Raw genomic sequence first — 57,671 nt, 5'->3', positions numbered from 1 at the left:
TTCATTGAGAACTTCAAAAAGTTCGATGTGTCCGATGCCATCCGTAATGCCGGTCCGCAGCTCTAAGCGGCAGCCGTTGTGAAAAAACCGCCTTGATCGGCGGTTTTTTTATGCCTATGGCAGTCACGCTCTGACAGGTCAGACATGTAGGGGGCGCTTTGCCGGCGCGGCAAGAAACGGAAAAGCCGCCCGGAGGCGGCTTTTTGTGCGTATCTGCAAACAGATCAGGCACGTGGTGCAGTTGTGTTGTAACGCTACTCAGGTGACCGCTCTACACGGCCTCAGGTGTTGCTATGTAGCTGAGTTTTGCCACAGATCTAACGGGTTAGCAGCTCAGGCGATTTCCAGTGGCCTGACCTACAACTGTCGACTTCAGCATGGCTGGCTACTGCCAGGTAGGTGTCGATATGTTGCTGGTGGCGCTGGCGCTTTCGAGTTGCATGGCGGCGTTAGGCCTAGGGACTGCACAGCTCACGGCGAACGTGGACGCTACCAACCGGTGTACTCATCAGCCCGCTTTGGCGGTCACTACCCCGGGTATCCGGAGCTTTTTGGTGCGGCCATCTGGCCCTGACGAGCGATCTAGCTGGTAACCGGCAAGCTGCCGTTGAAACCAGATACCTGCATACTCATCTCCTTTTCCACCGTCTATGGATTGACTGTACGCCTCTGTGGCCGCTGGTGTTAGTTGGATTGGCGATAGCGGATTACGCTTGTAAGTCTTAATCGTTGTTTGCCGCTGTGGCGGTCAATGGAGTCGCAGTTATGAGTACCCTTGAGCGCGTGTTCGGCTTCCAGCAGTTACGTCCTGGCCAGGAGCGGGTGGTCAGTGCAGTGCTGGCCGGGCGTTCGGCGGCGGCCATTTTCCCCACCGGTTCGGGCAAGTCGTTGTGCTACCAGTTGCCAGCGCTGCACCTGCCGCACCTGACCTTGGTGGTATCGCCACTGTTGGCCTTGATGCAGGATCAGCTGGCGTTTCTGCATGCCCGCGGCATTAGCGCGGCCAGTATCGATTCGGCGCAAAGCCGCGAGGCTGCCAGTGCAGTGATGGCCCGGGCGAAATCCGGCGAGCTGAAGATTCTGATGATCTCGGTCGAGCGCTTGAAGAACGAGCGCTTCCGTAATTTTATCGGCCAGGTGCCGATCTCCTTGTTAGTGATCGATGAGGCCCACTGCATCTCCGAGTGGGGGCATAACTTCCGCCCGGATTACCTCAAGCTGCCGGACTATCAGCGCCAGTTCAACATTGCCCAGGTGCTGTTGCTGACCGCTACGGCGACGCCACCGGTAATCGCCGACATGCAGGCAAAATTTGCCATCGCTCCAGACGATGTGGTCACCACTGGCTTCTACCGCGCTAACCTCAACGTGCTGGTCGAGCCGGTCAGCGGAGCCGACAAACAGCGCCGTCTGGAGCAGTGGTTGGGGGCCAAGGGCAGTGAGCCGAGCATCGTTTACGTCACTCAGCAGAAGACCGCCGAGCAGGTGGCCGCGCGCCTGAGCCAGCGTGGTATTGCCGCCAGCGCTTACCATGCGGGCATGCCCCATGAATCGCGCGAGGCGATTCAGCGCCAGTTTATGGCCGGGCAGATCAATTGCATCGTCGCCACCATCGCCTTCGGCATGGGCATCGACAAGAGTGATATCCGCAACGTGGTGCACTTTGACCTGCCCAAATCCATCGAGAACTACAGCCAGGAAATCGGCCGGGCCGGGCGTGACGGTCAGCCTTCGGACTGTTTGGTACTGGCCAACCGCGACAGCCTCAATGTGCTGGAAAACTTCGTCTACGGTGATACGCCGGAGCGGGATGGCATTCGTTGCGTGCTGGATGAGTTGCTGCACAACAGCCAGGGCGGCGAGTGGGAGCTGATGCTGAATGCCCTCAGTGAGCAGAGCAATATCCGTCAGCTGCCGCTGAAAACCCTGCTGGTGCAGCTGGAGCTACGCGGCATCATCGCCCCGCGTTACGCCTACTTTGCCGAGTACCGCTTTAAATACCTGCTAGAGCCTGAGGCACTGGTGAGTAAGTTCGCTGGTGAGCGGCGGCAGTTCGTTGAGGCATTGATCAGCACCTCGCAGCGTGCACGTACCTGGAGCACGGTAGATTTCGACCAGCTCTATCAACACCATCAGGCCGAACGCAGCCGGGTGGTTAAGGCGCTGGACTACTTCCAGGAGCAGGGCTGGATCGAGCTGGAAAGCAAGCAGATGACCGAGGTCTACGCGTTGCTCGACCCAGGCTTTGATCCGGTGGCGTTAAGCGCCGAATTGCATGACTATTTCAGTCAGCAGGAAGCCAGCGAAATTCAGCGGATTCACGCCATGCTCGCGCTGTTCGCCAGTGAGCAGTGCCTGAGTCAGCGCCTAGCTGGCTATTTTGGTGACGGCAACGCGCCGCAGCAGTGCGGGCATTGTTCGGTGTGTCGCGGCCAGGTTGCCCAGCTGCCGGCACCGCCGGCCTTGCCGCCGCTGGCGGAACAGGACTTGTGGAGCTTATGCAGTGGGTTCAGGCAGAAATACCGCGACTTGAAAGGTGCCGAGCCCAGCGCCGAGTGCCTAACGCGCTTCCTTTGCGGCATTAGCGTGCCGCTGTTCACCAAGCTCAAGGCACGCCAACTCGGCGGCTTTGCCGCGTTGGAGAACTATCCCTATGCCGAGGTGCGGAGGCGGTTGGTATAAGTGGCGGCTAACGGTCAATTTCCCCTGCGACTGAATGCCCACGAGGCGCAGGCGTGCCATTGTGGTTCTCGTCGCCGGTGCCAGCAGTTACAGCGCGCGCAACCAGGCGAGGTGCGGTGCGTTGTGCAATGTGGGTTCGGGGCGGGTTTGTTGCTGGCGGGCGACGCGCGGGCTGAGCCCGAAGGCCTGATTGAATAGGCGGCTGAAGGTTTCCGGTTGCAGCCCATGGTTGCGGGCAACTTGGGCGATCTGCAGGTGTTTGTAGCGGGGGTCGAGCAGTTGCCGGCGGGCTCGGTCCAGGCGGCGCTGGCGAATAAATTGAGCGACGCCGCCAAGGGGCTCGAATAGGCGGTACAGCCCCGTGCGTGAGAGGGCGAAATGTTGGCATAGTTGCTCCTGGCCCAGCGTAGATTGGGCAAGGTGTTGTTCGATGTACAGGCACAACTGGCTGAGCAGGCTGTGGCCCTGATCTGCCCCGCTCAGACCTCGACAGGTGGACAGCGCATGGACCAGCAGGGCCCGGCTCGCCTCGCCGAAGGCCAGGGCTTCGCCTGGGCTCAACGCATGGCTGCAGGCCATCAGCGTTTGCAGGTGAGTACCGAGCAGCTTGCCAATTGGCGAGGCGCCACGCAGGACCAATCCGTGCAGGTGCTGCGGGTTTTGGGTAGCGGGAAATGCCGAACGCGGCAGTAGACCGGCGATTAGTGTAGTGGGCTGATCAAGGCAGACTTCTCCGGCCTGGAGTTGGTCGTTGAGCAGCAGATCGCCTGGACTGGCGCTGAACGTCCCCCGTGCAGTGCTACCGCGCAAGCCGCCGGACAGCACTAGCAGTACATGCAAGCTATCAACATGCCCGCGGTTCAAGTTGTCAGTGGCACGGCTGAAGCGTTGTGGGCTGAGCTGCGCCCAGATGCCGAGCAGGCAGCCGAAATGGTGGACTTCAATACCCCAGGCCAACTGCTGCGCTTGTTCTGGTGCCAAGACACTGTCGAGCAGCAAGCTCTGGCGCAGTCGTGAACGCCAGGTTGCCACCCTGCTGTTGTCACTGGACAGCGTCAGGGAGGAGTCATAAGCGATGCGCTTGGCCGGTATCACGGCGAGTCCTGCTATTTGGAGGACTGTGGATAATCCGGTGTTTATGCCGCAAAGGGAAGGTACTTGTACGCGGGTGCTAAGTTTAGAAAGCGTTGTAAATGTTCCTAATACCAGTAAAAACGTCCCAGAAAACTAAAAAACGACCAGCGAGCTGTTACAACGACGCCGCCCAGTCATGACGTGTGAGCCTCGTGGGTTTATAGGCGAGAGAACTGGCACTGCTGTCACCTAGTGGCGTTCGAAGCCTAATTATTGCGGTTTAGGCGTACGGCGAATTCGACTAAGCTGTTATCAACCTAGGCAGCATCAGCAGTCAGTGCATGGCAGACGCGCAATGAAAAATAAGAGCTGCATCCCGTGCAGCCGAACCAAGTTCGCCTCAACGTGTTGAGCGTGGCGCTGTTTTATTTCGAGGGGAATATGGTGGCGACGAGTGAGCTTTTCTCAGCTAAAGGTCCGCGTTCCGGTACGTGCCTACTCACGTTGGGGCGTGAATTTTTCCGGTCTGGCCTAGTATTTATTATGTGCTTAGTGACCTCGACGGCCTTGTTGGCCGCGCCTGAAACGCCCCCGCTGCCGACCCCGTTGCTGACCGTGCAAAGCACCGGGCAGAGCCTTGAATTGACCCTGGAACAACTGCTGACATTGCCTCAGCAGCGGGTTACCACCACCACGGCCTGGACGAGCGGGGTCAAGGTCTTCGAGGGGCCGTTGGTGCGTGATGTACTGGCGCTGCTAGCCGTCGCCCCGGCCACTACCGCGAGCGCCACGCTGCGGGCCTGGAATGACTATGAAGTGGCTGTTGGCATCGCCGACTATTACCAGTGGGATGCGATTCTCGCTCACAGCATGGACGGTACGGGCCTGACGCTGCTTGACCATGGCCCGCTCTGGGTCGTGTATCCCCGCGACCAACACGTCGAGTTGCAGGATTCGCGTTTCGATTATCGTTGGGCCTGGATGCTGCGCAGCATTACGGTTGACCCTTGAGCTGAGGCAGAACCCAGTATGTCAGCCTGTATTTTGTGCATCGAAGATGAGGCCACGTTGCTGGGCGACTTGGTTGATGAGTTGAACGCCGCCGGCTACCGGGTGATCGCGGCGAACTCTGCTGAGCAGGCGCTGTTGCAGTTGGAGCAACAACGTCCTGACCTGGTGTTGTGTGATGTCATGCTCGGCGGTGACAGTACCCGTGATGGCTATTTTATCCACCGGTACATCCGTGAACAGCGCCCGGACCTGGCGGATCTACCGTTCATACTCCTCACTGCACTGGGGCAGCGCAACGCCCAGCTGGAAGCCAAGCGTCTGGGTGTCGACGATTATCTGGTTAAACCGGTCGACTACGACATGTTATTGGCCACCGTAGGTTCCCGCCTGGCCCAGGTTGAGCGGTTGCGCGGGTATGCTCGGAGCAATCAGAACCGTTTTATCGAGCACCTGCAGAGCATTTTTTCGCAGTTGCCGGGGGCGGTACTGCTGTGTGACCCGGACGGCCAATTGCTGTATGCAAACCCGAAAGCGCAGCGTCTGGCCCTGGAAGAGGGCATCTGGGCACAGGACAGCCGCGGGCGGCTGAGTTGGCTTGAGGTCAAACCCTCGGCGCTACGAACCTTCCGGCAGTATGCCCAGGAGCTGCATGCGGGGGTGGGCGAGCGCCGCGTGCTGGCGTTGGAGCGCGCGAGCAGTGCTGGCGCCGTGTTCGTCAGCTTACTGAGCCTGGCTCCGGGCACACCGCCACTGTCCGAATCGGCGGGCAACCTGCTGGCGATCTTCTTGTCCAGCGCGCAAAGCCGTTCGCTGCCGGAGTTGGAAACCCTACGGTTGATTTTTGCCCTGACCCCGACTGAAGCGCGAGTTGCGCTGTTGCTGGCGCAAGGCCGGCGTAGCGATGAAGTGGCGCTGGAGTTGGATGTCTCGGCCAGTACTGTGGCCTTTCATCTGCGCAACCTGTTCGCGAAGACCGGGGTTGCTCGTCAGGCGGACCTTGTTGCCTTAGTGCTCAGTGCCGGTTCGGCGCTGCCAGACTTGTCGATGGTCGTAGAGACCACGGCGTGAGCCCGTCGCCCCAGCGCAATCGGCGTGTCCAAGTCATAGCCCTGGCGGCGGTGCTCTGCTTCGCCTCGCTGCTCGGCTATGCACTTTACAAACTCTCCGGCTTGCAGGAGGAACTGCGCACCGATGTCGGTGAAAACATGGTCTGGGCAATGAGTCAGGCGGTCTACCAAAGTGGCCGGCTGTACCAGGCCGCCCTGACGACGCCGCCAACTGTGGCCAGCGATACCGGGCAAATTCTGCACCGCAATCTGCTCAAGGCGCGGCTGGCAATGCTCTCCACGGGCGCGCAGCGCCACTATATGCAGCGACTCGGGGTCTTGCCCGAGTTGATTGAGTGCATGGCTATGCTCGACCAGCCGCAGTTGGATTATGACGGCATCCAGCAGGCCCTGTTGCGGATCAGCAATCAGGTGATGCTCGCCGATCGCGAGTTGATCGGCGCGCAGCGCGATGCTCACCGGCGGCTGATGGTGCAGGTGATGTTTGCGGTGCTCGGGGTGTTACTGGCCGGCGCACTGCTGTGCTGGCAGTTGCTGGGTAGCCTGAGGCGCGCCAACCTTAGCCATGCCGAAGTGGTCCAGCAGCACGAAAAGACTCGCGAGTTGCTGGGTGCCCTGCAGCAAGAGCGGCTGACCACGCTGCGCTACCGTGACTTTGTTTCGCTGATGTCACACCAGTTGCGTACCCCGCTGGCGGTGATCGACTCCAGCGCGCAACGTCTGCTGCGGCAACGGCATGATGGCGACCTGGTACACAACGTCAGTGAGCGTGCACAACGAGTGCGCAAGTCGGTCCAGCAATTGAATCAGCTGATCGGACGGGTGCTAGAAGGGCTGCGCCTCGATGAAGGGGTAGTCGGCGGCAGCGATCTGGGGGCTTTGGAGTTGCTCCGTTGTAACTGGCGCGAGGTGGTCGCGGAAGCGCTTGAGCGCTTTGCTGACTTGGCCGCGCAGCGCTCAGTGGTAATGCACTGGCCGCTTGCTGGCAGCGCGCCGCTGTGGGTCGAGTGTGATCGTATGTGGTGTGTGGAAATTCTCTGCAACCTGTTGTCCAACGCCGACAAGTACAGCCCTGCCATGCAGCCGATCGAAGTGACAGTGGACGTGCGCGAGGACATGCTCTATTGCAGTGTGCGCGACTACGGCCAAGGCATCGCCGAAGAGGAATTAGAGCAAGTGTTCGAGCGCTTTTATCGTAGCGAGAGCACTCAAAGCATCGTTGGTATTGGCCTGGGGCTGGCAATTGCGCGGACACTCGCGCAGTGGCACGGCGGTAGCCTGACGGCGTGCAATGCCAGTCAGGGCGGCGCGTGCTTTACCCTGTGCATACCGCTGTGTGGCCTCGACAGCCCTGCGCCTTTACCGCAATTGGTTACCTAGGGCAGCTTGCAGCAAGTGCTCATCGCGCTGTAACGCTATCGGGTAAGTCACTGTTTATGGCGCGCTGCGCGGCCTGGCCTTGGTTCAGGGTCCATTCCAGTACCTCGCGGGCCAGTTGGTCGCCGGCCTGGCCGAAGGCGTTGACCACGGCCGGCACCGAGGTGTCGCCGGCCACTTGGCTGACGCTGAAACGCTTGCTGGCGATGATGCGCAGGCTGCCGCTTTGCACCAGGCGCGCTTCAAACAGAATGCGGGCGGCGGGACGGCCGTTCTGGTATTCGCTGTGGAATGCGCGCAGGTCGCCGTCCAGTTCCAGGTCGGCGTGCAGGCGGCTGTCATCGCTGCTGACCGCCTTGAGGCGGCCGTCATCAAGGAAGGCATCAACTAGGCGGTCGCGTAGCAGCAGCGGCGCGCGGTCACTCCAGCGTACGCCCTGGTATGCACTGATCTGGTCGCCCGGAGGCACTACAGCAATCCGCGTGCTGTCGAGCAGTTGGCTGCTATGGGGTTTGTTCACCCGCAACGCCCAGTCGGCGCTGGCGTGCTGGCTGGGCAGGCTGCTGGCCGGCAGGCGATAGATGCTCAGCACCTGGCTTTTCGGCAATACCGAGCAGGCGGCCAGGCTGCCGGTCAGCAGCAGGGCGGCGAACAGGCGGAGACGGCTCATGGTTGAAACTCCTTGATGGTTTCGCTGCGCAACAGGTAGCCGGCTGGATCTTCCTCCAGGCGGCGGGCGAAGGAGCGCAGGGCGCTGAGGGTTTCGCGCAGTTCGATAATGGTTGGGCCGAGTTCGGCCACCCCCTGCATGCCACCGTCGAGTGAGCTGCGGTTGTCGACCAGCAGCTGTTCGACGGTGCTGCTGCTGCGCTCCAGTGAGGCCATCAGGCGACTGGCGCTGTCCATCGCGTCGCGGCCCTGGCCGCTGAGCAGCTGGTTGGCGTTGCGCATCAGGTCAGCAGCTTCCTGACTGGCTTTACTCATCTGTTGCAGGGCCTGACGCAGTTCATCGCGCTGGCCGGCGACGCTGGCGCTGGTTTGCTCGATGTTTTCCAGGGTGCGCGAAATACGCCCGACATTCTCGCGGGAGAACAGCTGGTTGGCGCGGTTGAGCAAGCGCGTGACGCTGATTACCAGGTCTTCACCATTGGTCATCAGGCGCGCCAGCGGTGAGCGATCGGCGATGATTACAGGACGTGCGTTGCCCTGGCCTTCGAGTATCGGGCTCTCCGGGGTGCCACCGTGCAGCTGGATCAGCGCCGCGCCGGTAATCCCGGTGATCGACAGGCGGGCGTGGGTGTCCTGCTTGATCGGGGTACTGGCGGTGACACGGATATGCGCGCGGACTTTGCGCGGGTCTTCTGGGTCAAGGCGCAGGCTGATGACATCACCGACTTTGATCCCGCTGTACTGCACCACGCTGCCTTGGGATAGGCCGCTGACGGCCTCATTGAAGATCACGTCATAGTCGCGCAGTTCCTGGTCCGAACTGGCTTGGTTCAGCCACAGGGCAAAGCCCAAAGCAGCCGCAGCCATGAGTACGGTAAACAGGCCAATCAATACGTGGTGGGCACGCGGTTCCATTCAGTTTCTCCCTGGCGCGCCGTTGGCCGCCTGTTCGGCTGCGCGTCCACGCGGGCCGTGAAAGTAGTCGTGAATCCAAGGGTTGTCGGTGGCGGCCACCACGTCCAGGCGGTCGGCCACCAGCACGCGTTTTTCCGCCAGCACGGCGACCCGGTCACAGATGGTGTAGAGCGTGTCGAGATCATGGGTGACCAAGAACACGCTGAGACCCAGGGCATCGCGCAGGGTCAGAATCAGTTGGTCGAAGGCGGCCGCGCCAATCGGATCGAGCCCAGCGGTGGGCTCATCGAGAAACAGAATGTCCGGTTCCAGGGCAAGGGCGCGAGCCAGCGCGGCGCGCTTGATCATGCCGCCAGACAGCTCGGTGGGGTATTTGTCGCCCGCTCCGCGCGGCAGACCGACCAGTGCCAGCTTGACCTGGGCCAGGCGTTCGGCTGCCGGGCGGCTGAGGTTGGCATGTTCGATCAGCGGCAGGGCGACGTTTTCGGTCACCGTCAGTGAGGAAAACAGCGCGCCGCGTTGATACAGCACGCCGAAACGCCGCTCCAGTTGCGAGCGCCGCTCGGGCGGCAGGCTCAGCAGTTCCTCACCGAATACCCGCACGGTGCCGGCGTTGGCGTGGCGCAGGCCAAGAATACTGCGCAATAGCACCGATTTACCGGTGCCCGAACCGCCGACCACACCGAGCACTTCGCCGCGGTACAGGTCCAGATCGAGGTTCTGGTGCACGGTCTGTGCGCCGAAGCGGTTGACCAGATTGCGTACCTCGATAATCGCTTCGCCCGTCACCAGCCCATCTCCATTAGAAACAGCGCCGCCAGGGCATCGAGCACGATCACTACGAAGATCGACTGGACCACGCTGGAGGTGGTGCGCTCGCCCACCGACTGCGCGCTGCCCGTGACCTTGAAGCCTTCCAGGCAGCCGATCACGGCGATCAGGAAGGCAAACAGCGGGGCTTTGGCCATACCAACCAGGAAATGTTTGAGGGCGATGTTTTCCTGCAGCATGGCCAGGTACATGGCCGGCGAGATGTCCAGGCTCAGGGCGCAGACCACCGCCCCGCCAAGGATGCCGCTGAGCATGGCGATAAAGGTCAGGATCGGCAGGGCGATCAGCAGGGCAAACACCCGCGGCAGTACCAGCATCTCCATGGGGCTCAAGCCCAGGGTGCGGATGGCGTCGATTTCCTCGTTGGCCTTCATCGAGCCGATCTGCGCGGTAAACGCACTGGCCGTGCGCCCGGCCATGAGAATGGCCGTAAGCAGCACGCCAAACTCACGCAGGAAGGAGAACGCCACCAGGTCAACCGTGTAGATGCTCGCGCCAAAATCGGCAAGCACCGTGGCACCGAGGAAGGCCACCACCGCGCCAACCAGGAAGGTCAGCAGGGCAACAATGGGCACGGCATTCAGGCCACTCTGCTGCAGGTGGGCGACCAGTGAGGTCATGCGCCAGCGGCTGGGGCGCAGGATGATGGAGGCCATCGCTGCCAGGGTCAGGCCGATAAAGCCAAGTAGCGCGACACCTTGCTGCCAGAGCTCTTCCAGCGCTTGGCCGATCTGCCCAAAGAATTCGCGCCAGGCGGGTATGTGTTTGCCCGGCGCGGCATCACCGGACTCGGCAATGGCGCTGCCCACCGCTTGCAGCAGGGCGCGGCGTTCGCTGGCAAGGCCCGGCGCATCCTTGGCCAGCTGGGCCAGACGCTGGCTGCCTAGCAATTCCACCAGCAACGCGGCACCGGCGGTGTCCAGCGCGCCCAGGTCTTTTAGGTCAATGCTGGCCGCGCTGTGCAAGGTGCCACGCAACTGCAGCACGTCGGCTTCCAGGTGGGCGTAATGTGCCAGCGTCCAGTCGCCACCGATGCGCAAGCCTGAGGGCGCATCCGTGCGGTTGGGTTCAAGCGGCGTGATATAGGGGGCTGTGCTCATGGGCACAGCTTAACCTTGTCGCAGGTGTTACGCCCATATCCACGTGGGGCGTGCATCATCACGCGGGTTCGCTGGGGCCGATTGATCTGCGCCCCCGCGATATCTTTATTAGCGCACGATGGATGAGGGAACCATGGTGCAGCACTGCAGCTGTTGGCTGCAGTGCTGGGCTTCAACGTTTGAAGTCGCGGGCGTCTTTGGCCCAGGTGTCCAGCGCCGGGGTGATGTCATCGAGGCGCAGCTGGGTGCTGTTGTTCTCCAACTGCAGGCCATGGCCTTTGCGCACTACGCGGGCCATCGGTTTGCTGTTGCTGCCATCGATGGCTTCCAGCTCAACATAAATTTCCGTGTTCAGGTCGCGCGTGCCGGCTGCGGTGCTGGCGGCCGCGGCAACCAGGGCAATAGGGATCACTTCATAAACCTTGAGCCCCTCCGGTGAGAGGTTCACCGCGGTGATTGCGCTGCGCAGCACCAGGGTGTCCCGATCGGCCTGCTCGACAATTCGCATGCGTGGTGCCAACTCAAGGCGTATGGCTTGTTGCAGGTAGCTGGCGATGTCATTCAACGTTTGCTGGCTGACCTGCGCGCTGGGTGTGGGTGCGGGGTAGAACAGCGGTTTTTCCACCAGTACCGAGCTGTAATTAGCGAGTTGGAAGTCAGGCGCTACCCAGCGCATCACCGTGGCGCCGCTGGGCGATTGCGTTGGTTGCAGTTGTGAATAGTCGCTGAGAAAGCCCGAATATTGCGAAGGGGTTGGGGTTTTGCTGGCACAACCGGCCAGTAAAACGCTGGCAGACAGGACAAGGCCGAGGGTTTTGAGCGTCATCGCGGTGATCTCATAAGGGCTGGTTGCCTAACTGTAGACCAGCCCTCAACCGTCTCCACTGCGAGATGCTTGCAGGCCCGCGCCCTAGGCTTTGCGGAACACCAAGGCCTTTAGCGCGCTGTCTGGCTGACTGTCGGGGAATTCCGGTGGGTTACTCAGGCGTTCGTGAAAGCGCAGCTCAGGGGCCTCGCTGGCCATGGCTTGGACCAGGTAGTCGGGGCCGATCTCCGGCTCGTTGCTGCAGGCCAGCACCGTGCCATGGGCGTTGAGCAACTCGGGCAGGCGGCGCAGGACTTTTGGGTAGTCTTTGCTGAGCACGAAGCTGCCGCGCTGAAAAGACGGTGGGTCGATGATGATCAGGTCGTAGGGGCCGTACTTGGCCACCTTGCCCCAAGACTTGAACAGGTCATGCCCCAGAAATACCACCTGGCTCAGGTCGTGCTGATTCAGCCGGTGATTGTCGCGGCCACGGCTGAGTGCCGCCTTGGCCATGTCTAGATTGACCACGTGCGTGGCACCACCGGCCAGCGCGGCCACCGAGAAACCGCAGGTGTAGGCGAACAGGTTAAGCACGCGTTTGCCGGCGGCCTGGGTGTGTACCCATTGGCGGCCGTGGCGCATGTCGAGAAACAGCCCGGTGTTCTGCTTGCGGCCCAGATCGAGGCGGTAATGCAGGCCGTGCTCGCAGATGTCCCAGTGCTCAACCGGCTCACCAAGCAGCCACTGTGTGGGGCTTTCGGGCAGGTAGCGCTGCTGTAATAACAGGCTGTGCGCACCGCTTTGTTGCCAGGCCGTGCTCTGGCTGAGGTCCAGCAGCATGGCATTTAGCGCCTGCAGCTCGGCGTCGCTCAGCGGTTTGAACAGGGCGACCAGCAGCACACCTTGCAGCCAATCCACCGTGACTTGCTCAAGGCCCGGCCAGCAGCGCCCGCGGCCGTGAAACAGGCGGCGGGTTTCCTCGGGCGCAGGATTCAGGGCGGTGAGCAGGTGCTGGTGCAGGGTGGCGAGAGCGTCGGGAGTCATGGCTGGCGGTCGGTCAAAGAAGGCGGCGATTTTACAGGCAGCCGACCCGCTCGTGGCGCTGGGATCGTTGTTGTCGATGAATGTTATCGGTAAAGGCGTGTGGTATTCGCCCTGACAGCTGCCTAGCATGAGCGCTTTCCGAGCCATGTTGAAGGTACTCCCATGCATATCGATGAAGCCATTCGCAGCCGCCGCGCCGTCAAAGGCTATGACCCGGCATTCACCCTCAGCAGCGCCGAGAAGGACGAACTGCTGCAACTGGCACTGCTCGCCCCGTCGGCGTTCAATCTGCAACATGTGCGTCTGGTCGAGGTCAGCGACCCGGCCCTGCGTCAGCAGCTGCGTGACGTGGCCTGGGGCCAAGCGCAGGTGACGGATGCCTCGATGTTGGTGGTGGTCTGCGCCCAAATTGATAGCTGGGAGCAAAATGTCGGCCGTGTCTGGGACGGTGCGCCCGAGGAGGTACAGGCCTATATGACCGGTGCTATCGATACCTATTACCGCGATAAACCGCAGGTGCAGCGCGACGAAACCATGCGCAGCTGTGGCTTGCTGGCACAAACACTGATGCTGGCCGCGCGCGGCAAGGGCCTGGACTCCTGCCCAATGGACGGTTTCGATTTCGATGCCGTGGCCAAGCTGATCAATCTGCCGGCCAACCATGTGATTGCCTTGATGGTCGCGGTCGGCAAGAAAACCATCGAGCCGAAACCGCGTATCGGCAAGCTACCGTTTAACGAGGTGGTGCTGCGTAACACCTTCTAATAATCGCTATTGGCGCTCACGCTTCACTCATTAGTGGGCGCCGTCTGCGGTTATTCACAGCCGAAAGATGGGGTGACAAAAGCGCTGCTTGAGGTGACTCTGGCAAGCACGACGGGCTGACAGCGAGTGGCCCCTCGAGCATAAGAAGAAGCCCAAGGAGCCCCCATGTCTGCCGAACACCTGGATGTTTTGATCATTGGCGCTGGCCTGTCCGGCATCGGTGCGGCCTACCATCTGATGACCCATTGCCCCGGCAAGCGCTTCGCCATCCTCGAAGGCCGGCCAGCGCTGGGCGGCACCTGGGACTTGTTTCGTTATCCGGGTATCCGTTCCGATTCGGACATGTTCACCCTCGGCTACAACTTCAAACCCTGGACCAACCCGCAGGCCATCGCTGACGGCCCGTCGATCCGCCGTTATATCGAGGAGACCGCCCAGGAAAACGGCATTCAGGAAAAAATTCGATTTCAGCACCGGGTGCTCAAGGCCGACTGGTGCAGCGAGCGTGCCATCTGGACTCTGCAGGTGCAGCGTGGCGAGGACGCTGAACCGCTCAAAATCAGCTGCCAACACCTGCTGATGTGCACCGGTTATTACCGTTACGAGGCGGGCTACACCCCTGAATTCAAAGGCCGTGAACAGTTCCAGGGGGTGTTTATTCATCCGCAGTTATGGCCGGAGAATTTCGACTACAGCGGAAAAAACATCGTGGTGATCGGCAGCGGTGCGACGGCCGTCACTCTGGTACCGGCGATGACCGATAAGGCCAAGCACGTGACTATGCTGCAACGCTCGCCGAGCTATGTGGTGAGCCTGCCGCAGGGCGATCCGCTTTCCGCCTTCCTGCGCCGCTTTCTGCCGCAAGCCTGGGTTTACCGGCTGGCCCGCACGCGCAATGTGGCCATGCAGATGGCTTTCTACAGCCTCGCCAAAGTCTGGCCCAGCCTGGTGCGCAAGTTGCTGCTGGGGCTGGCTAAGCGCCAGCTCGGCGCGGATTTCGACATGCGCCATTTCAGCCCGCGCTACAAACCTTGGGATGAGCGGGTGTGTGTCGTACCCAATGGTGACTTGTTCACGGTGCTGCGAGAAGGCAAAGCCTCGGTAGTGACCGAGCACATTGATGGTCTTACCGCTAAGGGCATCCGCCTGAAAACCGGTGAGGAGCTGCCCGCGGATGTGATCATCAGTGCCACAGGGTTGGAGTTGCAGCTGTTCGGCGGCATACAGGTGGCGGTGGATGGCGTGCCCTTTGAGGCGGCCGAGAGCATGGGTTATCGCGGCATTATGCTGCGTGATCTGCCGAATGTTGCGGTGGTACTGGGTTACACCAACGCCAGCTGGACGCTCAAGGCGGACCTTTCCAGCGAGTATTACTGCCGCCTGATCAACCACATGGACGCCACCGGTATGCGCCAGTGCACGCCGCGCGATCCGGCGCGGCAGGTCAACGCGGCGCCGTTCCTCGACCTGGCTTCGGGCTATATCCAGCGTGCGGTCGGCAAGATTCCCAGTCAGGGCGACCGCGCCCCCTGGAAGCTCTACCAAAACTACCTGCTGGATTTGGCGCTGCTGCGCTATGGCAAGGTTGAGGACGATTACCTGGTGTTCAGCTCAGCGCGGGTCGATCCAGCCAATACCAGCGCCACAGCGGTCTAAACTCAATGGCAATGTAAGCCAAACGCTATAACTCGATGGTGCGTTATGCCTACAGAGATGTGGCTTGATACCGCTTTAGTTGCTGGCATTTAGCCGTTATTATTTCGGCTGTGTTGACGAACGAATGGCCGGGCGTGCCGGGTTGTTGTTGCAGAAAACGCCTTTAGAGGATGAGTGGAATGGAATCGATTCAGCAAGAACAACGCTATCTACCCGAGCTGCGGGCTTATATAGACCAGCTGCTGGCCAAGGGCTGGGTGATTGCCGAGCGTAATCCGTTGACTCTACAGTCCGGTCGCAAGAGCTACAGGGTCATGCACGGCATGTTGATTGGTGACGGTACGTTCTAGACTTGGTCAAGGTTTCCCAGGCCGCTGCTGATCATCGCTGATCGGCAGCGGCCTTTTTTCTGGCCATCGTCTTTATCTACCGGCGTTATTGCGCTACAGGCGGCTCAGTGAGGCTGGGCAATGGCGCTGATCTGCTCGATCAACCAATGCAGCGCCGGGTCGCGCTGGCGTTGGGCCAGGCTGATGATCTCCAAGTGAAACGGGCCGAGGGCAAACGGCAGCTCGAATAACTGCAACGGCAGCAGGCGGGCAAAGTGGCGCGCCAGTTGAGTCGGCAGCACCGCCGCCAGCTCGCTGCTGGCAACCACGTGCGCGGCCTGCAGGTAGTTGGGCGTGCTGTAGAGGATCTCCCGGCACAGGCCCTGTTCGCCCAGCCACTGGTCAACCATGCCGCGAGTCTGGCCGCCGTGGACCCATAGATGGCGCAGTTGCAGGAAGGCCGGTAGATCCATGGGGCCGGTCGCCAGCGGATGATCACGGCGCACCGCCAGTTGCAGGGTTTCGCTCATCCAGTGCTGCCGAGCAAAGCGCGCCGGCATTTCTTCGAAGCGGCCCACGACCACGTCCAGCTCACCTTTATCCAACGCTTCGGCTGGTAGGTTTGGTGTGAGGTGGCGGATGTCGATGCGCATGCCGGGTGCTTGCTGGCTGAGCTGCTCCAGTAATCGCGGCATACAGATCAATTCGACGTAATCAGTGACCGCGATATTGAAGTGCTGCCGGCTGCTGGCCGGGTCGAACACCTCGCCGGCGTTTAGGCTCTGCTCGATCTGCTGCAGCGCAGCGCGTATCGGTGTCTCCAGTGCCTGCGCTCGCGGTGTCGGTTGCATGCTGCGGCCAACCCGGACTAACAGCGGGTCATCGAGCAGCTCGCGCAGGCGGCCCAAGGCGTTACTCACGGCGGGTTGGCTCAGCGCCAAACGCTCGGCTGCGCGAGACACATTCTGCTCGCGCATCAGTGCATCGAACACGCGCAGGAGGTTGAGGTCGAAGGTTGAGATATTCATATGCTGAATACGACTTATCACAAGACTAAATTTCAAAAATAGTAACGCCTTGCCTATGGTGGCAGACGAATTTATTTCGCCCGCGCGGGTTTTCTGTCACCGCCACTAAGAGGATTGGCCATGAGCAAGGTAGTCAGCATTCAGCAGGTCGCCGTGATCGGCGCCGGAACCATGGGCCGCGGTATTGTCATGAGCCTGGCCAACGCCGGGCTTCAGGTGCTGTGGCTGGACAACAACCCTCAAATGCTCGAACAGGCCATGGCTGTGGTGGCCGAGACCAATGCGCATAACCTCAAGCTCGGGCGGATCAGCGCCGAACAGGCGGCCGCACGGCTGGCCTGCGTTACTCCGGTGGGCGAGTACGCCGCGCTGGCCGATGTCGACCTGGTGATTGAGGCGGTGTACGAGAACCTCGAACTCAAGCAGCAGATCTTCCGCACCCTCGACGCTACCCTGAAGCCGGGCGCGATACTCGCCAGCAACACTTCAGCATTGGATATCGACGCGATTGCCGCTGTGACCAAGCGCCCCGAGCAGGTGCTGGGCCTGCATTTCTTCAGCCCGGCGCACATCATGAAACTGCTGGAAATCGTCCGTGGTGGGCAAACTTCCCCTGCGGTGCTGGACGCGGCTGTGGCCCTGGGCCAGCGCATCGGCAAAGTCAGCGTGGTGGCCGGCAACTGCGATGGCTTTATCGGCAACCGCATGCTGCACACCTATGTGCGTGAGGCGCGCATGCTGCTGCTCGAAGGCGCCTATCCGCATCAGGTGGATGCCGCGTTGCAGGGCTTCGGCTTCGCCATGGGGCCGTTTCGCATGTACGACGTGGTCGGCATCGATCTGGAATGGCGCGCCCGCGAGCTGGCCGGTCAAGGCCAGGATGATCCGACTGTGCAGGTGGATAACCGTCTGTGCAGCCTCGGCCGTTTCGGCCAGAAGGTACGCATGGGTTATTACCTCTACGCCGAAGGCAGCCGCCAGGCCGAGCACGACCCTGAGGTGGATGCGCTGGTGCTGCAGGTGTCCGAGCAGCTAGGCTTTGTCCGCCGCGAGATTGGCCCTGAGGAAAACCTCGAACGCTGCCTGCTGGCGCTGATCAACGAGGGCGCGAAAATCCTCGAAGAAAATATCGCCGCCAATAGCCACGACATCGACCTGGTCTACCTCAACGGTTACGGCTTCCCGGCCGACAAGGGCGGGCCGATGAGCTGGGCTGACAGTCAGGGTGTGGCCGATATTCTGGTGCGTTTGCAGCACCTGCAAACGCACTTCGGTCAACACTGGCAGCCGGCTGCATTGATCGCCAAGCTCGCTGCCAGCGGTAAGCGTTTTGCTGACGTGCGGGTTTCCGACGTGCAGGAGGGCCGGGTATGAGCTATCAAGCCCCGCTGCGTGATATGCGCTTTGTGTTGCACGAACTGTTTGATATCAGCAGCCACTGCGAGCTGCTCGGTAACGGTCTTGATCGCGAGTTGATCGACGGCGTGCTGGAAGAGGGCGCGCGTTATACCGCCGAGGTGGTGGCGCCGTTGAATCGCAACAGTGACGAACAGGGTTGTCAGCTGAGTGACGGCCAGGTGAGCACGCCGGACGGCTTTGCCGAGGCCTATCAGCAATACGTTGATAACGGCTGGGCGAGCATGACCGGGCCGAGCGAGTACGGTGGCCAGGCGCTGCCGCAGATGCTCGCGTGCAACTTCCACGAGATGCTGATGGGCGCTTCGCTGTCGTTCCGCGTGTATTCCGGGCTGACCGAGGGTGCGGTGCTGGCGCTGTACAAACATGGCAGCGAAACGCTGAAAGACACTTACCTGCATAAGCTGGTTAGTGGCCAATGGGCCGGCACCATGTGCCTCACCGAGCCGCAGGCCGGCACCGACCTGGCCTTGCTGCGTACCAAGGCCGAGCCGCAAGCCGACGGCAGCTTCAAGGTCAGCGGCAGCAAGATTTTTATCAGCGGCGGCGAGCAGGACCTTTCGGAAAACATCATTCATCTGGTGCTGGTGCGTCTGCCGGATGCGCCAGCCGGGGTGAAGGGTATCAGCCTGCTGCTGGTGCCGAAATTTATCGCCGCTGTCGACGGCACGCCGGGCGCGCGCAACGCGCTGTCCTGTGGGGCCATCGAGCACAAGATGGGCATCAAGGGCGCGTCCACCTGCGTGATGAACTTCGACGGCGCCACCGGCTGGCTGATTGGCGAAGCCAACCAGGGCCTGGCCTGCATGTTCACCATGATGAACGACGCACGCTTTCAGGTCGGTTTGCAGGGCTTGGGCATTGGCGAAGCAGCCTTCCAGGGCGCGCTGCGTTATGCCCGTGAGCGCCTGCAGTCGCGTGCCCTGAGTGGTCCGGCCGAGCCGGGCAAGGCGGCAGACCCGATCATCGTTCACCCTGATGTGCGGCGCATGCTGCTGACGCAAAAGAGCCTGGTCGAAGGCAGCCGTATGCTCGCTGCTTACTGCGCGCGCCAGCTCGACCTTGAGCACGGCCATCCGGACGCCGCCGCACGCAAGGCCGCCAGCAAGCGCGCGGCGCTACTGATCCCGATCGTCAAAGCCTTCTTTACCGACATGGGCCAGGAAGTCGCCAGCCACGCCGTGCAGGTGTACGGCGGCCACGGTTTCATCCGCGAGTGGGGCATCGAGCAACTGATGCGCGACAGCCGCATTACCCAACTCTACGAAGGTACCAACGGCATTCAGGCGCTGGACTATATTCGCCGCAAGGTGCTCGGTGACGGCGGTGCCGAACTGTCGGCGTTGCAGGCCGAATTCAGCGAGCTATGCGATGCCCAGGTTGGTCGCCCGGCAATGGCCGCGCTGGCCAAAAGTGTGCAGGCACGTCTGGGCGAGTGGCGCGAACTGAGCAGTGAGGTGATTGCTGCCAGCCAGCGCGATGTGCAGGAGATCGGCGCGATGTCGGTGGATTTCCTCCAGTATTCGGCCTATGTGCTGCTGGCCGGCTTCTGGCTGCAGGCTGCAGCGCGGGCGCAGGATGCCCTGGAAGCTGGCAGCGGTGAGGCCGCCTTCTATCAGGCCAAGCTGCAGTGCGCCGATTTCTACCTGCGCCGGGTGTTGCCGCGGGCCAGCGCCCATCGCGAGTCCTTGCTGGGCGGTGCCGACTGCCTGATGGCCATGGATGAGGCGAGTTTCGCCTTCTGACCGAAGCGCGTAGCGTGGGTGCAATCCACGCTGCTGCGCGAGCCATTTATTACAACAAGAGGATCACCCCATGCTGCCCTTTAGCTTTGCCACCACCGCGCAGATTCTTTGCGTGATCGGCGCGTCGCGGCGCTTGGCTGACCTTTGCCGCGAGCGCGGCGCGCAGCGGGTGCTGATCATCACTGATCCGGGTATCAGCAAACTCGGCCTGCTCGGCGAGGTGCTGCCGGGCTTTGTCCGTACCGAGCTGACGGTCGAGGTATTTGATCAGGTGGTCGCCGATCCGCCCGAGGCCATTCTGCTGGCGGCAGTGGAGCAGGCCAAGGCGCTCAAGGCGCAGCTGATTGTCGGCTTTGGCGGCGGCAGTTCGATGGATGTGGCCAAGCTGGTGGCGCTGCTGGCTCATCCCGACTGCGGCCAAGAGTTGGCGCAGATCTACGGCGTCGGCAATGCCCGGGGGCAGCGCCTGCCGCTGATCCTCGTGCCGACCACCGCCGGCACCGGTTCGGAAGTCACGCAGATTTCCATTATCACTACCGGTGCAACCACCAAGATGGGCGTTGTTTCGCCGTTGCTGCTACCGGACCTGGCGCTGCTCGATGCCGAACTAACCCTCGGCTTGCCGCCGGCAGTTACCGCTGCCACAGGTATCGACGCCATGGTCCATGCCATCGAGGCTTACACCAGTGCGCTGAAAAAGAATCCGCTGTCCGACCTGTTGGCGCGCGAGGCACTGCGCCTACTGGCGGCCAATCTGGATGAAGTGGTGCACAACGGTGGCAATCGCGAAGCGCGACAGGCCATGCTGCTGGGTTCCTGCCTAGCCGGTCAGGCGTTTGCCAATGCGCCGGTGGCGGCGGTGCATGCGCTGGCCTATCCGTTGGGCGGACACTTCCATATTCCCCACGGTCTGAGTAACGCTTTGGTGCTGCCGCATGTGCTGGGCTTCAACGCCAATGCGGCCGCGCCGCTGTATGCCGAGCTGGCACCGCTGGTGCTGGGTGAGCAGCTGCGCGCCGGCAGCGTGTTGCAACAGACCGAGCAGTTTATCGGCGCAATGGCCGATTTCAGTGCGCGCAGTGGCCTGCCGTCGCGTCTGCGCGATGCCGGTGTGCCGCAAGACATGCTGCCGACCCTGGCCCGTGACGCCATGCAGCAACAGCGCCTGCTGGTGAATAACCCGAAGGAAATGACCGAGACCCATGCACTGGCCATCTACCAGGTGGCCTATTAAGACCGCTTGGTGCCTGTAAGTGTTCTCGACTTGTAGCAGCGGCCTTGGCCGCGATTGGTGGTCAAGGCACTACGGAAATTCGCGGGCAAGCCGGAGTGCCGCCCAGCCGTTCCTACAAAAGCATGGATGTTTGTGTTTTCCGCTAACTTCAAGGACTCCAAATGAGCCAGCCCCAACACCTGCGCAGCGATTACCGGCACTTCCAGCCGATCACCACGCGCTGGCACGACAACGATGTCTACGGCCATGTAAACAACGTCACCTACTACAGCTTCTTCGACAGTGCGGTGAACACCTACCTGATCGAAGTCGGTGGCTTGGATATTCATAACGGTGCTGTAGTGGGTTTTGTGGTCAGCTCCAGCTGCGACTACTTCGCCTCCATCGCCTTCCCGGAGCGGATTGAGATCGGCCTGCGGGTCGGCAAACTGGGCAACAGTTCGGTGCAGTACGAGCTGGCGGTGTTCAAGGAGGGCGAGGATGAAGCCTGCGCGGCTGGACGTTTCGTGCATGTCTTTGTTGATCGCAGCAGCAATCGCCCGCTGAGCATTCCCGAAAACCTGCGCGCGGCGCTGATGGTGTTGTTGATCGAGCCGGCTGCCTAGGCGGCGCTTTAGCGGTGACCTTCTACGCTGCAGTCGCGGCTAAACGGCGTATCGCCCAGCCCCACACATACGTAAAAAGCCGCTGTTAGGCGGCTTTTTTGCGGTCAGTAGTCGGCGCTTAGTCGTGCTTATGCTTTTTATGCTTCTTGTGTTTCTTGCCGTTGTAATGGCCGCGATCACGCTCGCTGCCGCCGGCGTATTCATTGGCTAAAGCGCCACCGGCTGCGCCACCCAAGCCAGCACCAATGGTCGAACCGGTGCTGCCGCCGACCTTGTTACCCAATACGGAGCCACCGGCGGCGCCCAGGCCACCGCCGAGTGCGGCTTCGGTCTTGTTGCCATCGCGGGCGGTCACTACGCCGCCCGCTGCGCCACCTAAACCTGCGCCGATGGCTGCGCCTGTGCTGCCGCCGACCTGTTGGCCGATCACATTGCCTAAAGCGCCGCCAAGGCCGCTGCCGATGGCAACTTTACCGGTATCACCCGCCAAGACGAGTGGGGAGGCGAGGGCGCTGAACAACACCACAGAAAATAATGTACGCATACGGCAGACCTTCTTAAATATAGGGGCAGACGGTTTTTAACTCACTGATTTTTCAGGGCAATAAAGCCGTACCGCAGCCACGTTATACCGTGTTTGCGGTATGGCTTTAGAGCTTATTTTTCCGAAAAATTCCCTGCCGTTGGTCGCCGTTGTGATCGCCGCCACACAACCCGCGATTAAAGAATGCGTGCCTCGGCGTGATGCGCCTGCAGGCGGATCGCCACGTACTTCGAGGTTGGGGTGAAACTGCCCGCGCCAAAGCTCTGCAGCGGCACCAGCGGATTGGCCTCCGGGTAGTAAGCCGCCGCCTGGCCAGCGGGAATATCGAAAGCCAGCAGGGTGAAGCCAACGACCTTGCGCTCAATGCCGTCATCCCAAATGGACTGAATATCGACCTTTTGCCCCGGCTGAAAGCCCAGGCGCAGGATGTCGGCTTCGTTGACGAACAGCACCTGCCGCTGGCCTTTGACCCCACGGTAGCGGTCATCCAGGCCATAAATGGTGGTGTTGTACTGGTCGTGCGAGCGCAGGGTTTGCAGGATCAGGTCCGGCGTCTGCCCGGTGTTGCGCACCTGCGGTGGCAGCAGGTCGGTGGGCAGTGGGTTGGCCTTGAAGTTGGCCTTGTGGTTGGCGGTCAGCCAGCGGCGTTCGCCGGCCGCATTGCCCAGGTAGAAACCACCGGGGTGCTGCACGCGCTGGTTAAAGTCGCTGAAGCCAGGGATGGTGTCGGCAATCAGGTTGCGGATGCGGCTGTAGTCAGCAATCAGTGCCTCCCACTCCACGGGATGGTTGCCCAGGGTGGCTTTGGCGATACCGGCAATGATCGCCGGCTCCGAACGCATCTGTGGCGACAGCGGTTCAAGCTGGCCGTAGGAGGCGTGGATCATGCTGAATGAGTCTTCCACGGTCACGGCTTGCGGGCCGTCGGCCTGGTGATCGATGTCGGTGCGGCCGAGGCACGGCAGAATCAGCGCATCCGTGCCGGTGGTCAGGTGGCTGCGGTTGAGCTTGGTGCTGATCTGCACGGTCAGCGCGCAGCGACTCAGCGCTACATGGCTGCGTGGGCTGTCCGGGGTAGCTTGGGCGAAGTTGCCGCCCAGGCCGATGAATACCTTGGCTTGGCCATCAAGCATGGCGTTGATCGCCTCGACGGTGTTGTGGCCCTGCGCACGCGGAACCTGAAACTGAAAGCGCTGCTCCAGTGCATCGAGAAACGCCGCGGCTGGCCGTTCATTGATGCCCATGGTGCGGTCGCCCTGCACGTTGCTGTGGCCGCGCACCGGGCACAGGCCTGCACCGGGCCGCCCGAGGTTGCCGCGCAATAGCTGCAGGTTGACGATCTCCTGGATGGTCGCGACCGAGTTGTGGTGCTGGGTGATGCCCATGGCCCAGCAGATGATCACCCGTTCAGCGCGGCGGTAGAGCAGGGCGGCATGCTGCAAATCATCCAGGCTCAGGCCGGATTGCTCGACCAGCGACTCCCAGCTGCTGGCATCCAGCAGTGCCAGGTAGTCATCCATGCCGTCTGTGTGTTCGGCAATAAACGCCAGGTCAAACACGGCTGGCTCGCCGTTGGCCAGCGCTTCGCGATGCCACTGCAGGAGGAATTTGGCCATGCCGCGCAGAGCCGCTAAATCACCGCCCAGGGCCGGGCGGAAGAACGCGGTGTTCAACGGCTCGGAGCCGTTGGTGAGCATTTCCAGGGCGTCTTGCGGATGCTGAAAACGCTCCAGCCCGCGCTCTTTTAGCGGGTTAAAACACACCACCTGGGCGCCACGTTTGACCGCCTCACGCAGCGGTTCGAGCATGCGCGGGTGGTTGGTGCCGGGGTTTTGCCCGAGCACGAAGATCGCATCGCTGTGTTCAAAGTCGGCAAAGGTCACGCTGCCCTTGCCTACGCCGACGCTCTGGCCGAGGGCCACGCCGCTGGCTTCGTGGCACATGTTTGAGCAGTCAGGGAAGTTGTTGCTGCCAAAGGCGCGGACGAACAGCTGATACAAGTAGGCCGCTTCGTTGCTGGCGCGGCCGGAGGTGTAGAACTCAGCCTGGTTGGGGCTTTCCAGCTGTTTCAGGTGCTCGGCGATCAGGGCAAAGGCGGCGTCCCAACTAACCGGCAGGTAATGATCGCTGGCGGCGTCATAGCGCATCGGCTCAGTCAGACGACCCTGGTATTCAAGCCAGTAATCGCTCTGTTCACGCAACTGGCTGACGCTGTAACGGGCGAAGAAGGCGGCATCCACGCGGCGTTTGGTGGCTTCCCAGTTGACCGCTTTGGCGCCGTTCTCACAAAACTTGATGTGGCCGTCTTCCGGCGAATCGCCCCAGGCGCAGCCGGGGCAGTCAAAGCCACCATGCTGATTGGTCTTGAGCAGGGCCCGGAGGTTTTTGAACGGCTGCTTACTGTCCAGCCAGAAGTGCGTGACGCTGCGCAGTGCGCCCCAGCCGGCAGCGGCGCCTTTGTAAGGTTGATAGCGTGGTTTTATCGGTTGCAGGCTCATGGCTGTTTGGCTCCGGGCGCTGCAGGGCTATAAACCCGTGGTGCGCTCTGCTGGGGAATGTGGATCAGGTTGAGGTTGTGCTGACGTGCCCACTGCACGCTCAGGCTGGTCGGTGCGGAAAGGCTGACCAGGGTGCCGATACCCGCGCGCAACGCCTTGTGGATCAGCTCCAGGCTGCAGCGGCTGGTGACCACGGCAAAGCCCAGGCGCAGGTCTTCACCGTTGCGATGGAGGGCGCCGAGCAGCTTGTCGAGGGCGTTATGCCGGCCGATGTCTTCGCGGCACAGGCGGATCTGCCCCTGAGCATCGACAAACAATGCCGCGTGCACGGCGCCGCTGTGGCGAGCCAGAGTCTGTACTGTTTGAATCCGTTGGCGCAGGCCCTGCAGGTGAGCCGGCGCGGGCAGTGGGCTGGGCGGCAGGTTTTGCAGCTGCGGCAGCGCCTGTTCCAGTGCTTCGACCCCGCACAGGCCGCAACCGCTGTTACCGGCTAAGGTGCGGCGCTGCTGCTTGAGCGCCCAGAAGGCGCGGTTACTGACCTGCACGTCAGCGCTGATGGCGCTGTCGTGCTGTTGGAGGCTGATGTCGTAGATGTCATCGAGCGAATCGATCAGGCCGGCGCTCAGGCTGAAGCCGTAGATAAAGTCTTCTAGATCGCTGGGCGAAACCATCATCACGCTGTGGCTGATGCCGTTGTAGCTGATCGCCAAGGCGGCCTCGCTGGCCAGTGCGGCCGCGCCTTCCAGCGGTTCGTTTGCCAGTTCGACATAGCTGTAAGTGGGCGCAGGCACTGGCGCGGCATTCGCTTGCTGGGCGCTGAGTGGAGCGTGGCGTGGCATGGGCAGAGCTTCCCGGCGACAAAGTATCTCTGCCAGCGTAGGCCGCTCTGATGTGGGCGTCTAATCGCTGTCGCCGATGGAGTGATCGATTCGCTCTATCAATGCGTCAAGCATCGGTCTTTCAGGCGGTTGCGGGCGGCAAAAAGTGCTGTGCTTCGGCAAAACAGGCTTCGGCCAGGGCCGAGCGGGGCGCGCTGCGGCGCATGATCAAGCCCAGTGGCGCGAGGGTGTGGGCGTCTTCGATGGGCGTCAGCGCCAGGTGTTCGGTGAACTCCGCCAGGCCACTGTTGAGCGGCATGATCGCGCAGCACAGGCCGGCGCTGACGGCTTGCAGCAGCTGGTGCACGGCATCGGTTTCCAACCGTGGGGTAGGCGTCAGGCCCCGCGAACGGAAGCTGTGGTCGATCGACTGGCGAAAATGCATGCCCGCCGAGAGCAGGCCCAGCGGCAGCTCGATCAGGCTTTCCCAGCGTAGGGCCGGACGAGTGAACTGGAAATGACGGCGGTCGTACAGCAGGCCCATGCGCGTTTCCGCCAGCTCAAGGCTGTCAAAATGCTCGCGGTCCAAGCGGTCGAGGTAGGACAGGCCGAGGTCGAGCTGATTACGCCCCAGCCGTTCGAGAATCTGCTCACTGCTCAGGGCAAACAGCTGAAAACGTAAGCCAGCATGTTGTTCGGCAAAAAACTGCACCAGGCGCATCGGGTCGAAACCGGCCAGCGGCACTACGCCTAAGCGCAGGGTGCCGACCAGCTGGCCACGGCAGGCGGCTGCTTCGGCATACAGGCCGTCGTGCGCGGCCATCAGGCTTCGCGCCCAAGCCAGGATGCGCTCGCCTTCGGCGCTGAAGCCCTCGAAGCGCTGACCACGGCGGACCAGCTCCAGGCCCAGCTCATCTTCCAGTTGGCGCAGGCGCATCGACAGGGTCGGCTGGGTGATATGGCAACGCGCGGCGGCCTGGCCGAAATGGCGGGTTTCATCCAGGGCGATAAGGAACTTCAGCTGTTTGATATCCATGATGTGTCCTAAACCCTGAATTGCGCCGATTCTAGCAGGCACCTGATGGATGTCTGGCGCTGAATCGGCCCTGCAACGCCAGCGCCGTTGTCACGAATCAGGGGCTAGACTTCGAACTCCGGGCAGCGTTGCCCGGCCACTTTCCAAGGAATAAGAGGACGCCTTATGAGTCTGTTTGCCTTTGTCAAAGAAGCCGGTACGAAACTCTGGGAATCACTGGTCGGCCAGGAGGCCCAGGCGGCCGAGTCGCTGACGGCGCACGTTGCCAAGGTGGGGTTGGGTAACCCAAATATTCAGGTCAGCGTCGAAGGTGAGAAGGTCATCGCCCGTGGTGAAGTGGCCAGCCAGGAGGAGAAAGAGAAAATCCTCCTGGCCTTGGGCAATGTCGCCGGTGTGGCCGAAGTGGAAGACCATATCAGCGTGACTACGCCGGCACCGGCGGCGCGCTTTGTCACGGTGAAGAAGGGCGACACCCTGAGCGCGATTGCCAAGGCCGAATACGGCAACGCCAATGCTTACCCGAAAATCTTTGAAGCCAACAAGCCGATGCTCAGCCACCCGGACAAGATCTATCCGGGCCAGGTGCTGCGTATTCCCGAGGAATAAACGACTGGCTTGTCGGGCGGCTGCAAGGGCCGCCCGATGCGGTTACAGCCCCTGCAACAACTCCCGGTAATCTTCCACGGCAGCAAATTCCTCGGTGTCCTTCGGTCCCGCCTGGCTATCGGGTTGGCGTACGGCGAGCAGATGGCCGATGCCAAAGCGCCCGGCGCTGCGCAGGATCGGCAGGCTGTCATCGATAAACAGGCTGCGCGCCGGTGCAAAGTCGATGTCCTGCTGCAGGGCGTGCCAGAACTGCTGGTCTTCCTTGGGGAAGCCATAGTCGTGGGAGCTGATCAGTCGGTCGAAGTAGGGCGCCAGTTCGATGCGTTCCAGCTTCAATGACAGTGAATCGCGGTGCGCGTTGGTGATCATCACCACCTGCTTGCCGGCTTGGCGCAGGGCTTGGATAAAGGTGTCGGCGTCTGGGCGCAGGGCGATCAGGTGCGCCACTTCACGCTTAAGGTCGCGGATCGACAGCTTTAGCTCGCGGGTCCAGAAATCCGTGCAATACCAATTCAACGTACCGGCGTGCTCGCGGAACAGCGGCAGCAATTCGGCATCGGCCAGCGCGCGGCTGATGCCATGGTGCTCGGCATAGCGCTGCGGCAGGTGCTGCAACCAAAAGTGGTTGTCGAAGTGCAAGTCGAGCAGGGTGCCGTCCATATCCAGCAAGACGGTGTCGATGGTGTTCCAGAGCAAGGCGGGCATGCGAGGTCTTCGGGCTGATGCGCAGGGGCGCGATTTGCGCCCTGGGCGTCGAGATCGCGCAATCTCCTACGCGGATAATAGGAAGTCGGGTAGCCCCGGATCATTACTGATCCGGGGCCCCCTAAGAACCGTACGTGCGAGTTTCCCCGCATACGGCTCAAGCTTACATAAAGCCAGCGTAGGCTGGCCGGCAACTATTTACGTGCGACCTTAATACTTCAAGCCGCTATATCGCAGAGCCACTTTAAGTTGCTGGCTGTGTGCCAGCGCATGGCAGTTGGGGTGAAGCAGCGCACGATTGCTCAGATTGTCCGATCCACCGTCCACCCGTCTGATGACGTGGTGGTCGTGCCAACCGGTTTCCTTGCTGATCGCTTGCCCGCAATGGGCGCAGAGCCCTCGCTGTCTGCGAAAGATGCTGAGTATCTGTCCCCGGTAACGCAGCTTATGCTGCATCCGTTGAACTCTCAGCGCCTCCCACTTCAACTCGTGCTGAGCATCATAAGGATGATAATCACCCGGCAGACGCTTGTGGCGCACGATTGCGGTGTCCGCCAGCGTGTATAGCTGACGATGTTGCTTTTCTCCCTTGCCATTCTTAAAGGGGTACGCAAACACCCAGTTCCGACTACCTATTGATTGGAAGTATCGCTTCCTAATCCATTCGGCGGACTTTCTTGGATGCCTTCGTTTCGCCCATCTCCATAGTCGCCAGTGGATCAGATGATCCAGCCGGCTGAAGATTTGCTTTGCCACGACTGGTGAGTGGTATTGCGCCCACCCTTTCAGTACCGGGTTCAGTTGACCGATCAACGCTTCCTGCGTCATGGCTCCGCTGTTTTTGATGATCTCACGCACCTTCCGATAAAACGCCGAAGCGTTCTTCTTTGATGGTTTGATCAGCAGCTTGGCCTTCCTGTGAGGCGATTTCGGTACATATTTCCTGAAATGCCACCCGAGAAAATCAAATCCGGTCGTGATGCTGGTTATCCGGGTTTTTTCCTGAGACAGCGCAACCCCTCGTGCAGACAGAAATTGCTCTACCCAGGACTTGATCTCGATCTCTAGGAACTCTTTCGAGTCAGCCAAAATCACGAAATCATCCGCATAGCGCACCACGTGAACTCTTCTTTTTCTGGCAGCCCCTATCCCAAGTTTCTTGGCTAAATAGGCTTTGAGTTGAGTTTCGAGGCCATTCAAAGTGGCATTAGCCAAACAGGGCGAAATGATTCCGCCCTGTGGCGTCCCGGCCTCCGTGGCCATGAGTTGTCTCCGGTCGACTACCCCGGCTTTCAACCATTTGCGCAGCACCGTCCTGTCCATGCAGACGTTTTGGCACAGCCACTCATGGTTGATATTGTCGAAGAACCCTTTGATGTCCCCTTCCATAACCCACGCAGGCCCATAGGAAGGTGCCAGCAGGTGGAACAGTTCAACCATTGCGTCAGCGGTCGATCGGTCAGGCCTGAAGCCAAAACTTTTCGGATCGCTGGTGCTTTCCACAACAGGTTCTAGCGCTTGAAGAAATAATGCCTGCATGGCCCGATCCAACATCGTCGGGATGCCCAGCGGGCGTTTCTCCTGCTTACCTGGTTTCGGTATCCATACTCGCCGTAGCGGTTTGGGCCGATAACCTCGTTGTTTCGACAGACTTCCCACGGCACGGAGTTTGGCCTGGGGCGACCCCCAAGTTTCTCCGTCGACTCCCGGCGTCTTGCGACCCCGATTTTCCGTGACTCGCCTTACAGCCAAACAGCGGCCATAAAACGAGTGGGTCAGCATCCGTTGCAGGCGTTTAACCTTGCGCCAGTTACCTTCCAGTGTTGCCTGCGCAATCTTTAGCTGCGTTTTCCGAACAGAGCGCTGAATGATGGCCCAATCGAGATCATGCCAATTCAGTGCTGTGCTGGAGGGCGCAGCCGTAACCAGTAGTTCTGGTTGCGTTTTCATACAGTCCTCCCGAGGTCATGCGACATTCAGGACGGACTACTCCCCTAGGGGCAGTAATCCACCCCTAGGGTTGCTTTGTTTTCGCTGGAATCAGCGGTTAGTCATGCGCTCGTAAACCAGATGCATGTCAGCCAGAGTTGCCTCTGCCGATAATGTTTCAATCGGTATGCCACCCATTACAGGCAGCCGTTCGCTTTTTGCATCCTCCTATTCCCCACATTCATCAGCGCCCCTTGCGGTTTGCCTGCCTTGCCTGTTTAACCAGCAAGGCGAATGGTCGGGATTGCCACGTTCTCCGAGTCACATCAATTCCCCGTGTAGGCTTCGTCTTTCCCCCGGCAGTTTTTAGGTATCGCGCCCCTTCAGCTCACAGGGACGACCAACTGCGTTGCCATTTTGGCTGAGGCCAATAATTGCCGTAGGCCCATCCATAGTTACGAGGGTTCGGTCGACGATTCACATGTGTTAGCCATGCGGGTTAGGTCACTAGCCTCCATACGTCCGTGCAATTCGGACATATCACGCGCGCCGTCACCGGAGCGTGTTTCTCGCGAAAGAAGAGACATTGTTAATCGGGCTTCACACCCCAGGGTTGGACCCCGGCGCATGCCGATCTAGTGAACTGATGGATACACATCAGGCTCGTTACTCCATGAACAATCAGAGTTGAGCAATGTGATTCGGAACTAGCGTTCCGTGCTTGGTCAATGCACCTCCTACGTCTCTCGACGGTGGCGAGGGGCCTTAATAGCCAAGCGCCAGAAAGGAAGTGCCCAAGGGGCAGACTTCCCCTATGGGTTTGACATATTTAGTAACAATCCAGTCTGGCCGGAAAGCTACCTGAGGCTCTAATTGCGCCGATTTCAATGTCCTTTTGGACCCAAAATGGCACATTTCTTTAACCGATCAACAGAAACGCAAGCGCGCCATCAACCGGAATAGTGCTGGAAAGCCCAGCTGCATTGACTGCTTTTTCAGGCTTCAACCCTTTGAAACAAAGGGTTTTGGTGCCAAGGCGCAGTGGCCAGACCAAGCACGACACGTCATCGTGTCGCACAAGCCGCGCTATGATAACCCGCTATGTCTCGCCCAGGAGCCGCCCCATGCGCCAGAAACCCACTGTACTCGCTCGCGAAATTGTCGCCAGCAGCCGCCTGTTCCGCGTTGAGGAGCTGCAGTTGCGCTTCAGCAACGGTGTGGAGCGCACCTATGAACGGTTGGTGGGCAAGGGCGCAGGCTATGGCGCGGTGATGATTGTGGCGATGCAGGATGCCGAGCATGCCCTGCTGGTCGAGGAATATTGCGGCGGCACCGATGATTACCAGTTGTCACTGCCCAAAGGGCTGATCGAGCCGGGTGAGAACGTATTGGATGCGGCCAACCGCGAGCTCAAGGAAGAAGCCGGTTTTGGCGCGCGGCACCTGGAGCATCTGGCTGAGCTGAGCCTGTCGCCAGGCTATATGAGCCAGAAGATTCAGGTGGTACTGGCCTGGGACCTCTATGAAGAGCGTTTGCCCGGTGATGAGCCAGAGCCGATGCGGGTCGATAAAGCCAATCTGCGCGAGCTGTCGAGCCTGATCCAGCAGCCGCAATTCACTGAGGGGCGTGCTTTAGCGGCGCTTTACCTGGCCCGCGATGTGCTGACTCAGCGTGGGAGCTTTAAACCATGAGCCACCCTCTGATCCCAGCGGTGATTGAGCTGGTGCGCCAGGCTGGCGCGGCGACGCTGCCATTCTGGCGCGCCGATGTCACGGTGAATGAGAAAGCCGATGCCTCACCGGTCACCGCTGCCGATATGGCCGCGCACCATATCCTTAACGATGGCCTGCTGGCGCTGGCGCCGGATATTCCCGTGCTCTCGGAAGAAGCCGCTGATATTGCCCTGAGCGAACGCGGGCAATGGAGCCGCTGGTGGCTGGTCGATCCGCTGGATGGCACCAAGGAGTTTATTGCCGGCAGCGAGGAGTTCACCGTCAACGTCGCGCTGATCGAGCAAGGCCGCGTGGTCTTCGGTGTGGTCGGTATTCCGGCCACCGGCCAGTGCTATTACGGCGGTGCTGGCCTGGGTGCGTGGCGCGCGGATGCTGCGGGCGAAAGCGAGGCGATCAGTGTGCGTCTGGCCCCGCAGGAGGCCTTTACCTTGGTGGCCAGTCGCCGTCATTCCAGCCCCGCGCAAGAGGCGTTGCTGGCAGGCTTGAGTGAGCGTTTCGGTGATCTGCAACTGGCCAGTGTCGGCAGCTCGTTGAAGTTCTGCCAGTTGGCCGAGGGCAATGCCGATTGCTACCCGCGCCTTGCACCGACTTCACAGTGGGACACGGCAGCGGCGCAGGGCGTATTGGAAGGGGCGGGTGGTGAAGTGCTGACGCTCAAGGGCAAGGCGCTGACCTATGAGGCGCGTGAGTCGTTGCTTAATCCGTATTTTCTGGCGTTGCCGGCTGCTGCCGCCTGGCGTGATGAGCTGATCCAGCTGGCTCGCGCGTTGGATTAAGCAGCAGTCTTCCGGTGCGTGATGGGTATCGCTGCGCTCCACCCATCCTACGTAGCCCACGATCTGTAGGAGCGGGCCTTGCCCGCGATAGATTTCGGATCTGATCGCGGGCAAGCCCGCTCCTACATTCTCGGCGGTGGTTCGGCTCAGCCGAGCATATCGCCGTAACGTTCGTCCTTCTTGAACACCAGTGGCTGGGCAAAGCCCGGCACCGTGATCTGCTGCGGATTGATGTCAATCTGCTGGTCGTCGATCAGGTCGTTGCCGAAGTTGTAGATAATCCCCAAATCGCCCAGCAGTGCTTGCGCATCATATGCTTGGGCAGCCGCGCGGGTGGCCTCGCGGCGTTGCAGGTAGGCGCTAAACGCCGCCTCGCCATGACGCTTGCGCAACATCCGCTCGGCCACATGCGGGGCCAGCAGCAGGGCGCTGGCGTTGTTGCCGCCAAAACCTTTGGAGTTGATAAAGCACATGTCCAGCTGTTCGGGCGCGCGCGCACGGTCGGTGGTGGCGAAGCTCAGATGTTGCTGGTGCACGTCCTCGGCCACTGCATCGATGGTCTTGATGCCGGGAATGATGCCGTACTTGAAACTGCCCAAGGCGGAGATCACCTGATCGCCACTGGCGGTGGCCAGGGAGTGGCCGACAAAGGCTTTCACGGCGGTGACGGGCCACTGCTCAATGGCAAAGGCGCTGGCAATGCGGTCGAGGATGACCGATTCGGTCACTCGGTTAGCCGGCGTGCTGGAGCCGTGGGCATGCACAAAGCTGCGCTCACGCACCGCATCGATACCGAGCAGTTGCACGGCGCTGGCCACGGCCTTGGCCACGGTCAGGTAGTTGCCCGGGCCGGGCGCGGAGATCGACTTCTTGAAACCATCGGCGTTGATAAACACATCCGGCACCGCGCCGTGGATGTCAGCGCCCAGCTCCAGCGCCAGCTCATCGTCCATCAGCACCACGAACTGGCAGGCCTCGGCCAGGGTGAAGCCGCAGTTCTCGCCAAACGGGCGGCTGGCGCGGCGGAAGTCGGCCTGATCTTTGCCCTCAATCTGGCGCAGGCCATCCTCGGTTGCCAGGGCGCCCATGGCGCCGTAACCCTCGATGCATTCCTGAGTGATCGGCGCTTCGCTGTTGCCAACGATGGCCACCCGCGCCTTGCCCGAACTGATCAGTTCGATGCCTTTTTGCAGGTTGTAGAGGAAGGTGGCGCACGCGCCGGTGACGCTGCCGGTGCTGCCGACGCTGCCCAATACATAGGCGTTGATAAAGTCCGCCGGCATGGTGTTGAGACCCAGCGCCAGCTGTTTAGCGGTAACGCGACCGCCCTTGAGGCGTGACTGCATCAGGCCGCCGAAACCGTTTTCATCGAGCTGGCTCATGACGCTGCCGGCAAACACGGCAACTTCGTCTGGCGCCACGTGCTGCATGATGGTCTGCCACTCAATGCCGGTGGCGCGCAGGGCATCGGTGACACCAACGATGGTCATGGCCAGGCCACGCGGGTGGAAGCGCGCGTTGTACAGCTCGCTCGGCTCGAAGCCGGTGGGCAGCTGGCCGGCGGATTTCACCGGCAGGGCGCGGTAACTGTCGACCTTGAACTCGCAGTTGTCATGCAGGGTGACCAGCACTTCAGTGGCGTTCAATTCGTCCACCGCCCAATCCGACGGTAGCGGGTCCGGCAGGTGTTTGCGCAGGGTGATAAAGCTCAGCGGCTGGCCCGCGGTAGCGCTGATGTCGATGGTCTTTTGCCAGTGCGCGGCGTCGGGATCCAGGTGCTGCTTTTCGATGCGTCGCACCAGGGTCGAGGCGAGAATCTGCTCGGCGAAGCGCTTGTCGATTTCGGCCAGGCTGAGTGGGTTGCCCTTGTCATCCTGATAGTCGCCGTCGACCACCTTGACCAGTTTCATCATCACCGCCAGGCCAGCCAGGGTTTGCTGGCGGGCTGGCGTGTCCATGCATTCCAGCACGGTGCGGCGGAAACCATGGTGGAAGGAGCTGCGCCCGGCCGCGTTATAGCCACCAAAACCAACGATCACAGGTAAACGTGAGGTCACTCGATAACTCCTTGAAAAGATGACGGCGGACAAGCGGAGATAAGGCTGTGGCTGCTTGTCGTGCTGCTGGCACGCTCTGCGACGGGGATTGCTCCGCGCTTTAGCGCCCAGCATGGCTGAACGGGTGCCTATGGTGACGTGGTTACTGACTTGCAAGTCACGGTTTCGACCAAGGTAGCGCATCCTTAAAACCTTACCGCTGCTATGGTTTCTCCAGCCCAAGGTCCTGCTGGAGAACAACAATGCACAGCGTTAATCCTTACGAATACGGCATGCCGCGCGATGCGGCAAATTTTCAGGCGCTCAGCCCATTGGGCTTTCTTGAGCGCGCCGCCAGCGTGTACCCGCAGCGCTTGGCGCTGATCAATGGCAGTCTGCGCCAAACTTGGGGTGAAACCTACGCCCGCAGCATTCGTTTGGCCTCGGCCCTGGCCCAGCGTGGCATTGGCTTGGGCGATACCGTTGCCGTCATCGCGCCGAACGGCCCGGCGATGTTCGAAGCGCATTTTGGCGTGCCGATGTGCGGCGCGGTGCTGAATGCCATCAATACGCGTCTGGATGCCGAAGCCATCGCCTTTATCCTGCAGCACGGCGAGGCCAAAGTGCTGCTGGTGGACAAGGAGTTCGGAGAGCTGGCGCAGCGGGTGGTCGGCCACTTGCCGCAGCCGCCCTTGGTGATCGGTATTGATGACCCGGAATATGCTGACGGTCTGTTGATCGGTCAGTTGGATTACGAGGCGCTGCTGGCCGAAGGCGATGCCGATTACGCCTGGCAAATGCCGGCAGACGAATGGCAGGCAATTTCGCTCAACTACACCTCCGGCACCACCGGCAATCCCAAAGGCGTGGTTTATCACCACCGCGGTGCGCACCTGAATGCGCTGTCCAATGCCATGTGCTGGGACATGAGCCGCTTCCCGGTGTACCTGTGGACGCTGCCGATGTTCCACTGCAACGGCTGGTGCTTCCCTTGGGCGCTGGCCGCCTATGTTGGGGTCAATGTGTGCCTACGCCATGTGCGCGCCGAGGCGATCTATCCGGCGATTGCCGAGCATGGCGTTGATCATTTCTGTGGCGCGCCCATCGTGCTGAATATGCTGGCCAACGCCTGCGATGAGCTGAAGGCGCTGAAGACTCAGCCGGTAAAAGTATTGACCGCAGGTGCTGCGCCACCCGCCGCCGTGATCGAAGCCATGGAAGCCCTGGAGTTTCGTGTCACCCACGTTTATGGCCTGACCGAAACCTACGGCCCTAGCGTGGCTTGCGAGTGGAAGAACGAGTGGGATGGCGAAACCCCGGAGCAGCGTGCCCGCCTGAAATCCCGCCAGGGCGTGCGTGCGCCATTGCTCGATGGCCTGATGGTGGCGGATCCGGACACCCTGCAGCCGGTGCCGAAGGATGGCCAGACCATCGGCGAAATCATGATGCGCGGCAATGTGGTGATGAAGGGTTACTTGAAGAACCCATCGGCCACCGCCGAGGCCTTTGCCGGTGGCTGGTTCCACTCGGGTGACTTGGCGGTGTGGCATGCCGACGGCTACGTGGAGATCAAGGACCGCAGCAAAGACATCATCATCTCCGGTGGCGAGAACATCTCCTCCATCGAGGTGGAAGATGTGCTGTACCGCCATCCGCTGATCCTTGAGGCCGCCGTGGTGGCCATGGCTCATGCCAAGTGGGGCGAGACGCCCTGCGCCTTCATCACCCTCAAGCCAGGTGCCGAACTGGCGACCGAAGACGTGATCGCCTTCTGTCAGCAGCGTCTGGCGCGCTTCAAGGTGCCGGGTTGTGTGGTGTTTACCAGCCTGCCGAAAACCAGCACCGGCAAGGTGCAGAAGTTTGTGTTGCGTGAGCAGGCCAAGGCACTCGCCGAGCAACAAGCGGTGGCCTGAGAGCCTGTCACGGCTTCGCTGCGTCAAACCCGGGTTCTGCCTCTGCGCTTCAAGCCCTCGTGATATGAGGAGGGCTTGAAGGCGCTTGTTACAGGTTTGAACGGATAACGAGTTGAGAAACTAAATGCCATTCACTACTATTTGGAAACTTAACTCGTCTATACCAAGAGGCAGTCTATATGCAGGTTAGTAAGCGTCTGTTAGCCGCACTTTCTCTCACGGCGTTAGCCGGCACTGTGCAGGCCGCTGATGAAGTGGTGGTTTACTCCTCGCGTATCGACGAGCTGATCAAGCCGGTTTTTGATGCCTACACGGCCAAGACTGGTGTGCCGGTCAAGTTCATCACCGACAAGGAAGCGCCGCTGATGGCGCGCCTGAAAGCGGAAGGTGAAAATACCCCAGCCGACATGCTGCTCACCGTGGATGCCGGCAACCTATGGCAGGCCGAGCAGATGGGCATTCTGCAGCCGGTCACCTCGCCGCTGATCGACGCCAATATCCCACCGCAGTACCGCTCTTCCACGGGTGCCTGGACCGGCCTGTCGCTGCGTGCGCGGACAATCTTCTACTCCACCGAGCGGGTTCAACCGAGCGAGTTGTCGACGTACGAAGCCCTGGCCGACGCGAACTGGGAAGGCCGTTTGTGCCTGCGTACCAGCAAGAAGGTCTACAACCAGTCGCTGACGGCCACTCTGATCGAAACTCACGGTGCAGAGAAAACCGAAGCAATCGTCAAAGGTTGGGTCAATAACCTCGCTACCGACGTGTTCGCCGATGATACGGCGCTGTTGCAGGCTATTGATGCGGGCCAGTGCGATGTCGGCATCACCAACACCTATTACTACGGGCGCTTGCACCAGCAACAGCCGGATCTGAAAGTGAAGCCATTCTGGCCAAACCAGAATGACCGTGGCGTGCACGTCAACCTCGCCGGTGCCGGTATAACCAAGCACGCACCGCATGCCGAAGCGGCGCAAAAACTGCTGGAGTGGATGACCACCGAAGAAGCGCAGGCACTGTTCGCCGGCCTCAATCAGGAATTCCCGGCAAACCCGAAAGTGCCAGCTTCCGAGGAAGTGCAGGCCTGGGGCAGTTTCAAGGCTGATGCGATCCCGGTTGAAGTGGCCGGTAAGCGCCAGGCAGAAGCCATCATGCTGATGGATCGCGCCGGCTGGAACTGATTCAGTTTCAGCGTAACGCTGCAGTTATACTCGACGCCCCGGCTTAGCCCGGGGCGTTGTGTTTTTGCTGTCGAGTAACCTGTTCGAGGATTTTGCGTGGCCCATCCCGCCCAGCGCCGTTGGTATCCCATCGCCTTTGCCGTTGCCCTGCTGGTACTGCTGCCGTTGAGCGTGCTGCTGTTCAGCTGGCATGAGATTGACCAGAAAATCTGGGCGCACTTGTGGCAAACCCAGCTGCCGCGCCTGCTCGGCAATACCTTGGTATTGGTGCTGGGGGTGGGCGTTGGGGTGACGCTGCTCGGCGTCAGCCTGGCCTGGCTCACCAGCCTGTGCGAGTTTCCGGGGCGACGCTGGCTGGACTGGGCGCTGATGTTGCCGTTTGCCATTCCCGCCTATGTGCTGGCGTTTGTGTTTGTCGGCTTGCTGGATTTTTCCGGCCCGTTGCAAAGCCTGCTGCGCGAGTGGTTTGGCAGCGCTGTGCGCTTCCCACGGGTGCGCTCCACCGGCGGCGTGATCATCGTGCTGGTGCTGGTGTTTTATCCCTATGTCTACCTGCTGGCGCGCAATGCCTTCCTGGCTCAGGGCAAGGGGTTGATGGAGGCGGCGCGGGTGCTTGGCCTGAGCCCTTGGCGAGCCTTCTGGCGGGTTGCCTTGCCGATGGCGCGTCCTGCCATTGGTGCCGGCTTGGCCCTGGCGATTATGGAAACCCTGGCGGATTTCGGCGCGGTGTCGGTATTCAATTTCGATACCTTTACCACCGCGATTTATAAGACCTGGTATGGCTTTTACAGCCTGACCAGTGCCACTCAGCTGGCCAGCCTGCTGCTGCTGGCGGTGATGCTGGTGTTGTATGGCGAGCGCCGCGCACGCGGTGCCGTGCGGCCGACGAATGAGCGCCCGCGCGGCAAAGCGCTGTATCACCTGCGCGGTGGTAAGGCGCTGGCGGCCAGCGCCTGGTGTGGCCTGGTGTTCGCCTGCGGCTTTGTCATTCCGGTCATGCAGCTGGTTGTCTGGTTCTGGCAGCGCGGCCGCTTCGATCTGGATGAGCGCTACAGCGCCTTGATTCTGCACACGCTTTATTTAGGCGCGCTGGCGGCATTGATCACGGTCAGCGTGGCGCTGCTACTGGCCTTCGCCCGGCGTCTGGCGCCGACTCGGCTGATGCGCTCAACCGTTGGTTTGGCCAACCTGGGCTATGCCTTGCCCGGCTCGATGCTGGCGGTGGCGATCATGCTGGCCTTCAGTTACCTCGACCGCGAATTGGTGATTCCGCTGTCCAGCTGGCTCGGTGGCGCGGGCAAGCCGGTATTACTGGGCAGCCTCTCGGCCCTTTTGCTGGCCTACCTGATCCGCTTTATGGCGGTGGCCTATGGGCCGTTGGAGAACAGCCTGGCGCGTATTCGTCCGTCGCTACCTGAGGCATCGCGCAGCCTGGGGGTTGGCGGCGTCGGGCTGTTCTTCAAGGTTTACCTGCCGTTGCTGGTGCCGGGGGCGTTGTCGGCTGCGCTGCTGGTGTTTGTTGATGTGCTCAAGGAAATGCCCGCCACGCTGCTGATGCGTCCCTTTGGCTGGGACACCCTGTCGGTACGGGTGTTTGAGATGACCAGTGAAGGCGAGTGGGCGCGTGCGGCGTTGCCGGCGCTGACCCTGGTTATGGTGGGCCTGTTGCCAGTAATTCTGCTGATCCGTCGCTCGGCGCGTCGCCTGGGCTAGTGCCTTGGGATGACCGCCCCCGGTGTTGCGGCTACAATGCGCGCCATTCGCAGCGGCCCAGCCTTTTATAGCCTGTGTTGATGCCCTTTTTTAGGGGCCAGCCGGGTTGCCGCTGCACTGCCCAGCCCGCAAGGAGACACTTATGGGACAGCGCACACCGCTCTACGACTTGCACCTCGCGTTGGGTGCCAAGATGGTCGACTTCGGCGGTTGGGACATGCCGTTGCACTATGGCTCGCAGGTCGAGGAGCACCACGAGGTGCGTCGCGATTGTGGGGTCTTCGATGTGTCGCACATGACCGTGGTGGATGTCAGCGGCAGCCAGGCCAAGGCCTACCTGCAACACCTGCTGGCGAATGATATCGAGCGCCTGCAAAGCATCGGCAAAGCCCTTTACAGCCCCATGCTCAATGACCAAGGCGGGGTGGTGGACGACTTGCTGGTCTACCTGATGGACGTTGGCTACCGCGTGGTGAGCAACGCCTCTACCCGGGACAAGGACCTGGCCTGGATGCGTCTGCAGAGCGTCGACTTCGATGTGCAACTACAAGAGCGCAGCGAGCTGGCCATGTTGGCGATCCAAGGGCCGCATGCGCGCAGCAAGACGGCCGAGCTGGTCACTTCATCCCGTGCCAACCTGATCCAGAGCCTCAAGCCTTTTGAAGGTCAGCCGGACGGCGACTGGTTTATCGCCCGCACCGGTTACACCGGCGAGGACGGACTGGAAATCATCTTGCCGGCTGGCCAAGTGGTGGCCTTTCTCAATGACCTGGTAGGGGCCGGTATTTCGCCGATTGGCCTCGGTGCGCGCGATACCCTGCGCCTGGAAGCCGGGCTGAACTTGTATGGCCAGGACATGGACGAAAGTGTCACCCCGCTGGTCGCCAACATGGCCTGGACCATCGCCTGGGAGCCCGCCAGCCGTGGCTTTATCGGCCGTAGTGCGCTGCAAAAGCAAAAGGCCGAGGGTGTCAGCGCCAAGCTGGTTGGCCTGGTGCTGGAAGAGCGCGGCGTGCTGCGTGCTCATCAAGTGGTGCGGGTTGAAGGGATTGGCGACGGTGAAATCACCAGCGGCAGCTTCTCGCCAACCCTGGGTAAATCAATCGCCTTGGCCCGCGTGCCGGCGGCGACCAGTGAGCGTGCCGAGGTGGAAATTCGCGGTAAGTGGTACCCGGTGCGGGTGGTCAAACCGAGCTTTGTGCGTAACGGTAAAGCCCTGATCTAACCCCTGATTTGGCCATGGATGGTCGAGAGCGTCTGCGCGGCTGCGGTTCGCTAGGTTTTTAAAGACTTTCTTTCGGTATGGCCAAGGCCTGCTAAATTTCCATGACGGCGTGGTCGCCGTCATGCCAGATGAGGAACGACACATGAGCACTATCCCCGCCGATCTGCGTTACGCCGCCAGCCATGAATGGGCGCGCCTGGAGGCCGATGGCAGCGTTACCGTCGGTATTTCTGATCACGCCCAGGAAGCCTTGGGTGATGTGGTATTTATCGAGCTGCCGGAAGTCGGTAAAACCCTGAATGCCGGTCAGGAAGCGGGTGTGGTTGAATCGGTCAAGGCCGCCTCCGACATCTACGCGCCGGTTTCCGGTGAAGTCATCGCGATTAACGATGGCCTGTCCGACAGCCCGGAAAGCGTTAACAGCGACCCTTATGGCAGCTGGTTCTTCAAGCTCAAACCAAGCGATGCTGGCGAGTTGGATAAGCTGCTGGATGCTGCTGCTTATGAAGCTACGGCTGACAGCGACGCATAAGCCCCAGCGCTTAGCTGCAAACAAAGCCCCGCCTAGAGCGGGGCTTTGTCGTTGTGCGCCAGGCATGGCGCGTTGCGCGCAAGCGCAACCAGCTTGGCTGTGGTGGCCTCGCTGGTGACTTGGAGGTGAAAGTCCTCTACACACCCGGCAAGGGGAAGTGTTAGCCAGAGGCAAGGGTGTCGCGGGTGACCGCGAATCTGAAGGAAGCCCGAGGCAAAATGCTGGCCTGACGTACAGGAAGCGGATAGAGGCGTCGTAGTGGGGTGAGGTCGCAATGACAGCCAAAGCCCAATACTTGCACGGAACACTACGGCGTAAATCCGACAGGCATAAGCAGGAAGGTCGCGCGAATTACCCTGGGAGATCTGTAGGTTTGCCACTGGGCTACCAAGCGTCGCGAGGCGCTGGGATGAATCTACAGAAGTCAGCCGAAGCCGTAGTAAGTGACGAATGACCGCGTCACCAAGGGCCGAACAGGTTATGCCGCCAGTAGGCGTCAGAGTCTCGTCGAATGTCGAAAAGCAGAAAATTCTCCGAGGGAGAACTGTGAACCTAAGTTCCGGACGGTATCCGCGGACGACGGTTGGCAGTGCGCAGGCATCGGCGTCGTCTGTGACGTGGACGAACGCGGAGCCGGACACGCTGATGGAGCGGGTGCTTACACCGGCCAACCTCAAGCGTGCGTACCAACGCGTAGTCAGCAACAAGGGAGCGCCGGGTGCCGATGGCATGACGGTCGACGAATTGGCGGGTTACGTAAAACAGTATTGGTCAACCCTCAAGGCGAGACTGCTAGCCGGCGAGTATCACCCACAAGGTGTTCGCGCCGTCGACATCCCCAAGCCCAAAGGCGGCACCCGACAGCTGGGTATCCCTAGCGTCGTGGATCGCCTGATCCAACAGGCATTGCTGCAACAGCTCACGCCGATCTTCGATCCGCTGTTCTCGAACTACAGCTACGGTTTTCGTCCGGACAGAAGCGCCCACCAGGCCATTGAAACAGCCCGTGCCCATGTGGCGGCGGGTCACCGTTGGTGCGTGGAACTCGATCTTGAGAAGTTCTTTGACCGAGTCAATCACGACATCCTGATGGCCCATGTGCAGCGTTATGTCGAGGACAAACGCGTGCTCAGGCTGATCCGTCGCTACCTCGAAGTCGGAGTCATGTCGGGCGGGATCGTCAGCCAGCGACAAGAGGGGACGCCGCAAGGCGGCCCGCTCTCGCCGTTGCTGTCGAACATTTTGCTCAATGAGCTCGATCGAGAGCTTGAGCGACGGGGCCATCGCTTCGTGCGTTATGCCGATGATGCGAACATTTATGTACGTAGCCGTCGTGCTGGCGAGCGAGTGATGAACAGCGTCGAGCGCTTCCTGAGCAGGCGTCTGAAACTGACGCTGAATCGGGAAAAGAGCCGGGTGGCAAGGCCGTGGGTCTGTGACTATTTGGGTTATGGGATGAGCTGGCATCAACAGCCGAGACTAAGAGTGGCGACGATGAGTTTGAGTCGCTTGCGTGCCCGGCTCAAAGGGCTTCTAAGCGGAGCGCGTGGACGCAAGATGTCGGATGTCATCGAGCGAATAAACCCTGCGCTGCGTGGCTGGGCGGGCTACTTCAAGTTGAGCCAGAGTAAGCGACCACTTGAAGAGCTGGATGGCTGGGTGCGTCACAAACTTCGCTGCGCTGTATGGCGTCAATGGAAGCAATCCGCAACGAGGGTTCGCAACCTGATGCGCCTGGGACTCAGCGAGGCCCGCGCATCCAAGTCTGCGTCTAATGGCCGTGGCCCATGGTGGAACTCGGGAGCGGCGCATATGAATCAGGCGCTGCCGAAGAAGCTATGGGATCGCCTGGGGCTGGTCTCAATACTGGATACGATCAACCGGCTTAGCCGCATAACCTGAACCGCCGTATACGGAACCGTACGTACGGTGGTGTGAGAGGACGGCGGATGTGAATCCGCCTCCTACTCGATTTTGGAACCAACCTGAGTGGGCAACTCAGGCGGTTACAGCAGTTCTTTCGCCCGGCTTGTGCGGCTGAGTCGAAAGTTAGCGTTTTTACTCAAGCTGACTAGTCTGATGACTCATGTCACAAAATGTGTACTCGCCAAGTTCATAGTAGAGGCTTGGCTTTAAACCTGTGTTTCAGCTTCTGTGCGCAGGGCTCTGCCACCTTGGGTGGTTTCTAGGGTGTATTGAGGGCATTGCTGCTGCGTTTCTGGCAAAGGATGGTGGAGGCGGCTTGATGATTGGACGCACGAATAAACAACTGAAAATGCGCGTGCTGATGGTCGATGACGACCTGGGCAACCCCAACAGCATGCGCGGCCGGGTGCTGACGGCGTTGGTGGACGAGTTCCACAGCCGCAACACCGAACTGGTCAAAGCCACGTCCTACGAGGATGGATTAGCCGCGGTTATCTCCGATGCGGCCCTGCATTGCATTTGTGTCGATTGGACCCTGGGTAAGAACGACGCCACAACTCACGCCCAGGCGCTTGAGCTGCTCCGTAGCATTCGCCAGCGTAACGAAAATGTACCGGTGTTTCTGATGGCCGACCGTGATGCGAAAAAAAGCATCACCGTGGAGGCCATGGAGCTGGCAGACGAATTTGTCTGGATGCTTGAGGACACGGCGCCCTTTATTGTTGGGCGGGTTGTTGCGGCGATCCAGCGTTATCTGGAACACCTGCTGCCGCCTTTCACCGATGCGCTGATCCGCTACACCCTGAAAGAAGAGCATTCGTGGGCCGCTCCAGGTCATCAGGGGGGTGTCGCCTTTACCAAGTCGCCAGTGGGGCGGGTGTTCTTCGATTTCTTCGGGGAGAACCTGTTCCGCTCCGACAGTGGTATCGAGCGCGGTAATCTCGGTTCTGTGCTCGACCATAGCGGCCCTGTGGGCGACTCCGAGGCTTATGTGGCGCGGATATTTGGCTCCCACGCCAGCTATTCGGTACTCAACGGCACCTCGGGTTCCAACCGCGCAATCTTTATGGCGTGTGTGGGCGAAAACCAGTACGCCTTGTGTGATCGCAACTGCCACAAATCAATCGAGCAAGGCTTGGTGCTCACCGGCGGCCTGCCGCTGTACATGACGCCGACGCGTAACCGCTACGGCATCATCGGGCCCTTGCTGCCGAGCCAGTTTGATCCGCAGCGCATCGCGGCGGCTATCGCCAACTATCCCCTGAAAGCCCAGGCCAAAAGCAGCAAGCCGGTGTATGCGGTGGTCACCAACTGCACCTACGACGGCATGTGCCTGCACGCCGAGCGCGCTGAAGGGCTGCTGGCGCAGAGCAGTGATCGCATCCATTTCGACGAAGCCTGGTACGGTTATGCCCGCTTCAATCCGCTGTACCAAGGGCGCTACGCCATGCGCGGCGATCCGGCTCAGCATCAGCCCGACGCCCCCACGGTGTTTGCCACCCACTCCACGCATAAACTGTTGGCGGCGTTATCGCAGTCCTCGTTTATCCATATTCGCAACGGTCGCAATCCGGTCGAGCACAGCCGCTTCAACGAGTCCTTTGTGATCCAGGCCAGTACGTCGCCGATGTATGCGCTTTTTGCTTCTAACGAGGTCGGCGCGGCGATGATGGAGGGCAAGGGCGGCCTTAGCCTGACCCAGGACTCGATTCGCGAGGCGGTGGATTTCCGTCAGGCCCTGGCCCGCACCCACCGCGAGTTTGCCAGCCGTGGCGACTGGTTCTTCCAACCGTGGAACGCACCGCAGGTCACCGACAGGCAGACAGGCAAGCGGGTCGATTTTGCCGACGCCGACGCCGAGCAACTGGCCTCAGACCCCAGCTGCTGGGAGCTCGAGCCGGGCGCCGAATGGCACGGTTTCGCCGGGCTGGAAAAAGGCTGGTGCATGCTCGACCCGATCAAGGTCGGCATCATGGTGCCGGGCATGGGGGCGGATGGTCATCTGCTGGCGGAGGGCATTCCGGCACCGGTTCTCGGCGCCTTCCTCTATCGCAACAATATTGTGCCGTCACGCATCACTGACTTCATGGTGCTGTGCCTGTTCAGCATCGGCGTGACCAAGGGCAAGTGGGGCACGCTGATCAATGTGCTGCTGGCCTTCAAGCGCCACTACGACAACAACGCTGCGTTGGAGCGGGTGCTACCCGATCTAGTGGCCCAGGCGCCTGAGCGTTATCGCGGCATGGGCTTGCGTGACCTCAGCAGCGAGATGTTCGAGTACATGCGCAGCAGCCGCATGGACGCCCTACAGGCTGACGCCTTCGGCAATCTACCGCTGATCGAGAAAACCCCACGCGAGGCGTTTCAGGCCCTGCAGGCCGGCGAGGCGGAGTTGTTGCCGCTCAGCCAGGCCGCCGGTCGGGTCACCGGGGTTGGCATCATGCCCTATCCGCCGGGCATTCCGATTGTGATGCCGGGCGAGAACCTCGGTCCGGTGGACGGCCCTTGGGTTCGTTATATCCAGGCGCTGCAGGACTGGGGCAATAACTTTCCCGGTTTTGAGAAAGAAGTGGAGGGCGCCGTACACAAGGACGGCGATTACCATTTCTGGTGCCTTAAATAGGGATTCAGCCGTGAGGTATGGCGCGCGCCATGCTTCGCGCTCGCTGAGCGAGACTGTCGTTTCATTATAAGGAGTACATCATGACTCAGGCAAAAGTGCCTTTGCCGGCGTTCTTGGCGCAGCGTTACCCCGTGTTGATTGTGGTCAACACCCAGCAGCAACCGGACAGCATCGTCTTGCGCAGCGCCGAGGCTGTTGCTCAGGCGCTACAGCAGCATGGCCTTGACGTGGAGCGCGTCAGTTCGCTGAGTGACGCTGAAATCGCCTTCCGGGCTAACCCGGCCTACTGCTGTGTAATCCTTGGCTGGGGGGCCTGCGAAGCCAACCCGAGTCAGGCGTCTAGTCTGATCCAGCTGATTCGTCAGCGCACCGCGCAACTGCCCATCATGCTGGGTATGAGCCAGGCCCATCATAGTCAGGTGCCGTTGGAGATCGTCGAGCACATCGACGGTTTTATTTGGCAGCCGGAAGACAGCCCAGCGTTTGTCGCAGGGCGCATTGAAGCGGCTGCACGGCGTTATTTGGATAGCATCCTGCCGCCATTTTTCGGTGCGCTGGTTAATTTTGCCGGCACCCACGAGTACTCCTGGCACACCCCAGGCCATACCGGCGGCACCGCTTTTATGAAAACCGCAGTGGGGCGTAGTTTCCTCGATTTTTATGGCGAGCAGATGCTGCGTTCTGACCTGAGCGTATCGGTCGGTGAGCTGGGCTCGTTGAATGATCACACCGGGCCAATCGCCGCTGCGGAGAAAAATGCCGCACGGGTGTTCGGTGCCGATTTCACCTTTTTCTCCGTGGGGGGAAGTTCGGCCAGTAACGAAATCGTCCTGCACTCAGCCGTCACCGACGGCGACGCCGTACTGGTCGACCGTAACTGCCACAAATCGCTGAACTATGCGCTGAACATGTCCGGTGCGGTGCCGCTGTACCTGCGCCCGCGGCGCAATGCCCGCGGTCTGATCGGGCCAGTGCCCAGCAGCGAAATGACTCCCGAGGCCGTGGCGCAGAAAATCGCTGAAAGCCCGCTGATGGCGGATAAACAAGCCCGCCCGGTATTAGCGGTGCTGACCAACTCGACCTACGACGGCCTCTGCTACAACGTGCAGACCACCACCCGTGAGCTGAGCCGTAGCGTCGACCGCATTCATTACGACGAAGCCTGGTACGCCTATGCACGGTTCAACCCGTTGTATGAAGGGCGCTATGGCATGCACCGTGGCGAGCGGCATGCCGATGACGCCACGGTGACCGTTACCCACTCGACCCACAAGTTGCTGGCGGCCCTGTCGCAGGCATCGATGATCCATATCCGTTCGGGCAAGGTGCCGATCAAACCGGCGCTGTTTAACGAAGCCTTTATGATGCACACCTCGACTTCGCCGCAGTACAGCATCATTGCCTCTACCGATGTATCGGCCAAGATGATGGACGATGCCGGCGAGTACCTTACCGATGAGTCGATTGGCGAGGCCATCGCCTTTCGCCAGGCCATGGTTCGTTTGGGCAATGAGGTGCGCAAGCGCAATGCGCAGGATTGGTGGTTTGGCGTGTGGCAGCCGGATGAAGTCAACGGCGTGCCTTTTGCTGAACTCGACCCGCAGGCGCTGCGTAACGGTGATGCCTGGGTGCTCAAGCCAACCGCCAGCTGGCATGGCTTTGGTGACCTGGGCAGTGATTACTGCATGCTCGACCCGATCAAAGTCACCGTGCTAACCCCGGGGCAGTCCCTTGAAGGTGATATGCAAGCCAGTGGCATTCCGGCACCGCTGGTGTCGTCGTTCCTCGCCAGCCGCGGCATCGTGGTGGAGAAGACCGAGCCGTATTCGATCCTGCTGCTGTTTAGCCTTGGCGTGACCAAAGGCAAGTGGGGCTCCCTAGTGGCCGGGCTGATGGAGTTCAAGACGCACTATGACGACAACACGGCGCTGGATCGGATAATGCCCGATTTGGTCGCCAGCCATGGCGAGCGCTATGCCGGTATGGGTCTCAAGGACCTGGCCACCGCCATGCACCAGGACATGCTGGCCTCGCAGTTGCTGCACAACATGGATGCGGCCTTTAGCTTGCTGCCGGACGTTGTCAGTTCACCACGGCAGACCTTCGCCAGGTTGGTAAAAGGTGAGATCGAACAGATTGCCGTGCGCGACATGCGTGATCGCACTGTGGCTGTGCAGGTCGTGCCGTATCCGCCGGGTATCCCGCTGATGATGCCGGGCGAGAAAGCCGGCGCCGACAAGCAGGCCATTATCGACTACCTGCTGGCAATGGAGCTGTTCGACAGCCACTTCCCAGGCTTTGAGCATGACAACCATGGCGTCGAGATCGAGCGCGACAGCCTCGGCGGGCTGACGTACATGATCTATGTAGTCAAACAGTAACGCTTAGCCATCCCTGCGTTCGGCAACAGGCTGCGCGTTGTTGGGCGCAGGGACAGTGCTTTGAAAGGTACAAGGAGAGGTCGATGGCTGAGTCAAGCAAGAAGATGAGCCTGGTAGGGCTTACCACACTGGTGGCGGTCAACATGATGGGCTCCGGCATCATCATGTTGCCGTCGAGCATGGCCCAGCTCGGGGCTGTATCGCTGTTGTCATGGATCATCACCGCCGCCGGCTCCATGGCCATCGCCTACTGTTTTGCTCAGTGCGGGATCTATTGTCCACGTTCGGGCGGCATGTCGGCCTATACCGAGGAGGCGCATGGTAAGTCGGCGTTCTTCCTGTGTTCGTTTCTGTATTTTTTATCCTTGGCCATCGGCAATGTGGCCATTGGTATTTCAGCGGTGGGCTATCTGACGCCGTTCTTCCCTTGGCTGGGTAGCGGCGCTATTCCGCTGTTCGTCGGCACTGTTGGGTTGATCTGGCTGACCACGGCGGCCAACTTTGGCGGCCCCAGCATCACTGGGAAAATTGGTGCAATCACCGTCTGGGGCGTGATTATCCCGGTGGCCGGCTTGAGCGTGATTGGTTGGTTCTGGTTCGATCCGGCGGTTTTAAGAGAGGCCTGGAACCCACACAACCTGAAGATCGGCGATGCCATCGCGCAGAGTATTCCACTGACCTTGTGGGCCTTCCTGGGCATGGAGTCCGCGGCGCAGAACTCCGATGCGGTCGACAACCCCAAGCGCAACGTGCCGCTGGCTTGTCTGTTTGGCACCCTCGGTGCGGCGGTGGTGTACGTGTTGTCGACCACGGTCATCCAGGGCATCGTGCCCAACGCTGAATTGGCTAACTCCACCGCGCCGTTTGCTTATGTCTACGCGCAGATGTTTAACCCCTTTATTGGCAACATCATCATGGCGCTGGCGGTCATGGCTTGTATCGGTTCCCTGCTAGGGTGGCAGTTCACCTTGGCACAAACCGCCAAGGTCACGGCCGACCAGGGCATGTTTCCAAAGCTGTTCAGTAAGGTCAGTGCGATGAATGCGCCCATCATCGGCATGATCGTCTGCGGCATTTTGCAAACCTTGATGGCCCTCTCAACCATCTCGCCGAATGCCAGTGCGCAGTTCAGCAAACTGGTCAATCTGGCGGCGGTGACCAACCTTATTCCCTATGTTACGGCGCTCTCCGGCCTGTTGGTGATCATGTACAAGGCTAACGTCAGCCCGGCAATTTTCAGACGCAATGTGGCAGTGCTGATGGTGGCCATGGCGTACTCGTTCTATGCCCTGTACGCCTCCGGTAAGGATGCGGTGTTCGGCGCGATGATCGTGCTGGCCGTCGGCTACCTGCTCTATGGCTTTATCGCCAAGAACTTTGTCGATCAGCCGCCAGCGTCCGAGCGGGCTTAGGGCATCTCCAGGATTGCCAAGACATCTGAATGTGGGGAACAGAATATGAACATGCAACTGCCCAAATCGTTAAACCTGCTGCTGGCCTGTCTGGTTATGCTGCCGGGGCTGGCGAGCGCGAGTTCCAGCACCCTGGAGCGCGTGCGCGGCAGCAACAGCTTCACCCTTGGGTTTATGCCGGACATGGCGCCCTTCAGCAGCCAGAAAGGCGACCAGGTCAGCGGCTACGGCATCGAGCTGTGTCGCAAGGTCGCCGCGCGAGTCAAAAGCGAGTTGGGCCTGAGTGAACTGCAGGTCCGTTATCAGGCGCTCAAGGATGCTGAGGGCCTTGCTGCCGTCCGCTCGGGCAAGGTTGATCTCCTCTGTACGCCAACCTTGGAAACGCTGGACGCGCGTAAGTCAGTCAGTTTCTCGCTGCCGATCTACACCGCTGGCCTGGCTGCACTGGTGCGTGAAGATGCGCCGCCCATGCTAATCAACGTGCTCAATGGCAAGGTCGCGCACACAGGGCCGACCTGGCGGGCGACTATCAATCGTGGCTTGGCTAACCACACCTATGTGGTGACCCAGGGCGGCGCAACCGAAGCCTGGGTTCGTAAGCAGCAGAGCAAGCTCGGTGTGGTGGCAACGCTGGTGACCGTTGCCAGTCAGGAGGAGGGCGTGCGGTTAGTTGCCGAGGGCAAGGCTGATGCCTTCTTCTCCGAGCGCATCCTGCTGAAGAACTACCTGGCGCAGAACAAAGGTGCCGGTGCGCCGATGATAGTGCTGGAGCGCATTTATGAATTTGCCCCGGTCGCCATGGCGCTGCAGCGCGGCGATGAAGACTTCAGGCTGTTGGTGGACACCGCGTTGAGCGAGGCTTATCGCTCCGGTGAACTGGAGAAAATCTACAGCCAATACTTGGGTGAGCCGAGCGCCACGGTGAAGATGTTGTTCAAGGTCTACTCGCTGCCGTAATCGCAGCTGCGGTTTCACACCACTCACCAGGCCGCCTTCGGGCGGCCTGGTTTTTGGCGCTCTTGGCTGAGCGTCAGTCTGTCGTCGTGCCGCCCACGTGTTCGGCTTCAACCCGCAGTAATACGCCGTCTTGACCTACAACGCGCACTGCTGTGCCGGCCGGCAGGTCTTCACCGATCACCAACCATAGGCTGTCACCGGCCTTGATCTTGCCGCGGCCGCCGTTGATCGCCTCATGCAGGGCGAAGGTGCGACCGACGAATTCGCTGCCGCGGTGGTTTAGCCCTGGCTGGTCAGACGGTTTGCTGGCGCTGCGCTGGCGCTGCCACCAGAACACCGCCGTGAGCACTGAAAGCAGGCCGAACAGGATGAACTGCGCAGCCCAAGGCAGGCCTGGGAAGATAAACGTCAGTAGGCCGACGCTGGCCGCCGCCAACCCGATCCACAGCAAATAACCGCCCGCACCGAAGACTTCGAGAATCAGCAACAGCGTGCCGAAGGCCAACCAGTTCCAGTACGACAGGTGCTGTAAAAAGTCCCACATGGCTTAACCCTTGTTCTCGCCGAAGGTGGCTTTGACGATTTCCCCAATGCCGCCCACTGCGCCGATGACCTGACTGGCCTCCAGCGGCATCAAAATGACTTTGCTGTTGTTAGCGCTGGCCAATTGGCCAAGGGCCTCGATGTACTTTTGCGCGACGAAGTAGTTGACCGCCTGTACGTTACCGCTGGCAATGGCTTCGGACACCATGCGTGTGGCTTCGGCTTCTGCCTGGGCGGCTCGCTCGCGCGCTTCGGCTTCGAGGAAGGCGGCCTGGCGCTGACCTTCGGCCTTGAGGATGTCGCCCTGTTTCTGCCCTTCTGCGGTGAGGATGGCGGCCTGACGCATGCCTTCGGCTTCAAGAATCTGCGCACGCTTGATCCGCTCGGCTTTCATCTGCCCGGACATAGCGGCCATCAGGTCGGCGGGTGGGCTGATGTCTTTGATCTCGATGCGAGTGATCTTGATGCCCCAGGGCGCGGTGGCTTCATCGACGGTGCGCAGCAGGCGTTCGTTGATCGCGTCGCGCTGGCCGAGCATGGCGTCCAGCTCCATGGAGCCCAGCACGGTACGAATGTTGGTCATCACCAGGTTGCGAATGGCATGTTCGAGGTTGTTCACCTCGTAGGCCGCCTGGGCCGCGTTGATGATCTGAAAGAAGCAAATCGCGTCGATCTGCACGGTGGCGTTATCAGCGGTGATCACTTCCTGCGGCGGAATATCCAGTACGTTTTCCATTACGTTGAGCTTGCGACCAATCTTGTCCATCACCGGGACAATAATGTTCAAACCCGGCTTGAGGGTGTTGGTGTAGCGGCCGAAGCGCTCGACCGTCCATTCTGAGCCCTGTGGAACAACCTTGAAGCCCATAAATACGATGGCGACGGCGAGGCCGACAAACAGAAAAATGACGCTGCCGATTTCCATGTGGTGTAGCTCCTTGCTGAATGAGGATTGCTGATGAGTTATCTAAGCACAGTTGCTGCCGACGCGGCTGTCGATGCTGTTGCAAGGTGCGCCGATCAACCCGCGTATCTGGCGATCAGGGCACAGGCTGAGCGAGAGCTTTGATCAGGAGACCGTCGCGCCCATAGATGTCCGGGTAATAGTGCAGGGCACCATCGGCGCTGGCCTCTGCTGTCCAGTAGGCGATCAGTAACGGCGCTGGGTGTTGCAGGCGGTATTGCTGGGTATCGCCGCTGGCGATGCGCGCTTGTACCGTCTTCAGTTCATCCGGCGTGAGCAGCCAGGCGAGTAGGCTGTCGACGGCCTCAACGCGCACACAGCCGGAGCTGAAGGCGCGCGGTGCTTTGCTGAACAGGTGCTGGCTAGGGGTGTCGTGCAGGTACACCGCGAAGGGGTTGGCGAAGCGCAGCACAACCCGGCCCAGCGGGTTGTGGCTACCGGCCGACTGGCGCAGGAGAATCGCCCCGGGCCGCTCCCAGTTAATGGTGCTGGGGTCGAGTAGGTTGCCGGCGTGGTCGAGTACGCTTATCTGGTGGCGTTCGAGGTAGCTGATGTCATCGCGAATGGCAGGCAGTTTGTCTTCGCGCAGGATGGTCGGCGGCACGGTCCAGGTCGGGTTGAGCGTCAGCCGCTCAATGCGTGAGGCGAGCAGTGGCGTTTGCCGTTCGGCGCGGCCGACTTGGGTGCGGCTGCGCCAGAGCAGTTGGTTGTCCCGCACTACCTGCAACTCGCCCGCCGCCACATTGATCAGCACTTCGGCGCCGCGCATGTCGTCGGCCAGCCAGCGCAGGCGTTCGAGATTGGCGCGCAGCTGCTCGCGGCGCATCTGCGCGCTGATATTCAGCTCCGTTAGGCTGGCGGGGCCAAGAATACCGTCTGGGTTGAGGCCGTGGTCGCGCTGAAAGTTCTCCAGGGCCGACTGGGTGACCCCGTCATAGGCGTTGCCCAGTGCCTCGCCTGGCGTCGCCAGATAACCCTGAGCGAACAGCCGCGCGCGCAGTGCCGGCAACCGCGCATCCTGGCGCTCGGGCTTGAGCAGTGGGCCGCTGGGCAGTGTCGCCCACGGGGTGAGCGGTCGCAGGCGTTGCTGCGCATAGGCGCTGCGCAGTTGTTGGTATTGCACGGTGGCTGGCCGCGCGTTGGCAAAGGCCGCTGCTGGGGCTTGCAGGTGCAGCAGGGCCAGCGACAAGGTCGCCATGTTTGGGTCTGGGTTAGTCTGCCCGGGCGCCTGCCACAGCGGTTCTAGGCGCTGCTGCAGCAAACGACCACGACGCAGGTGAAGCAAGGCTTGCAAATAACTGTGGCTGGTCAGTACGTCTGCGCAGTCGCGCTGTGCGGCGGCGCGTTCCTCGATCCAGCTGGGCAGCCCATATTCGCTGGGCTGTAAGCCGTCATCAGCCAACTGCGTAAGCTGTTCACGCAATTGCAGCCGTTGCTCATTGCTTTGCCAGGCGCGCTGGCCGTCGCGTTGAGCATAGAAAGCTCGCAACAGGCGCTGAGCGTTCTCGTCTAGGCTTGCTGGTAATGCGCTGCAGTGGTGTCTTAGCTCAGCCAGCAATGGCCGCAGATCGGCGCTGGTGGCGAAAGGCGCATCGGCGGCATTCGCGACCAGTGGCAGGGTGAGCAGGGCAGCGCTCAGGTAGAGTGTGCGTTTTTTGAACAATCTACTGCTCCAGTCCTTGGCCTAAATACGGGTTTGTCGCTGCCAGTATAGGCGCGTCATGGCTGGATCTTGTTACAGGACTGAGGTCCTAGAGGTATGTGCGCTTATGTTTGGACGTCTTGGCAGGCTCTGCCTTGTGGGGTTTTGGTTGGTTTGCATGCCGCTGTCGGCAATGGCGGCGGAGCAGGATGGCCAGCTCAGGGATCTGGCGCGGATTGCCCCGGGGCTTAACCAGCAGGCGTTGCGGCATGCACTGGCGGCGATGCAGTGTGCGGTCAATCATGGCGCTGAACCGGCTCGTCGCCTCGCCGTGATTGATTATTCGCGCCCCTCCACCGAGCGCCGCCTGTGGATCTTCGATCTGCAGCGCAAGCGTCTCTTGTTGCGCGACTTTGTCGCCCACGGTCGCCAGTCGGGGGAGAACTTCGCCAAGAGCTTCTCGAATCGCCTGGGCAGCAACCAGACCAGTCTCGGGCTATTTCGGACCGCCGAAAGCTACCGTGGTAAGCACGGCTATTCCTTACGCATGGATGGCTTGGAACCGGGGCTGAACGACCTGGCCCGCGAGCGTGCCATCGTCATTCACGGTGCGGACTATGTCAGCCCACGCCTGGTGCAGAGCCAGGGGCGCATTGGCCGTAGCCTGGGTTGCCCAGCGGTGCGTCCAGAAGTGGCGCGGATGGTGGTCGACCAGCTCAAGGGTGGGCAGTTTCTCTTCGCCTGGCATTCCAATCAGCGCTGGTTGCAGGGCTCGGCGTATCTGGACTGCAAGCCCCAGCGGGTGGCAAGTACCCAGGCCCGCCAGCAGCGCTTACCGCGCAGCTGAAACTCGCGGGCTAAGGCTATTTTTGCTCACTCTGCGGAGTGACCCGCAGCACTTCCTCGATAGTGGTCAGGCCGGCGGCGACCTTCTGCGCGCCTGACAGGCGCAGACTACGCATGCCCTCCTTGAAGGCATGCCGGCGTAGGGCAATCAGGTCAGTGTCGGCGGTGATCAATGGTTTCATCGCATCATTAATCAGCATGATTTCATACACCCCGGCGCGGCCGCGGTAGCCCGTGTCGCGGCACTCCAGGCAGCCCACGGCGCGGCAGGCCTGAGTCGGCATCGGTGCGCTCCAGGGTTTGGTCAGGCTCTGCCAGCCGTCCTCGTCCAAGTCCTGGGGCGCTTTGCAGTGCGGGCACAGGGTGCGCACCAGGCGCTGGGCCATAACGCCGAGCAGGGTGGCCTTGAGCAGGTAGTGCGGCACGCCCAGTTCCAGCAGGCGGGTAATAGCGCTTGGTGCGTCGTTGGTGTGCAGGGTCGACAGCACCAGGTGGCCGGTCAGCGCCGCCTGGATCGCCATCTCGGCAGTTTCCAGGTCGCGGATTTCGCCGACCATGATGATGTCCGGGTCCTGACGCATCAGGGCGCGCACACCGCTGGCAAAGGTCAGGTCGATATTGTGTTGCACCTGCATCTGGTTGAAGGCGCCTTCGATCATCTCGATTGGGTCTTCGATGGTGCACACGTTGACTTCCTGGGTCGCCAGTTGCTTGAGCGTGGTGTACAGCGTGGTGGTTTTGCCTGAACCGGTGGGGCCTGTGACTAGGATGATGCCGTTGGGCTGGCTGGTCATGCCTTGCCAGCGCCTAAGGTCATCGGCGGAAAAGCCCAGCTGGTCGAAGCTTTTCAGCAGCACTTCGGGGTCGAAAATCCGCATGACCATTTTTTCGCCGAATGCCGTGGGCATGGTCGACAGGCGCAGCTCGACTTCACCGCCGTCTGGGGTCTTGGTCTTGACCCGGCCATCCTGAGGTTTGCGTTTTTCCGCCACGTTCATCCGCCCGAGGCTTTTCAGGCGGCTGACGATGGCCATGGTCACCTGTGGCGGGAATTGATAGACGGTGTGCAGCACGCCGTCGATGCGAAAGCGCACGCTGCCCTGTTCGCGGCGCGGCTCGATATGAATATCACTGGCGCGCTGGGTGAAGGCGTACTGGAACAGCCAGTCGACGATATTGACGATATGCGCGTCGTTGGCGTCGGGCTCCTGATCCTGGGCGCCGAGGTTCAGCAGTTGCTCGAAGTTTCCGCTGCCGCTGATCTTCGTATCGCCGGCCGAGGCGCCACTGACCGATTTGGCCAGGCGGTAAAACTCTACGGTAAAGCGCTGAATATCCGCTGGGCTGGCCACCACGCGCTTGATCGGGCGCTTGAGTACATGGGTCAGGTTGGCTTCCCAGCTGTGCACCAGGGGTTGGCTGCTGGCGATGGTGACGCTGTCGCTATCCACCGCCACGGCGAGAATTTTGTGGCGCTGGGCGAAAGCGTAGGACATCAGTGGGGTAATGGCGGCGACATCGATCTTTAGCGGGTCGATGCGCAGAAAGGGTTGCCCGCATTGTTCTGCCAGCCAGCTCGTCAGCCCTTCCAGTTCGAGTTTTTTACCCGGATGTTTGAGGTCGTCGAGTTGCTGGGCGGCAAGAAACTCTAGCGGGTGTAGCTGGTTATTGACCGAGCTACGGCGGATTGCCAGGCATTGTTCGGCGCTGTCCTGATGGGTCCGGCCCTGGGCGACCAGCTCACGCAACAGGTCGGCGAGTTCCAGTTGGCGATCATGGGCGGACGAGGCAAATACGGACATAAAACTCCCTGGCAATCCTGGTAACTAAGCAATGTCGGCAGCATGACGCCAAGTAGACGGACTGTCTGCCGACTTAATCCATTTTCGAGTGGCTGCTAGAGGCTCGCGCAGCGTCGTAGAGCGTGTTCAACGTCTCGCGAGCCAGAGTCATGCGCGTCAAAACAGGCGAGGCGCGGCGTTTACTGCTGCCCGTGCGCACGACCCATTTCACTCGCCCTCCGGGTCGCGCCAGAGCGCGTTAGCCACAGCTGGCATAACAAGCCTGTTTTTAGGTTTTTAGGCGCGCTTGAGGGTTTTGACCCCTTCGGCGGTGCCGAGCAGAAGCAGGTCGGCCGGGCGCGCGGCAAACAGGCCATTGGTGACCACGCCGACGATGGCGTTGATCTGGCTTTCCAGCTCGGCTGGGTTGGTGATCGACAGGTTGAACACGTCGAGGATGATATTGCCGTTGTCGGTCACCACGCCCTCGCGGTACACCGGGTCACCGCCGAGTTTGACCAGCTGGCGGGCGACATGGCTGCGCGCCATTGGGATGACTTCCACCGGCAGCGGGAAGGTACCAAGTAGCGGCACCAGCTTGCTGGCGTCGGCGATGCAGATAAAGGTTTGCGCTACGGCGGCAACGATCTTCTCGCGGGTCAGGGCTGCGCCACCGCCCTTGATCAGGTTGAGGTGCTCGTCGCTCTCGTCGGCGCCGTCGACATAAAACTCCAGGTCGCTGACGCTGTTCAGCTCATACACCGGAATACCGTGGCCTTTGAGGCGAGTGGCGGTGGCTTCGGAGCTGGCCACGGCACCGTCGAATTCCATTTTGTGTTTGGCCAGGGCGTCGATAAAGCAGTTGGCGGTGGAGCCGGTGCCGACGCCGATCACACTTTTGGCGTCGAGCTTGGGCAGAATAAAGTCGACGGCAGCTTGCGCGACGGCTTGCTTGAGTTGATCTTGATTCATCATGGGACACCTGGCGTGGGAGTGAGGGAGGGGGCGCAAATTATAGCGCGCCTGCGCCGCCAGTGAGTTGGCGGCCGGGAAAAGCCCTGTGTTGTGTGGTCGTGCGGCGCGGCCCTGGGGTAGACTCGTTGGCTCCCCGAAAAGCCGCCTGCGATCACGCCATGCTCGAACAGTACGTTAAAAAGATCCTCACCTCACGTGTCTACGATGTGGCGGTGGAAACCCCGCTGCACGCCGCTAACCAGCTTTCCGAGCGCCTGGGTAACCAGATTTTGCTCAAGCGCGAAGACCTGCAGCCGGTGTACTCGTTCAAGATTCGCGGCGCTTACAACAAGCTGGCGCAGCTCTCGAGTGAGGAGCAGGCGCGTGGCGTGGTCACCGCATCGGCCGGCAACCATGCTCAGGGCCTGGCGCTGGCCGCCAAGGTGTTGGGGGTTGAGGCCACGATTGTGATGCCCAAGACCACCCCTGAGATCAAGGTGCAGGGCGTGCGCTCGCGCGGCGGCAAAGTGGTGTTGCATGGCGACAGCTTCCCTGAGGCGCTGGCCTATTCGCTGAAGCTGGTGGATGAGAAGGGTTATATCTATATCCACCCTACGATGACCCTCACACCATCGCCGGCCAGGGCACTATCGCCATGGAAATCCTCCGTCAGCAGCCAGGCAAGCTGGATGCGATCTTCGTCCCAGTTGGTGGCGGCGGACTGATCGCCGGGATCGCCGCCTATGTGAAATACCTGCGCCCGGAAATCAAGATCATCGGCGTCGAGCCGGATGACTCCAACTGCCTGCAGGCGGCTATGGCCGCTGGTGAACGGGTGGTGTTACCGCAAGTCGGGCTGTTTGCTGACGGCGTGGCCGTGGCGCAAATTGGCCAGCACACCTTCGATGTGTGCAAGGACCATGTCGATGAGGTGATCACCGTCAGCACTGACGAAATCTGCGCAGCAATCAAGGACATCTACGACGATACCCGCTCGATCACCGAACCTGCCGGCGCGCTGAGTGTGGCCGGGATCAAGAAGTA

The 57,671-nt window shown here is 60.8% G+C and carries 46 protein-coding genes and 1 pseudogene (2 of these 47 running past the window's edge); 27 read left to right on the top strand and 20 right to left on the bottom strand.

The window, feature by feature from the left end; all coding sequences use genetic code 11:
• Positions 1-66, top strand: partial view of a phosphoenolpyruvate carboxykinase gene (locus ACEPAJ_RS20355; protein ID WP_425917438.1) — the 3' portion only. The gene continues 1,476 nt to the left of window position 1, outside the view; 66 of the gene's 1,542 nt are visible here — the last part of the coding sequence; its start codon lies beyond the left edge, outside the window; its stop codon occupies positions 64-66.
• Between the two features lie 699 nt (positions 67-765).
• Positions 766-2,682 carry a RecQ family ATP-dependent DNA helicase gene (locus tag ACEPAJ_RS20350; RefSeq protein WP_425917436.1) on the top strand — a complete coding sequence of 639 codons (1,917 nt, stop codon included), beginning with the start codon at positions 766-768 and terminating at the stop codon, positions 2,680-2,682.
• An 87-nt stretch (positions 2,683-2,769) separates the two neighbouring features.
• Here the strand turns inward: ACEPAJ_RS20350 and ACEPAJ_RS20345 are convergent, their stop codons facing one another.
• Positions 2,770-3,777, bottom strand: a complete 1,008-nt coding sequence (locus ACEPAJ_RS20345; RefSeq protein ID WP_425917434.1) for a helix-turn-helix domain-containing protein — start codon at positions 3,775-3,777, stop codon at positions 2,770-2,772.
• 522 nt (positions 3,778-4,299) lie between these two features.
• On the opposite strand from ACEPAJ_RS20345, the gene ACEPAJ_RS20340 reads away from it, so the two are divergent.
• From ACEPAJ_RS20340 to ACEPAJ_RS20330, 3 genes are read left to right on the top strand one after another with little or no spacing between them, the layout of a single operon-like run.
• Positions 4,300-4,767 carry a hypothetical protein gene (locus tag ACEPAJ_RS20340; RefSeq protein ID WP_425917432.1) on the top strand — a complete coding sequence of 156 codons (468 nt, stop codon included), beginning with the start codon at positions 4,300-4,302 and terminating at the stop codon, positions 4,765-4,767.
• An 18-nt stretch (positions 4,768-4,785) separates the two neighbouring features.
• On the top strand, positions 4,786-5,835 hold the full coding sequence (locus ACEPAJ_RS20335; RefSeq protein WP_425917430.1) for a response regulator: 1,050 nt from the start codon (positions 4,786-4,788) through the stop codon (positions 5,833-5,835).
• A complete protein-coding gene (locus tag ACEPAJ_RS20330) occupies positions 5,832-7,214 on the top strand; it encodes a sensor histidine kinase (RefSeq protein WP_425917428.1) in 1,383 nt (460 codons plus the stop codon). The genes ACEPAJ_RS20335 and ACEPAJ_RS20330 overlap by 4 nt, the downstream gene beginning before the upstream one ends.
• 19 nt (positions 7,215-7,233) lie before the next feature.
• Here the strand turns inward: ACEPAJ_RS20330 and ACEPAJ_RS20325 are convergent, their stop codons facing one another.
• From ACEPAJ_RS20325 to ACEPAJ_RS20300, 6 genes are all read right to left on the bottom strand, one after another.
• Positions 7,234-7,881, bottom strand: coding sequence for an ABC-type transport auxiliary lipoprotein family protein (locus ACEPAJ_RS20325; protein WP_425917426.1), 648 nt, complete (start codon positions 7,879-7,881; stop codon positions 7,234-7,236).
• On the bottom strand, positions 7,878-8,795 hold the full coding sequence (locus ACEPAJ_RS20320; RefSeq protein WP_425917424.1) for an MlaD family protein: 918 nt from the start codon (positions 8,793-8,795) through the stop codon (positions 7,878-7,880). Before ACEPAJ_RS20320 ends, ACEPAJ_RS20325 begins: the two co-directional genes overlap by 4 nt.
• Entirely contained in the window at positions 8,796-9,584 is a 789-nt protein-coding gene (locus tag ACEPAJ_RS20315) for an ABC transporter ATP-binding protein (protein WP_425917422.1), read from the bottom strand. It lies immediately after the preceding gene.
• A complete protein-coding gene (locus ACEPAJ_RS20310; RefSeq protein WP_425917420.1) occupies positions 9,581-10,726 on the bottom strand; it encodes an MlaE family ABC transporter permease in 1,146 nt (381 codons plus the stop codon). Before ACEPAJ_RS20310 ends, ACEPAJ_RS20315 begins: the two co-directional genes overlap by 4 nt.
• Before the next feature lie 172 nt (positions 10,727-10,898).
• A complete protein-coding gene (locus ACEPAJ_RS20305; RefSeq protein ID WP_425917418.1) occupies positions 10,899-11,552 on the bottom strand; it encodes a DUF3313 family protein in 654 nt (217 codons plus the stop codon).
• 84 nt (positions 11,553-11,636) lie between these two features.
• Positions 11,637-12,575: a class I SAM-dependent methyltransferase gene (locus ACEPAJ_RS20300; protein ID WP_425917416.1), complete on the bottom strand. Its 939-nt coding sequence runs from the start codon at positions 12,573-12,575 to the stop codon at positions 11,637-11,639.
• Between the two features lie 162 nt (positions 12,576-12,737).
• Here ACEPAJ_RS20300 and ACEPAJ_RS20295 point away from each other — a divergent pair, with 162 nt between their 5' ends.
• The 3 genes from ACEPAJ_RS20295 to ACEPAJ_RS20285 all read left to right on the top strand — a co-directional run bounded on the left by ACEPAJ_RS20295 (position 12,738) and on the right by ACEPAJ_RS20285 (position 15,346).
• Positions 12,738-13,340: a nitroreductase family protein gene (locus tag ACEPAJ_RS20295; RefSeq protein ID WP_425917414.1), complete on the top strand. Its 603-nt coding sequence runs from the start codon at positions 12,738-12,740 to the stop codon at positions 13,338-13,340.
• A gap of 165 nt (positions 13,341-13,505) precedes the next feature.
• Entirely contained in the window at positions 13,506-14,996 is a 1,491-nt protein-coding gene (locus tag ACEPAJ_RS20290) for a flavin-containing monooxygenase (protein WP_425917412.1), read from the top strand.
• A 179-nt stretch (positions 14,997-15,175) separates the two neighbouring features.
• The gene (locus ACEPAJ_RS20285; protein ID WP_425917410.1) at positions 15,176-15,346 is read left to right on the top strand and encodes a hypothetical protein; all 171 of its coding nucleotides are present in this window, start codon (positions 15,176-15,178) and stop codon (positions 15,344-15,346) included.
• 104 nt (positions 15,347-15,450) lie between these two features.
• Here ACEPAJ_RS20285 and ACEPAJ_RS20280 read toward each other — a convergent pair whose 3' ends face one another.
• Entirely contained in the window at positions 15,451-16,353 is a 903-nt protein-coding gene (locus ACEPAJ_RS20280) for a LysR family transcriptional regulator (protein ID WP_425917408.1), read from the bottom strand.
• 120 nt (positions 16,354-16,473) lie between these two features.
• Here ACEPAJ_RS20280 and ACEPAJ_RS20275 point away from each other — a divergent pair, with 120 nt between their 5' ends.
• From ACEPAJ_RS20275 to ACEPAJ_RS20260, 4 genes are all read left to right on the top strand, one after another.
• Positions 16,474-17,727 (top strand): 3-hydroxyacyl-CoA dehydrogenase NAD-binding domain-containing protein, encoded by a 1,254-nt coding sequence (locus tag ACEPAJ_RS20275; protein WP_425917406.1) that lies wholly within the window; start codon positions 16,474-16,476, stop codon positions 17,725-17,727.
• Entirely contained in the window at positions 17,724-19,514 is a 1,791-nt protein-coding gene (locus ACEPAJ_RS20270) for an acyl-CoA dehydrogenase C-terminal domain-containing protein (protein WP_425917404.1), read from the top strand. The genes ACEPAJ_RS20275 and ACEPAJ_RS20270 overlap by 4 nt, the downstream gene beginning before the upstream one ends.
• Before the next feature lie 70 nt (positions 19,515-19,584).
• Positions 19,585-20,748, top strand: coding sequence for an iron-containing alcohol dehydrogenase (locus tag ACEPAJ_RS20265; RefSeq protein WP_425917402.1), 1,164 nt, complete (start codon positions 19,585-19,587; stop codon positions 20,746-20,748).
• Between the two features lie 161 nt (positions 20,749-20,909).
• Positions 20,910-21,353 (top strand): acyl-CoA thioesterase, encoded by a 444-nt coding sequence (locus tag ACEPAJ_RS20260; protein WP_425917400.1) that lies wholly within the window; start codon positions 20,910-20,912, stop codon positions 21,351-21,353.
• Between the two features lie 118 nt (positions 21,354-21,471).
• Here the strand turns inward: ACEPAJ_RS20260 and ACEPAJ_RS20255 are convergent, their stop codons facing one another.
• From ACEPAJ_RS20255 to ACEPAJ_RS20240, 4 genes are all read right to left on the bottom strand, one after another.
• Positions 21,472-21,897 carry a glycine zipper domain-containing protein gene (locus ACEPAJ_RS20255; protein WP_425917398.1) on the bottom strand — a complete coding sequence of 142 codons (426 nt, stop codon included), beginning with the start codon at positions 21,895-21,897 and terminating at the stop codon, positions 21,472-21,474.
• Between the two features lie 176 nt (positions 21,898-22,073).
• Complete coding sequence (locus tag ACEPAJ_RS20250) at positions 22,074-24,395, bottom strand: FdhF/YdeP family oxidoreductase (RefSeq protein ID WP_425917396.1); 2,322 nt, start codon at positions 24,393-24,395, stop codon at positions 22,074-22,076.
• Complete coding sequence (gene fdhD, locus ACEPAJ_RS20245; RefSeq protein WP_425917394.1) at positions 24,392-25,234, bottom strand: formate dehydrogenase accessory sulfurtransferase FdhD; 843 nt, start codon at positions 25,232-25,234, stop codon at positions 24,392-24,394. Before fdhD ends, ACEPAJ_RS20250 begins: the two co-directional genes overlap by 4 nt.
• A 121-nt stretch (positions 25,235-25,355) precedes the next feature.
• Positions 25,356-26,249 carry a LysR family transcriptional regulator gene (locus ACEPAJ_RS20240; RefSeq protein WP_425917392.1) on the bottom strand — a complete coding sequence of 298 codons (894 nt, stop codon included), beginning with the start codon at positions 26,247-26,249 and terminating at the stop codon, positions 25,356-25,358.
• 165 nt (positions 26,250-26,414) lie between these two features.
• On the opposite strand from ACEPAJ_RS20240, the gene lysM reads away from it, so the two are divergent.
• Positions 26,415-26,855: a peptidoglycan-binding protein LysM gene (gene lysM, locus ACEPAJ_RS20235; protein WP_322948278.1), complete on the top strand. Its 441-nt coding sequence runs from the start codon at positions 26,415-26,417 to the stop codon at positions 26,853-26,855.
• 42 nt (positions 26,856-26,897) lie between these two features.
• On the opposite strand, the gene yrfG is transcribed toward lysM, so the two are convergent.
• Positions 26,898-27,560, bottom strand: a complete 663-nt coding sequence (gene yrfG, locus ACEPAJ_RS20230; protein ID WP_425917389.1) for a GMP/IMP nucleotidase — start codon at positions 27,558-27,560, stop codon at positions 26,898-26,900.
• Positions 27,561-27,770: 210 nt separating this feature from the next.
• Positions 27,771-29,510 (bottom strand): group II intron reverse transcriptase/maturase, encoded by a 1,740-nt coding sequence (gene ltrA, locus ACEPAJ_RS20225; protein ID WP_425917387.1) that lies wholly within the window; start codon positions 29,508-29,510, stop codon positions 27,771-27,773.
• Between the two features lie 1,103 nt (positions 29,511-30,613).
• Here ltrA (ACEPAJ_RS20225) and nudE point away from each other — a divergent pair.
• On the top strand, positions 30,614-31,180 hold the full coding sequence (nudE, locus tag ACEPAJ_RS20220) for an ADP compounds hydrolase NudE (protein ID WP_425917385.1): 567 nt from the start codon (positions 30,614-30,616) through the stop codon (positions 31,178-31,180).
• Entirely contained in the window at positions 31,177-31,998 is an 822-nt protein-coding gene (gene cysQ / locus ACEPAJ_RS20215) for a 3'(2'),5'-bisphosphate nucleotidase CysQ (protein WP_425917383.1), read from the top strand. Before nudE ends, cysQ begins: the two co-directional genes overlap by 4 nt.
• Before the next feature lie 146 nt (positions 31,999-32,144).
• On the opposite strand, the gene ACEPAJ_RS20210 is transcribed toward cysQ, so the two are convergent.
• Positions 32,145-34,055 (bottom strand): beta-ketoacyl synthase, encoded by a 1,911-nt coding sequence (locus ACEPAJ_RS20210; protein ID WP_425917381.1) that lies wholly within the window; start codon positions 34,053-34,055, stop codon positions 32,145-32,147.
• Positions 34,056-34,297: 242 nt separating this feature from the next.
• Between ACEPAJ_RS20210 and ACEPAJ_RS20205 the strand changes: the two genes are divergently transcribed.
• From ACEPAJ_RS20205 to ACEPAJ_RS20160, 10 genes are all read left to right on the top strand, one after another.
• Entirely contained in the window at positions 34,298-35,947 is a 1,650-nt protein-coding gene (locus ACEPAJ_RS20205; protein WP_425917379.1) for an acyl-CoA synthetase, read from the top strand.
• A gap of 179 nt (positions 35,948-36,126) precedes the next feature.
• A complete protein-coding gene (locus ACEPAJ_RS20200; RefSeq protein WP_425917377.1) occupies positions 36,127-37,128 on the top strand; it encodes an extracellular solute-binding protein in 1,002 nt (333 codons plus the stop codon).
• 96 nt (positions 37,129-37,224) lie between these two features.
• Entirely contained in the window at positions 37,225-38,841 is a 1,617-nt protein-coding gene (locus ACEPAJ_RS20195; RefSeq protein WP_322948272.1) for an ABC transporter permease, read from the top strand.
• A 142-nt stretch (positions 38,842-38,983) separates the two neighbouring features.
• The gene (gcvT, locus tag ACEPAJ_RS20190; protein WP_425917374.1) at positions 38,984-40,066 is read left to right on the top strand and encodes a glycine cleavage system aminomethyltransferase GcvT; all 1,083 of its coding nucleotides are present in this window, start codon (positions 38,984-38,986) and stop codon (positions 40,064-40,066) included.
• Positions 40,067-40,208: 142 nt separating this feature from the next.
• Positions 40,209-40,598, top strand: a complete 390-nt coding sequence (gene gcvH, locus ACEPAJ_RS20185) for a glycine cleavage system protein GcvH (RefSeq protein WP_425917372.1) — start codon at positions 40,209-40,211, stop codon at positions 40,596-40,598.
• A 480-nt stretch (positions 40,599-41,078) separates the two neighbouring features.
• Positions 41,079-42,500 carry a group II intron reverse transcriptase/maturase gene (gene ltrA, locus ACEPAJ_RS20180; protein WP_425913153.1) on the top strand — a complete coding sequence of 474 codons (1,422 nt, stop codon included), beginning with the start codon at positions 41,079-41,081 and terminating at the stop codon, positions 42,498-42,500.
• 343 nt (positions 42,501-42,843) lie between these two features.
• Positions 42,844-45,147, top strand: a complete 2,304-nt coding sequence (locus tag ACEPAJ_RS20175; protein ID WP_425917370.1) for an Orn/Lys/Arg decarboxylase N-terminal domain-containing protein — start codon at positions 42,844-42,846, stop codon at positions 45,145-45,147.
• An 80-nt stretch (positions 45,148-45,227) separates the two neighbouring features.
• A complete protein-coding gene (locus tag ACEPAJ_RS20170) occupies positions 45,228-47,528 on the top strand; it encodes an Orn/Lys/Arg decarboxylase N-terminal domain-containing protein (RefSeq protein ID WP_425917368.1) in 2,301 nt (766 codons plus the stop codon).
• A gap of 83 nt (positions 47,529-47,611) precedes the next feature.
• Positions 47,612-48,940 carry a putrescine-ornithine antiporter gene (gene potE, locus ACEPAJ_RS20165; RefSeq protein WP_425917366.1) on the top strand — a complete coding sequence of 443 codons (1,329 nt, stop codon included), beginning with the start codon at positions 47,612-47,614 and terminating at the stop codon, positions 48,938-48,940.
• A gap of 45 nt (positions 48,941-48,985) precedes the next feature.
• Positions 48,986-49,897, top strand: a complete 912-nt coding sequence (locus ACEPAJ_RS20160; RefSeq protein WP_425917364.1) for an amino acid ABC transporter substrate-binding protein — start codon at positions 48,986-48,988, stop codon at positions 49,895-49,897.
• Positions 49,898-49,970: 73 nt separating this feature from the next.
• Here the strand turns inward: ACEPAJ_RS20160 and ACEPAJ_RS20155 are convergent, their stop codons facing one another.
• From ACEPAJ_RS20155 to ACEPAJ_RS20145, 3 genes are all read right to left on the bottom strand, one after another.
• Complete coding sequence (locus ACEPAJ_RS20155) at positions 49,971-50,441, bottom strand: NfeD family protein (RefSeq protein WP_425917362.1); 471 nt, start codon at positions 50,439-50,441, stop codon at positions 49,971-49,973.
• A gap of 3 nt (positions 50,442-50,444) precedes the next feature.
• The gene (locus tag ACEPAJ_RS20150; protein ID WP_322948265.1) at positions 50,445-51,365 is read right to left on the bottom strand and encodes an SPFH domain-containing protein; all 921 of its coding nucleotides are present in this window, start codon (positions 51,363-51,365) and stop codon (positions 50,445-50,447) included.
• 115 nt (positions 51,366-51,480) lie between these two features.
• Positions 51,481-53,067: a L,D-transpeptidase family protein gene (locus ACEPAJ_RS20145; protein WP_425917360.1), complete on the bottom strand. Its 1,587-nt coding sequence runs from the start codon at positions 53,065-53,067 to the stop codon at positions 51,481-51,483.
• 106 nt (positions 53,068-53,173) lie between these two features.
• Between ACEPAJ_RS20145 and ACEPAJ_RS20140 the strand changes: the two genes are divergently transcribed.
• On the top strand, positions 53,174-53,893 hold the full coding sequence (locus ACEPAJ_RS20140; protein ID WP_425917358.1) for a murein L,D-transpeptidase catalytic domain family protein: 720 nt from the start codon (positions 53,174-53,176) through the stop codon (positions 53,891-53,893).
• A gap of 16 nt (positions 53,894-53,909) precedes the next feature.
• On the opposite strand, the gene ACEPAJ_RS20135 is transcribed toward ACEPAJ_RS20140, so the two are convergent.
• Positions 53,910-55,694: a GspE/PulE family protein gene (locus ACEPAJ_RS20135; protein WP_425917356.1), complete on the bottom strand. Its 1,785-nt coding sequence runs from the start codon at positions 55,692-55,694 to the stop codon at positions 53,910-53,912.
• 276 nt (positions 55,695-55,970) lie between these two features.
• Complete coding sequence (gene rpiA, locus ACEPAJ_RS20130; RefSeq protein ID WP_425917354.1) at positions 55,971-56,645, bottom strand: ribose-5-phosphate isomerase RpiA; 675 nt, start codon at positions 56,643-56,645, stop codon at positions 55,971-55,973.
• Between the two features lie 161 nt (positions 56,646-56,806).
• Here rpiA and ilvA point away from each other — a divergent pair.
• Positions 56,807-57,671 (top strand): annotated as a pseudogene (ilvA, locus tag ACEPAJ_RS20125) (threonine ammonia-lyase, biosynthetic) (it continues 649 nt past the right edge of the window).

The sequence above is a fragment of the Pseudomonas sp. GWSMS-1 genome (assembly GCF_049847425.1).
Taxonomy (GTDB): domain Bacteria; phylum Pseudomonadota; class Gammaproteobacteria; order Pseudomonadales; family Pseudomonadaceae; genus Aquipseudomonas.
Note: the sequence above shows the minus strand (reverse complement) of the source record. Positions and strands in the feature narration are given on the sequence as shown.

Excerpts from the sequence above, each read along its gene's own strand:
- ACEPAJ_RS20350 (WP_425917436.1), top strand. The coding sequence starts at position 766 with ATGAGTACCCTTGAGCGCGTGTTCGGCTTCCAGCAGTTACGTCCTGGC.
- ACEPAJ_RS20340 (WP_425917432.1), top strand. The coding sequence starts at position 4,300 with ATGTGCTTAGTGACCTCGACGGCCTTGTTGGCCGCGCCTGAAACGCCC.
- ACEPAJ_RS20335 (WP_425917430.1), top strand. The coding sequence starts at position 4,786 with ATGTCAGCCTGTATTTTGTGCATCGAAGATGAGGCCACGTTGCTGGGC.
- ACEPAJ_RS20325 (WP_425917426.1), bottom strand. The coding sequence starts at position 7,881 with ATGAGCCGTCTCCGCCTGTTCGCCGCCCTGCTGCTGACCGGCAGCCTG.
- ACEPAJ_RS20320 (WP_425917424.1), bottom strand. The coding sequence starts at position 8,795 with ATGGAACCGCGTGCCCACCACGTATTGATTGGCCTGTTTACCGTACTC.
- ACEPAJ_RS20310 (WP_425917420.1), bottom strand. The coding sequence starts at position 10,726 with ATGAGCACAGCCCCCTATATCACGCCGCTTGAACCCAACCGCACGGAT.
- ACEPAJ_RS20305 (WP_425917418.1), bottom strand. The coding sequence starts at position 11,552 with ATGACGCTCAAAACCCTCGGCCTTGTCCTGTCTGCCAGCGTTTTACTG.
- ACEPAJ_RS20300 (WP_425917416.1), bottom strand. The coding sequence starts at position 12,575 with ATGACTCCCGACGCTCTCGCCACCCTGCACCAGCACCTGCTCACCGCC.
- ACEPAJ_RS20295 (WP_425917414.1), top strand. The coding sequence starts at position 12,738 with ATGCATATCGATGAAGCCATTCGCAGCCGCCGCGCCGTCAAAGGCTAT.
- ACEPAJ_RS20290 (WP_425917412.1), top strand. The coding sequence starts at position 13,506 with ATGTCTGCCGAACACCTGGATGTTTTGATCATTGGCGCTGGCCTGTCC.
- ACEPAJ_RS20285 (WP_425917410.1), top strand. The coding sequence starts at position 15,176 with ATGGAATCGATTCAGCAAGAACAACGCTATCTACCCGAGCTGCGGGCT.
- ACEPAJ_RS20280 (WP_425917408.1), bottom strand. The coding sequence starts at position 16,353 with ATGAATATCTCAACCTTCGACCTCAACCTCCTGCGCGTGTTCGATGCA.
- ACEPAJ_RS20275 (WP_425917406.1), top strand. The coding sequence starts at position 16,474 with ATGAGCAAGGTAGTCAGCATTCAGCAGGTCGCCGTGATCGGCGCCGGA.
- ACEPAJ_RS20270 (WP_425917404.1), top strand. The coding sequence starts at position 17,724 with ATGAGCTATCAAGCCCCGCTGCGTGATATGCGCTTTGTGTTGCACGAA.
- ACEPAJ_RS20265 (WP_425917402.1), top strand. The coding sequence starts at position 19,585 with ATGCTGCCCTTTAGCTTTGCCACCACCGCGCAGATTCTTTGCGTGATC.
- ACEPAJ_RS20260 (WP_425917400.1), top strand. The coding sequence starts at position 20,910 with ATGAGCCAGCCCCAACACCTGCGCAGCGATTACCGGCACTTCCAGCCG.
- ACEPAJ_RS20255 (WP_425917398.1), bottom strand. The coding sequence starts at position 21,897 with ATGCGTACATTATTTTCTGTGGTGTTGTTCAGCGCCCTCGCCTCCCCA.
- ACEPAJ_RS20250 (WP_425917396.1), bottom strand. The coding sequence starts at position 24,395 with ATGAGCCTGCAACCGATAAAACCACGCTATCAACCTTACAAAGGCGCC.
- fdhD (WP_425917394.1), bottom strand. The coding sequence starts at position 25,234 with ATGCCACGCCACGCTCCACTCAGCGCCCAGCAAGCGAATGCCGCGCCA.
- ACEPAJ_RS20240 (WP_425917392.1), bottom strand. The coding sequence starts at position 26,249 with ATGGATATCAAACAGCTGAAGTTCCTTATCGCCCTGGATGAAACCCGC.
- lysM (WP_322948278.1), top strand. The coding sequence starts at position 26,415 with ATGAGTCTGTTTGCCTTTGTCAAAGAAGCCGGTACGAAACTCTGGGAA.
- yrfG (WP_425917389.1), bottom strand. The coding sequence starts at position 27,560 with ATGCCCGCCTTGCTCTGGAACACCATCGACACCGTCTTGCTGGATATG.
- ltrA (WP_425917387.1), bottom strand. The coding sequence starts at position 29,510 with ATGAAAACGCAACCAGAACTACTGGTTACGGCTGCGCCCTCCAGCACA.
- nudE (WP_425917385.1), top strand. The coding sequence starts at position 30,614 with ATGCGCCAGAAACCCACTGTACTCGCTCGCGAAATTGTCGCCAGCAGC.
- cysQ (WP_425917383.1), top strand. The coding sequence starts at position 31,177 with ATGAGCCACCCTCTGATCCCAGCGGTGATTGAGCTGGTGCGCCAGGCT.
- ACEPAJ_RS20205 (WP_425917379.1), top strand. The coding sequence starts at position 34,298 with ATGCACAGCGTTAATCCTTACGAATACGGCATGCCGCGCGATGCGGCA.
- ACEPAJ_RS20200 (WP_425917377.1), top strand. The coding sequence starts at position 36,127 with ATGCAGGTTAGTAAGCGTCTGTTAGCCGCACTTTCTCTCACGGCGTTA.
- gcvT (WP_425917374.1), top strand. The coding sequence starts at position 38,984 with ATGGGACAGCGCACACCGCTCTACGACTTGCACCTCGCGTTGGGTGCC.
- gcvH (WP_425917372.1), top strand. The coding sequence starts at position 40,209 with ATGAGCACTATCCCCGCCGATCTGCGTTACGCCGCCAGCCATGAATGG.
- ltrA (WP_425913153.1), top strand. The coding sequence starts at position 41,079 with ATGCCGCCAGTAGGCGTCAGAGTCTCGTCGAATGTCGAAAAGCAGAAA.
- ACEPAJ_RS20175 (WP_425917370.1), top strand. The coding sequence starts at position 42,844 with ATGATTGGACGCACGAATAAACAACTGAAAATGCGCGTGCTGATGGTC.
- ACEPAJ_RS20170 (WP_425917368.1), top strand. The coding sequence starts at position 45,228 with ATGACTCAGGCAAAAGTGCCTTTGCCGGCGTTCTTGGCGCAGCGTTAC.
- potE (WP_425917366.1), top strand. The coding sequence starts at position 47,612 with ATGGCTGAGTCAAGCAAGAAGATGAGCCTGGTAGGGCTTACCACACTG.
- ACEPAJ_RS20160 (WP_425917364.1), top strand. The coding sequence starts at position 48,986 with ATGAACATGCAACTGCCCAAATCGTTAAACCTGCTGCTGGCCTGTCTG.
- ACEPAJ_RS20155 (WP_425917362.1), bottom strand. The coding sequence starts at position 50,441 with ATGTGGGACTTTTTACAGCACCTGTCGTACTGGAACTGGTTGGCCTTC.
- ACEPAJ_RS20150 (WP_322948265.1), bottom strand. The coding sequence starts at position 51,365 with ATGGAAATCGGCAGCGTCATTTTTCTGTTTGTCGGCCTCGCCGTCGCC.
- ACEPAJ_RS20140 (WP_425917358.1), top strand. The coding sequence starts at position 53,174 with ATGTTTGGACGTCTTGGCAGGCTCTGCCTTGTGGGGTTTTGGTTGGTT.
- ACEPAJ_RS20135 (WP_425917356.1), bottom strand. The coding sequence starts at position 55,694 with ATGTCCGTATTTGCCTCGTCCGCCCATGATCGCCAACTGGAACTCGCC.
- rpiA (WP_425917354.1), bottom strand. The coding sequence starts at position 56,645 with ATGAATCAAGATCAACTCAAGCAAGCCGTCGCGCAAGCTGCCGTCGAC.